Here is a 54834-nt window from a genome sequence, read left to right as displayed (position 1 = left end):
CACAGGTAGCGGTAGTAGGGCTTGAGTGCCTCGGCCGTGGCCTTGTCCTGCACGATGTCGCAGCGGTTGCGCAGCCGCTCCATCACCCGGTAGTCCATGACCTCGCGCCGCGCGGCATATTCCTCGGGCGTGATGTCGGGCCAGCCTTCGGCTTCGAGCTCGGCGTTCACGTTCTTGCTGATCTCGGTCCAGATGTCCTCGACCATGTCGGGCTCGCCGGGGGCGAGGCGCTCCATGGCGGCATGGTGGAAGTTGCGGATGCGCTCTTCCTGCCAGCCGGGCTTGAGCGAGGCATACCATTCGGGATCGATCGGGCGGTTGTTGCGCGCATCGATCGTGGAGGGCGTGCGCTGCACCACGTAGGTGTGCCCGGCATACCTGGCGAGGTAAGGCACGACCTGGATCGCGGTCGCGCCGGTGCCGATGATCGCCACCTTCTTGTCGCCCAGCTTGTCGAGCACCGGGTTGCGCCATTCGCCGCCGGTATAGTCATAGTCCCAGCGGGCGGTGTGGAAGATCTTGCCCTTGAACTTGTCGAGTCCGGGGATGCCCGGCAGCTTGGGCTTGTTGAGCGGACCCATGGCCAGCACCACGAAGCGCGCCTTGATGTCGTCGCCGCGGTTGGTGCCCACGTGCCAGCGGTTGATTTCCGGATCCCACTTCAGGTTCTTGATCAGCGTGTGGAACAGCGCGTTCTTCCTGAGGTCGAACGTGTCGGCGATCATCTGGCAATGGTCGTGGATTTCGTAGCCGTCCGCGAACTTCTTCGACGGCATGTAGCCGGTCTCTTCCAGCAGCGGCATGTAGACGAGCGAATCGTTGTCGCACTGGATGCCGGGATAGCGGTTCCAGTACCAGGTGCCGCCGAAGTTGCCGCCGTGGTCGACGTTGTAGAAATCGTCGATGCCCGCTTTCTTGAGCTGGGCGGCCACCATCATGCCGCAATAGCCCGCGCCCAGGATCACCACGTCGGTCTCGCCCGTGACCGGATCGCGCGGGGCGACCGGGGTGTAGGGATCGACCTCGTAGATGTCCGCGTACTTGCCGTCGGCGGAGATGTACTGGTCGTTGTGGTTCTTCTTGATGCGGCGGTCGCGTTCCTCGAGATACTTGGCGTGCATCGCCGGGATGTCGATCTCGGAAGCGGACGGGCACTGGGTCGGGTTGTAGATCGTCATTGCAGCCATCCTCGTGTCAGGTTCATCGTCTAATCAACACTGTTGTTGATTTAAGTACGATTCGAGGACGTGCCGCGCTTTGACATGGATCAAACCGCCGTCAGCGACGGGTGATTTTCGGAAAATGGCCTCGTTTGCATCATTTGATGGCGATCAATGTGCCGACTCGCGAAATGCGCGAAATCCGTCTTGCCGGTCTCGCACCGCCGCCGTTTTCACGGTTTCGGTGTGAACCGCTTCTCCCCAACTCGGGCGGCCCTACCTCGTGACGGGCCGCCCCATTTTTTTGGTTTTCCGCCTTCAGGCCGCGGTGGCGAACCAGATCACGTGTTTGGGCCCCTTGCCGTTGCTGCGCGCGGCGACTTTCACTTCATCGACATCGAAGCCGGCCTTCTGCAAGCGGCGGGTAAAGGCGGGGTCGGGCCCGGCGGACCAGATCGCCAGGACACCGCCCGGGGCAAGCGCGCGCCGGGCCGCGCGCAGGCCGGATTTCGAATAGAGGACGTTGTTGTCCTCGCGCACCAGCCCGTCGGGGCCGTTGTCGACATCGAGCAGGATTGCGTCGTACTCGCCCTCGGCGCCCGAGATGAACGGCGCGACATCGGCCATGACGAGGTTCACGCGCGGCTCGTCGAGGCATCCGGCGGCCAGCTCCGCCATCGGCCCGCGCGCCCATTCGATGATCTCGGGGACGAGTTCGACCACGGTGATCTGCGCATCTTCGGGCAGCACGCGCAGCGCCGCGCGCAGGGTGAAGCCCATGCCGTAGCCGCCGATCAGCATGTGCGGGCGCTGCGCGCCCTTGATGCGTTCGACCGACATCGTCGCCAGCGCTTCTTCCGAGCCCCACTTGCGGGTCGACATCAGCTCGTTGTGGCCGAGCACGATCATGAAGTCCTTGTCGTGCCGGAACAGTTCGAGCTTCTCGCCGCCGGGGACCCAGGCGGTGTCGATGAGTTCGCGTGCAATCATGGCAGCAGCACCCGCAACCTTGTCCCCACCTCGTCATTGCGAGCGTAGCGAAGCAATCCAGGGGAGCGCCGCTGCGCTCTGGATTGCCGCGCCCCTTCGGGGCTCGCAATGACGAAGGAGGAGAAGTGCATCACTTCAGGTCCGGCGCCGTTGCCTCGTCCTTGAGCATCGCAATCGCCTCGTCGAGGCTCATCATCTTCTGGTGCTCGGCGCCCAGCGTGCGCACGGCGACCGTGCCTTCCTCCGCCTCGCGCTTGCCGACGACCAGCAGGTGCGGGACTTTCTTCAGCGAGTGTTCGCGCACCTTGTAGTTGATCTTCTCGTTGCGCAGGTCGGTCTCGACCCGCACGCCCGCGGCCTTGAGCTTCTTGGCGACTTCACCGGCATAGCCGTCCGCATCGGAAACGATGGTGGCGACCACTGCCTGCACCGGGGCGAGCCAGACCGGCAGCTTGCCGGCGAAGTGCTCGATCAGGATGCCGATGAAGCGTTCGTAGGAGCCGAAGATCGCGCGGTGCAGCATGACCGGGCGGTGCTTCTCGCCATCCTCGCCGATATAGCTCGCATCGAGCCGCTCGGGCAGCATGCGGTCGGACTGGATCGTGCCGACCTGCCAGGTGCGGCCGATCGCATCGGTAAGGTGCCATTCCAGCTTGGGCGCGTAGAACGCGCCTTCGCCCGGCAGTTCCTCCCAGCCGTATTCGTCGGAGGCGAGGCCCGCGCGCTCCACGGCATCGCGCAGTTCCTGCTCGGCCTTGTCCCACAGCTCGTCGCTGCCGATGCGGTTGTCCGGGCGCAGCGCCAGCTTGATCGAATAGCTGAAGCCGAAGTCCTTGTAGACGCGGTTGGCCAGTTCGCAGAAGGCCTGAACCTCGTCGACGATCTGGTCCTCGCGGCAGAAGATATGCGCGTCGTCCTGCGTGAACTGGCGCACGCGCATCAGCCCGTGGAGCGCGCCGTGCGGCTCGTTGCGGTGGCAGCAGCCGTTCTCGTAGAGGCGCAGCGGCAGCTCGCGGTAGGACTTGATGCCCTGGCGGAAGATCAGCACGTGCGCCGGGCAGTTCATCGGCTTGAGCGCCATCCAGTCGGCGTCGTCCGAAACCAGCGGGCCCTCGTCTTCGGTGTTGGGCACTTCGTCGGGGATGACGAACATGTTCTCGCGGTACTTGCCCCAGTGGCCGGACTGCTCCCACTGGCGCGCGTCCATGACCTGCGGGGTCTTTACCTCGCGGTAGCCGGCGCCGTCGATGGCGCGGCGCATGTAGGCTTCCAGCTCGCGCCAGATCACATAGCCCTTGGGGTGCCAGAACACCGAGCCGTGCGCTTCCTGCTGCAGGTGGAACAGGTCCATCTCGCCCGCCAGCTTGCGGTGGTCGCGCTTGGCGGCTTCTTCCAGCCGCGTCAGGTGGGCATTGAGCTGCTTCTTGTTGAGCCAGCCGGTGCCGTAGATGCGCGTGAGCTGCGCATTCTTCTGGTCGCCGCGCCAGTAGGCACCGGCGACGCGCATCAGCTTGAAGGCCTGCGGATCGAGCTTGCCGGTGCTGGGCAGGTGGGGGCCGCGGCACATGTCGAGCCAGTCGTCGCCCGACCAGTAGACCGTCAGGTCCTCGTTACCGGGCAGTTCGGCGGCCCATTCTGCCTTGAACTGCTCGCCGTCGGCCTGCCACTTGGCGATCAGGTCCTCGCGGGTCCAGACTTCGCGGCGCAGCGGTTTGTCGGCCTTGATGATCTCGCGCATCTTTTCCTCGATGGCGGGAAGATCGTCCATGCCGAAGGGTTCGCGCGAGGCGGGGGCCATGACGTCGTAGTAGAACCCGTCGTCGGTCGAAGGGCCGAAAGTGATCTGCGTGCCGGGCCAGAGCGCCTGCACTGCCTCGGCCAGAACGTGGGCATAGTCGTGGCGGGCGAGGTCGAGCGCCTCTTCCTCGTCGCGGCTGGTGACCAGCGCCAGCTCGGCATCGCCTGCGAAGGGCCGGGTCAGGTCGACCAGCTCGCCATCGACTTTCGCGGCAAGCGCGGCCTTGGCGAGGCCGGGGCCGATCGCGGCGGCGACATCGGCCGGGGTCGAGCCTTCGGGCATCTCGCGAACCGAACCGTCGGGCAGGCTGATCTTGAACATCTGCGACATCGAACTCGTCTTTCCGTTTCTGGCTTTCTGGGCCTTGGGCGCGCCATGGCACAGGCGCGCGCGCGGGTGAAGCGTCGGCGCCAGCTTATTTTGCCTGCTCGGGAGGTGACGCCATGCCGCCCGAACCCGGGCGACGGTGGCTGCGTACTCAGGCCGCGACCAACCGTGCCCGGGCGTGCCGGGTAGTAGTGGTGGTCGTAGTCGTGGTGCGCTGCTGCGTCATGACGGGCGATATAGCGATGCCCGCACGAAAAGTCATCAGGCAAGCGTGCGAAGCCAGGGAAAGCCGACATGAGGTCGATCTGCCGGGCTTCCTTGCGGGCAGGGGGGGAACGAGGCGGCGGGTGAACCCGGCCTGCCGAAGCGTCGATGCGACCGGGACCGGAAAGAAAGACCCCTTGCTGCCGCTTGGCTTTCGCATTGCCGATGTCCTTGATATGATGATCGAGGAGATCTTCCCGAGGGACGAATGAGCATGACCGGGCCGGAAAGCCGCCGCAAGACAGGGATGTGGGTTGCGCTCGCCATCGCCGTCGTTGTCGCGCTCGGCTTGTTCGGGGGCGCGGGGGCCGACGTCACGGACTCCTCGGCTTTGCGGAGCGAGGTGCCGGTCCCTTCGGAGGGCACCATCGTCGTCCGGGTGCTCGGGCCCGTTCTCTACTGATCGCGGACCTGGTGCAGCGTCCTTGCGGAAGGGCGGCCTCGCTCGGCCCGGGCATTCCAGACGGTCACGGCCAGCCATCCCGCAGTCATGCAGACGAAGGGCATGACCGGGTAGTGAAAGCGCGACTGGCCCGAGAAGACCACGCAGATCAGCGTCGGATAGAGGGCGATGCCGTAAGGCAGCAGCCACCAGCCGATCCAGCGCTGCCCGTCCCTGTGACGCTTGACCAGCATCACGAAGAAGGCGGCGGCAAAGGCCATCATCAGCAGCGCATAGAAGGCCTGGTTGGCATAGCGCACCGTCCGGTAGAGCATTTCCGCACCCGCATAGCTCGGCGCGTCGCCCTGATAGGCCCACTCCGCCTCGCCGTCGGGCAGCCACAGGCGTATCAGCTTCTTCGGGGCGAGCGCGAGGAACTTTTCGGGGTTGTTCTCGATCCAGTCGAGGCCGAGCCGCCTTGCCTCGGCATCGCGTTCGACCTCGTCCAGGTCCTTGCGCGCCATCAGGTCGTTCACCACCGGCGCATCGGGGGTGTAGTCGCCGGTGGCGGTATCGTGATTGCCGGTGAGCAGGGTGAAGCCCCCGTTGGTCGAAACCGGTATCCAGTATCCCATCTGGGTGTGGTTGCGGATCGTCCAGGGCAGCACGGTCAGCATGGCCACGCCGAGGACAATCAGACCTTCGGCGAAGAGGCGCGGGAAACGGGGCCATACGGGGCGCTGGCGCAGCCATTCGATGGCGAAGATCAGGGGAATGACCACCATGGTCTGCGCCTTGACCAGCGTCGCGAAGCCGAAGACCAGCCCGGCGCTCACCAGTTGCCAGCGGTTCGTGCGCGTCATGAGGATCCAGCACCCGGCCATCAGCAGCGCGGTATAGAACACCTCGGTCAGCGCCAGCGGGACATAGCCGATGGCGTTCGGATAGACCGCCAGCAGCAGCAAGCCGGCGCGCGCGGCGGCTTCGGAACCGAACAGGCGGCGGCCCATCGCCAGCGTCATGAGTCCGATCAGCATGGCGCTGGTCAGGTTGAACAGCCCGAGCACCACGGATGAGGCGCCGAACTGGCTGAACACCAGCGAAAGCGCGATCGGCCAGCCCGGCGGCCAGAACGCGGTCGGCGCGCCGTTGTTGTCGAGATAGCCGTGCCCGGCGGCAAGGCTTTCCGCGCGGCTGTAGTACCAGCCGGCATCCGACGTGGGGACGACGTCGATCAGCAGTACCGCGACACGCAGCGCGAAATAGAGCGCCCAGATCATCAGCAGCACCGAACGGTCGGTCCCGAACCACTCGAGCCTCCGGGCCAGCCGCGAGGGGGGAGAAGGGAAGCGGATGACGTCTGCGCTCATGGTCGTCTCGCTTAGCCGCAGGTGCTTAAAATCGCATTATCTTTGTTCTGCCGCTTTGTCGGCGGGGGCGACTTGCCCTGAGCGTCCGCACTCCCCACTATCGCGGGCATGACCGACATCCGCTTCCACGCCATGCCCGACGGGCGCCAGATCGCCTTTCGTTTCGCCCCGGGGCAGGGGCCGACCCTCGTTTTCCTGCCGGGCTACATGTCCGACATGGCCGGGGGCAAGGCCACCGCCGTGTTCGAGATGGCGCAGGCCACCGGCCTTTCTTGCCTGCTGCTCGACTATTCGGGCTGCGGCGAAAGCCCGGGCGATTTCGCGGACGGCTCGCTCTCGCGCTGGAAGGACGAGATTGTGGCGCTGGTCGACGCGCTGGGGTTGCAGGACGTGGTGCTGATGGGCTCGTCGATGGGCGGCTGGCTCATGCTGCTGGCAGGCCTCGCACTGGGCGAGCGGCTCAAGGGCCTTGTCGGCATTGCACCCGCGCCCGATTTCACCGACTGGGGCGTCGCGCAGATGGACAAGGCGCTGCTCGCCGACGGCGAGACCATCTACGAGGACAATCCCTACGGCCCCGAACCGACGCCCACCCATCCCGGTTTCTGGGCCGACGGACAGGCGAACCTCCTGCTCGGCGGCGAAATCGCGCTCGATTGCCCGGTGCGCCTGCTCCACGGCCAGCGTGATCCCGACGTGCCCTGGGAGATCTCGCTGCAGCTTGCCGAGAAGCTCCGTTCAGCCGATGTGCAGGTCACGCTGATCAAGGACGGCGATCACCGCCTGTCGCGCGAATCCGACATTGCCCTGCTGCTGCGTACGGCGGCCGAGCTGGTCCTTCCCCGCGCGGCAGCGGCAGACTGACCGGAGCCGTCCCCCATGCCGCTTTCCCTCCTGCTTCCATTGATGCTGGCCCAGGCCGGCGGGTTCGATCTCGACAACCCCTACGCGTCCGCTCTGCCGCGCGAGATCGTCGAGAAGAAGGCCGAGGAGGACCGAAAGCGGCGCGAGGAACGGGCGATGAGCGAGGTTACCTTGCCCTCGGCACGGTCGAATACGGGCTGCATGAGTGCGGTGGAGACCGATCCCCGGCGTTCGGCCGAGCTTGCGCGCACGGCGCTTGCCGACGCGATCGGGCGTGAGCGGGTGCGCGCCGGGCTGTGCCTCGGCGTGGCGCTCAGTGATCTCGGCCAGTGGGACGATGCGCGCGAGGCCTTTGTCACGGCGCGCGATGCCGCCGACGTGGACGACCATGCCAGCCGTGCCCGGCTCGGCGAGATGGCGGGCAACGCGGCGCTTGCTGCGGGACAACCGGGACAGGCGCTGGGCGTGCTCGCGCCCGCGGCCAGCGATGCGCAGGCCGTGAACGACCCCTCGCTCACGGCTGCGATCGCCATCGACCGCGCCCGCGCGCTCGTGGCGGTGAAGCAGCCCGACGAGGCCGCCGCCGCACTGGCTCAGGCGCGCGAGGTGCAGCCCGAGAATGCCCAGGCCTGGCTGCTCTCGGCCACGCTCTCGCGTCGCCAGAACAAGCTGATCGAGGCGCAGACGCAGATCGAACAGGCCGCCAGGCTGGCGCCGCGCGATCCCGAAGTGGGGCTGGAAGCCGGCGTCATCGCGGTCCTTTCCGGCAACGACACGGCGGCGCGTCGCAGCTGGAATTCGGTGTTGGCCATGGCGCCCGAGAGCGAGGCCGCGGCCACGGCCAAGAACTACATTGTCCAGCTCGGACCGGAAGCGCCCGGTCCGGCGACTGCGGGTGCGAAAGAACCGGTGAAGCCATGATTCCCCTTTCCGTTCTCGATCTCGTCACCGTGCGCGAAGGCGGCACCGTCGCCGAGGCGCTGGCGATTGCCGTCGAGACTGCCCGCGTCGCCGAACGGGCCGGCTACAAGCGCTACTGGGTGGCCGAGCATCACGGCATGGAAGGCATCGCCGGCGGTGCGACCTCGGTCGTGCTCGCCGCGCTTGGCAATGCCACCTCGACGATCCACATCGGCGCGGGCGGCATCATGCTGCCCAACCACACGCCTTACGTGATCGCCGAGCAGTTCGGCACGCTTGCCGCGCTGTTTCCGGGGCGGGTTGATCTCGGGCTGGGGCGCGCGGCCGGGGCGGATGGGCGGCTGGCGCATGCCTTGCGCAAGGACATTGTCGGCGCCGCCGATCGTTTCCCGCAGGACGTGGTGGAACTGCGCGCGCGCTTTGCCGGGCAGGCAGTGGGCGGTGTCGCTTCGCCGCAGGCCTCGGGTGCGGATGTCGAGATGTGGATTCTCGGTTCCAGCCTGTTCGGCGCGCAGCTCGCTGCGATGCTGGGCCTGCCCTATGCCTTCGCCTCGCACTTCGCGCCGGCCATGCTCGACGAGGCCGCGCGCGTCTATCGCGAGCGCTTCGAGCCTTCGCAGGTGCTCGACAAGCCGCACTTCATGGCCGCGATCAACGTGCTGGCGGCAGAGACCGACGAGGAGGCGATGTACTTGGCCTCTTCCACCGACCAGAGCTTCGTCGCCCTGCGTACCGGCCATCCCGGGAAGCTGAAACCGCCGGTTCGCGGCTATCGCGACAGCCTGCCGCAGGCGGCGCGCGCCATGCTCGAACAGGTCCGCTCGGTCAGCGCGATCGGCAGTCCCGAGACGGTGCGCGATGGCATCGAGGCCTTCGTCGAGCGCACGCAGGCCGATGAACTCATCGTCGGCGTGGCGACCTTCGATCCGGCCGCGCAGCAGCGCTCGCTTGAAATGACTATGGAAGTACTGCGCTGATTTGATGTCGGTCAGAGAACGACAATTGCGCTTGGGGCATTGACCGCGCGTTAAAATTGCGGGAACGGGTGCGGTCATGAGCAAAGCAGATGTCGTCATCGTGGGAGCCGGCCATGGCGGGGCGCAATGCGCCATCGCCCTGCGCCAGAACGGTTTCGAGGGAACCATCACTGTCATCGGCCGCGAGCCGGAGTATCCGTACGAGCGCCCGCCGCTCTCCAAGGAGTACTTCGCGCGCGAGAAGACCTTCGACCGGCTGTACATCCGCCCGCCGACGTTCTGGGCCGAGAAGGAAATTACTTTCAAGCTCGATACCGAGGTGACCAAGGTCGATCCTGCGGCGCATGAGTTGACCCTGTCCAACGGCGAAACCTTCGGTTACGGCAAGCTGGTCTGGGCGACCGGCGGCGATCCGGGGCGCCTTTCGTGTCAGGGCGCGGAACTTGCCGGGATCCATGCCGTGCGCACTCGCGAGGATTGCGACACGCTGATGGCCGAAGTCGATGCCGGCACGAAGAACATCGTTGTGATCGGCGGCGGCTACATCGGCCTCGAAGCGGCGGCGGTGCTGTCGAAGATGGGGCTCAACGTCACCCTGCTCGAAGCGCTGCCGCGCGTGCTGGCGCGCGTCGCAGGTGAGGAACTGTCCGCCTTCTACCAGAAGGAACATGCCGGTCACGGTGTCGACCTGCGTACCGAAGTCATGGTCGATGGCCTGGTGGGCGATGGCCACAAGGTCACCGGTGTGCAGCTTGCTGGCGGCGAGGTCATTCCGGCCGAAGCGGTCATCGTCGGTATCGGCATCGTGCCGGCCGTCGCCCCGTTGATCGAGGCCGGCGCTGCCGGCTCGAATGGTGTCGACGTCGACGAATATTGCCGCACCTCGCTGCCCGACGTCTATGCCATCGGCGACTGCGCGGCCTTTGCCTGCAGCTATGCGGGCGGCAATGTCATGCGCGTCGAATCGGTGCAGAATGCCAACGACATGGCGACCTGCGTTGCCAAGGCGCTGTGCGGCGATGAAAAGCCCTACAAGGCCTTCCCGTGGTTCTGGTCCAACCAGTACGACCTGCGCCTGCAGACCGCCGGCATCAACATGGGCTTCGACAAGACCGTGATCCGCGGCAATCCCGAGGATCGCAGCTTCTCGGTCGTCTATCTCAAGGACGGCAAGGTCGTCGCGCTCGACTGCGTCAACATGGTCAAGGACTATGTGCAGGGCCGCAAGCTGGTCGAGGCGGGCGCCACGCCCGATCTCGAGGCGCTGGCCGATGCCGGCAAGCCGCTCAAGGAACTGATGTAAGCTGGCAATCCTTCCTGTCGCCTGGCGATGGGGAGGAACCGCCCCTCTCCGTTCGTGTCGAGCCCCTCGACCAGCTCGGGATGAACTTCGGCTTGGAAAGCCGAAGTCGAGACACGTTGGCGCGGAGGTGTCTCGACTTCGCTCGACACGAACGGGCGGGGAATCAGGACAGGCAGTGGATCAGGTCGTGAGTTTTTGCGCCGCCCATTGTGCGGCGTCTGCCACCACCGGGTCCGGATCGTTCAGCAAGGGCTCGACCTGCGCAAGCAGGTCGGGCCTTTTGCTGTTGCCCGCCGCGTAGAGGCAATTACGCACGAACCGGTTTCGCCCGATGCGCTTGATTGGGCTGCCCGAGAACAGCTTGCGAAAGGCAGCATCGTCGAGCGTGAGCAGGTCGGCCAGCTCGGGCGCGGCCAGTTCGGCGCGCGGCAGGAAGGCCTTCATGGTGTGCGCGGTCCGGGCGAACTTGTTCCACGGGCATACCGCAAGGCAATCGTCGCAGCCGTAGATGCGGTTTCCGAGCCCTTCGCGCAGACCCTCGGGGACCGGCCCCTTGTGCTCGATGGTGAGGTAGCTCACGCAGCGGCGCGCATCGAGGCGGTAGGGCGCGGGGAAGGCTGCAGTCGGGCAGGCATCCTGACAGGCGCGGCACGATCCGCAGCGGTCGCGCGCGGGCGCCGAGCGCGGCAGGTCCAGCGTGGTGTAGATTTCGCCGAGGAACAGCCAGGAGCCATGTTCGCGGCTGACCATGTTGGTGTGCTTGCCCTGCCAGCCGAGCCCTGCCTGCGCGGCCAGCGGCTTTTCCATGACCGGAGCGGTATCGGTGAAGACCTTGACGGCGGCCGGCCCGATTCCGCGCCGCTCCGCCTCGGCCACGATCCAGCGGGCAAGGTGTTTGAGCGCCTTCTTGACCGTGTCGTGGTAGTCCGCGCCCTGCGCATAGGCTGAAATGCGGCCGGTCTGCGGTGCGCCCGCCAGCCGCAGCGGATCGGCGGAAGGGGCGTAGCTCATGCCCAGCGCGATCACGCTTTGCGCTTCGGGCCACAGGCCTTGCGGCGAGCGGCGGTGGTGGGCGCGGGTTTCCATCCATTCCATGGTGCCGTGCATGCCCGCGCCCAGCCATGCGCCGAGCCGGTCGGCACGCGCGCCGTCTTCCGTTGCTCCGGACACGCCGAAGGCGCAGAATCCCAGTGTCCGCGCCTCGGCCTCGAGATCGTGGATGAAAGCGCTTAGCGTGGTCTTAACCGGACCTGCGCAAGGACGTTCCGACGTGGTAGAAGCAGGGGTCTGCATGAGGGCAGCACTAGGAGATTGGCAGGTGGCCGGCAATGCGGCGATGCCCGAAGCGCGGCCACTCGCGATCGAGGCGCGTGGACTGGTCAAGCGGTTCGATGGCTTCACGGCCGTGGACGGAGTCGACCTTTCCGTGCCCGAAGGCGCGGTCTACGGCATTCTCGGCCCCAACGGCGCGGGCAAGACCACGACCCTGCGCATGCTGCTGGGCATCATCGATCCCGACGAGGGCTATCGCCGCGTACTCGGCGCGGAGCGTCCGCACGACGTTGCCCATGCCATCGGCTATCTGCCCGAGGAGCGCGGGCTCTATCCGGCGATGAAGGCGACCGAGGCGATTGCCTTCGTCGGCGCGCTGCGCGGATTGCCGCTCAGGGAGGGGCGCCGCCGCGCGCACGAACTGCTGGAGGCGCACGGGCTCGGCTATGCCGCCGACCGCCAGATCCGCCAGCTTTCCAAGGGCATGGCCCAGCAGGTGCAGATCCTCGGCACGCTGGTGCACAGACCCAGGCTGGTGATCTTCGACGAGCCGTTTTCCGGCCTCGACGCGCTCAACCAGGGCAAGCTGGAGCGCATGATGCGCGGGCTGGCCGAACAGGGCACGACGGTGATCTTCTCCACCCACGTCATCTCGCACGCCGAGCGGCTTTGCGACGACGTGGCGATCGTGGCCGGCGGCAAGGTGCCCTTCGCCGGGCCCGTCGATGTCGCGCGCGACCGAATCCCCGCGCAGGTCCGGCTCGAGACACGCAGCGGCGACGGGCCATGGCGTGCGGCCATGCCCGCCGAACTGCGCCGCGACGCCAGGACCGATGGCGGGGCCTTCTGGTATTTCCCGCTGCCCGAAGCCGGCATCGAGCCCTTGCTGCGCGCGCTGATCGAGGGCGAGGCGGGCATCCTCTCGCTGTCGATCGAGCGCGCCGGGCTGCACGATGCCTTCGTCGCCATTGCCGGCGAGGCGGCGGCGCGCGCGCTCGAAGAGGACACGCCGGAGGAGCAGGACCGATGAACGAGACAGGACAGACCGGGCGCCTCTCCGTCCTTGCGGCCGCGTGGGTCGTTGCCCGCCGCGATTTCGTGGCCATCCTGTTTTCGCGCAGCTTCCTGTTCTTCCTGCTCGGGCCGCTGTTTCCGGTCGTTGTCGCCGCGCTCGCGGGGAGTGTCGGCCAGCGCGTGGATGCGACGGCGGCGCAGCCCGAGGTCGGGATCGTGATGACCGGCGCGGATGCCGATGCCATGGTGGGCGCGCACGATGCGCTGGCGGCCCGTCTGGGCGAGGGACTGCCCAACTTCGTCGTGCTCAAGCGCCTTGCCCCGGGCGAGGCCTACGATCCCGCCGACGCCTTCGAAGGGCGACAGGCCAATATCGCCGCCGTCCTCTCGGGCACGCCGCGGGCTCCGATGCTGACAGGTCCGACGGACCGGATCCATTCCTGGAGCGGGGTGATCGCGATGGTGGCGGCGCAGGCCGTGGCCGGGCCGATGGGGCCCTGGCCGGACGTCACGCTCAAGTCCACCATCAGCAGCAGTGCCAACGAACGTGCGGGGCGTCTCAAGACCGCGCAGGCGGCGCAGATGCTGCTGTTCCTGCTGACGATGATGCTGGCCGGCATGGTCCTGTCCAACCTCGTCGAGGAAAAGGGCAACAAGATTATCGAAGTGCTGGCGGCGGCGATCCCGATGGATTCGGTTTTCCTCGGCAAGCTCTTCGCCATGCTGGCGGTCTCTCTCGTGGGCATTGCCGTATGGGGCGGGGTCGGGACGACGCTCTACCTGGCGGCGGGTTCGGCGGTGCCGCACCTGCCGACGCCGGCGGTCGGCTGGCCGCTGCTGATCGTCCTTGGCGTGATCTACTTTTCGATGGCCTACCTGCTGCTCGGTTCGGTGTTCCTGTCGATCGGCTCGATGGCGACGACCGTGCGCGAGGTGCAGACGATTTCGATGCCGGTCACGATGATGCAGCTCATGGTGTTCTTCCTCGCCAGCTATGCGATGACGCTGCCCGGGAGCGGGATCGAGGTGTTCGCGGTGCTTTTCCCGTTCAGCTCGCCTTTCGCGATGCTGGCGCGCGCGGCGCAGGACCCGGCGTTGTGGCCGCACGTGGGCGCCGTGATCGGACAGGGGGCATGGGTCCTGCTGCTCGTGCGCGGCGGTTCGGCGCTGTTCCGCAAGCGGGTGATGAAATCGGGACCGGGCCGGGTGCGGAAGAAGGGCGCGCGCGCGCGATGGAAACGCCGGGCGACTGCCGGCTCCGCGGTCGCGGCATCGAATCTGTAACCATGCGGCTCGCCGTTCCGAATTGACTCTTGCGGGATCGGACCGAGACAGGAAACCCTGCCTTGGGTACGATCGCTGCCGGAAGTCAGGAAGAAGGAGAGCCGCAATGTCCCCCACGGCCACCCGCCGTCGTTTCCTTGGCTGGCTCGGTGCCGGAGCTGCGTTGCCGGTTCTGGCCGCATGTGGCGGCGGCGACGCCGAGGCCAAGACCTATCCGGTGCATTATACCAAGGCGGAGTGGCGCAAGCGGCTGACACCCGCGCAGTTCACGATCCTGCGCGAGGAAGGCACCGAGCGTCCCTATTCCTCGCCGCTCAACGACGAGCATCGCGCCGGCACGTTCCTGTGCGCGGCCGACGGCAACCCGCTCTATTCCTCGAAGACCAAATACGACAGCCATACCGGCTGGCCCAGTTTCTGGAAGCCGCTGCCCGGCGCGATCGGCACGTCCACCGACTACAAACTGGGCTATCCGCGTACCGAAGTGCACTGCGCGCGCTGCGGGGGGCATCTGGGCCACGTCTTCAACGACGGCCCGCCGCCCACCGGCAAGCGCTACTGCATGAACGGCGCGGCCATGGCCTTCAAGCCGGCCTGAGGGCCAGCAAACCAGATCCCGAACCCGTGAGGGTTCGCAAGGCCGACCGGCCGTCCGAGCCTGTGCGAGGAAAGCCAAGGCGAGGGATGTCGCCGCCCGGCGTCTGAGGGGCAACAAACAGTGGTGCGGGCGGCGGGACTCGAACCCGCACGAGCAAAGCTCAGGGGATTTTAAGTCCCCGGCGTCTACCATTCCGCCACGCCCGCACGAAACGGTCAGCGCGCTCTGGCAGATCGCGCCGGGCCGGGCAACTGCAATGGAAAACGAAAGGCCGCCGGCCTTGCGGGTCTGCTCAGCTTACGTTGAGCCGGGCGCGCATTTCCTTGCCGGGCTTGAAGTAGGGCACGCGCTTTTCGGGCACTTCCACGGATTCGCCGGTGCGCGGATTGCGGCCCTTGCGGCCTTCGCGGTGGCGCGTGGAAAAGGCACCGAAGCCGCGCAGTTCGACGCGGCCGCCATCGGCAAGGCGCTGGGCGATCTCGTCGAAGAACGTATCGACTGCACGCTCCACGTCTTCCGCCCGCAGTTCGGGATTGTCCTTCGCCAATGCCTGCAGAAGTTCCGACCTGATCATTGCGCATCCCCCGCAAAAAAATCGGCAAACCCGTAGCGAATCATAATATTACGCCGGATATAACCGTTAGCTGTCAAGAAAATGCCATCTCGGCGGCCATCGCGCAATGGTCTAGCAGGGCGGACATAAAATCGTCTCACGGCGGTACGCCCGTCACAGCCGGTGTCGCCGGCTCCCCCATTTACAGCCTCGTTTTGCTTGCTAACCTGTGGACCCTTCAGACCCCTTGCGGGGGACAAAAAGGACAACAAGTCGTCGCATGAAGGACATCGCAAGCTGGACAGAGGGTGACTGGATCGCGGCCATCGCCGCCGTCGCCCTGTTCGCCGTACTCGCCATCGGCGGGGTGATCGCAACTCGCAAGAGCGAAGAGTTCGTGGGCCACCCACGGGGGCTGTTCGTGCTGTTCTATGCCGAGATGTGGGAGCGCTTCTCCTACTACGGCATGCGCGCGCTGCTGATCCTCTATCTCGTCAAGTTCTGGCTGTTCAGCGACAGCGATTCAAACCTGATCTACGGCGCCTATACCAGTCTGGTCTATATTACGCCGGTGCTGGGCGGCTATCTGGCCGATCGCTGGCTGGGGCAGCGCAAGGCGGTGGTGTTCGGTGGGCTCGTGCTGGCGCTGGGCCATCTGCTCATGGCCTACGAGGGGCTGCAGGGGGTGACCGATCCGGCCGTCAAGCAGGCGGACCCGGCGATCAACGCGTTCTGGCTGGCGCTGGCGCTGATCATCGTCGGCTCGGGGTTCCTCAAGGCCAATATCTCGGTGATCGTCGGCCAGCTCTATTCGATGCGCGATGGCCGTCGCGATTCGGCCTACACGATCTTCTACATGGGCGTGAACACGGGCGCCGCGCTCGGCTCGATCCTCGTCGGCTACCTGGGCGAGACGATCGGCTGGTCCTGGGGCTTCGGCCTGGCTGGCATCGGCATGGTGCTGGGCCTCATCATCTTCATGGTGGGCAAGCCCGCGCTCAAGGGCAAGGGCGAGCCGCCGGCTCCTCTGGCCCGCAACGGCGAAATGATGCTCTACGGCGTGGGCGCGGCCGCAGTCGCGGTGATCTGGTTCCTGATCCAGTACGTCAACGTGATCCAGTCGCTGCTGATCGTCGCGGGCGTGGCGATGCTCGCCTACACGCTCTACGAGGCGTTCAAGCTGCCCAAGGAGCCGCGTGAGCGCATTTTCGCGATCCTGTTCCTGATCGCGCTCAACCCCGTCTTCTGGGGCCTGTTCGAGCAGGCGGGCGGTTCACTCAGCCTCTATACCGACAAGTTCGTCGACCGCGGCGGCGTGCCCACCAGCCTCTTCCAGTCGATCAACCCGATCTACATCGTGCTGTTCGGGCCGATTTTCGCGGGGCTGTGGCAGTGGCTCGGCAAGCGCGGCTGGGAACCTTCGGCTCCGGCCAAGTTCGGCCTCGCGCTGGTCCAGGTCGGCCTCGGCTTCCTGGTCTTCGTGTGGGGCGCGGGGACCGGCGATCCGGCGGTGATGACCTCGGTGCTCTTCGTCTTCCTGATCTACATGCTGCACACCACCGGCGAGCTGTGCCTTTCGCCCGTCGGTCTTTCGGCGATGACGCGCCTTGCGCCGCTGCACCTGGGCAGCTTCATCATGGGCGCATGGTTCTACATGACCGCCGTCGGCAATTTCGTCGCGGGCAAGATCGGCGAGGCGACCGGCGGCGAAAGCGGCGAGATGAGCAAGGAAGTGACACTGGCGATCTACAGCAAGATCGGTTGGATCACGATCGGCATCGCCGTGGTCGTCCTGCTGCTGTCGCCCATCGTCAAGCGCTGGATGCACCTCGACACGCTCAGGGACCGCGATCTCGAAGGCGATGCGGAGATCGGGCTGGAAGCCCAGGAAGCCGGGATGCACCCGACGCTCAAGCCGAATTGATGGTCAATTGAACTGATGCAATGCGCCGGCGTTCGCGTCGGGCATCAACAGGGGAAAAGTGATGAGGGTATTGCCCGCGGTACAGCGGTGGTCGGCAAGCCTTGTTCTGGGCCTGGCACTGTCGCTGACGGCACAGAGCGCCGAGGCCAGGAAGAAGGACAAGGACGAAAAGCCCGCCGAGGCACCTTATCCCTCCACCTACAAGTCCTATCCGGGGCGGCCCACGGCGCTGGTCGGCGCCACCGTCTACGACGGGCGCGGCGGGCGCATCGACAACGGCACCGTGCTGTTCGCGGACGGCAAGCTGGTGGCGATCGGCGGCGCGGACCTCGCGATCCCCGCCGGCTATGATCGCATCGATGCGAAGGGCAAGTTCGTCACGCCCGGCGTGATCGACGCGCACTCGCACCTTGGCGACTATCCCACGCCGAGCGTCGATGCGCATTCGGACGGCAACGAGGCGACCAGCCCGACCACTCCGGACGTCTGGGCCGAGCACTCGGTATGGCCGCAGGACCCGGGCTTCACCCGCGCGCTCGCCAATGGCGGCATCACCGCGCTGCAGATCCTGCCCGGTTCGGCGAACCTGATGGGTGGCCGCTCGGTGACGCTCAAGAACGTGCCGAGCCTGACGGTGCAGGGGATGAAGTTCCCCGGCGCGCCCTATTCGCTCAAGATGGCGTGCGGCGAGAATCCCAAGCGAGTCTATGGCAGCAAGGGACAGAAGCCCTCCACCCGCATGGGCAACTTCGCGGTCAATCGCCAGACCTGGATCGACGCGAAGGCCTACATGGACAATGCCGATGCCGACCGCGACCTGGGCAAGGAAACGCTGGCCGGGGTGCTCAAGGGCGAGATCCTGATCCAGAACCACTGCTACCGCGCGGACGAGATGGCGCTGGTGATCGATATGGCCAAGGAGATGGGCTACAAGGTCGCCGCCTTCCACCATGCGGTCGAAAGCTACAAGATCGCCGACCTGCTGCGCGAGAACGGCATCTGCTCGGCGGTCTGGGCGGACTGGTACGGCTTCAAGATGGAAGCCTACGACGGCATCCCTGAAAACGCCGTGCTGATCGCCCGGGCCGGGGCCTGCGTGATCATCCATTCGGATGACGAAAACGGCATCCAGCGCCTCAATCAGGAAGCCGCGAAGGCGCAGGCGGCAGGCAAGCGTATCGGTATCGACATTCCCGATGCGCAGGTCGTCGGCTGGTTCACCTACAATGCGGCAAAGGCCCTTGGCATCGCCGACCGGACCGGCAGCCTCGAGACGGGCAAGATGGCCGACGTGGTGCTGTGGAACGGCAATCCGCTCTCGGTCTACACGCGGCCCGAGAAGGTCTGGATCGACGGGGCCATGCTGTTCGATGCCGACAATCCCAAGCTTCGCCCGGTGAGCGACTTCGAGCTTGGCCAGCCCGGTGAAGGAGACGTGAAATGAGCCGCTGCGCCCTGATCGCCGCCGCGCTGGCGGCCTGCGCCTTTCCGTTCGCCGCTCAGGCGCAGGATATCGCTATCACCAATGCCACTGTCGCCACCGGTGACGGCGGCGCGCCGATCGAGCATGGCACCGTTGTCGTGCGCGGCGGCAAGGTCGTGGCCGCCGGGGCGGGCGTGGCCGTGCCTGCGGGTATCCAGACCGTCGACGGCACCGGCAAATGGGTGACGCCGGGTCTGTTCACGGCCATGACCGACCTCGGCCTGTGGGACGTGGGGGCGGTCAGCGAGAGCAACGATACCGAGGCGGACGAATCTCCGTTCAATGCCGCGCTCGACGTGGCGCCGGCGCTCAATCCCTCCAGCCAGCACATCGCGATCAGCCGCGCCGGCGGCGTGACGCGCGCGACGGTCGCGGCCTTCAACGGCAATTCGATTTTCGCCGGGCAGGGCGCGGTGATCGATCTTGCGGACGACGCGGCGATGGTGATGAAGCCGCGCGCCTTCCAGTTCGTGGAACTGGGTGAGGCCGGGGCGAAGCTGGCCGGGGGCAGCCGCGTCGCCGCGCATGTCGCGCTGCGCAATGCCCTGCGCGAGGCGAAGGAACTGGCCGCGCTTCCCGCCGGGGCCGCACGGCAGAGCGATGCCATGCTGACCCGCCCCGATGCCATGGCGCTGGCCAGGGTGCTGGATGGCAGCGAGCCGCTCTACGTCGGTGTCGAACGGGCTGCAGACATCCGGGCGGTGCTGGCGCTCCGGTCCGAGTTTCCGAAGCTGAAGCTCGTTCTGGTGGGCGCCGCCGAAGGTTGGCTCGTCGCGTCCGAGATTGCCGCCGCGCACGTGCCAGTGATCACCATGCCGCTGCGCGACCTGCCCGCGCAGTTCGAGATGCTCGCCGCGACCCAGTCCAATGTCGGGCGGATGGCGAAGGCGGGCGTGAAAGTCGCCATCGGCATGTTCACCGGCGGCAACCAGCCCCGCTATGCGTCGCAGCAGGCCGGCAACCTCGTCGCGCTCGCCAGACTGCCCGGTGCGGCCGGCCTGACCTGGGGCGAGGCCTTCGCGGCGATCAGCTCTGTCCCGGCCGAGATCAGCGGTTTCGGCGGAAAGGCCGGCGTGCTGGCCCCGGGCGCGGTGGGTGATGTGGTGCTGTGGGACGGCGATCCGCTGGAACTGTCCTCGGCCCCGGTCGAGGTGTGGATCGACGGCGTCGAACAGCCGCTGGAGAACCACCAGACACGGCTGCGGGATCGCTACAAGGATCTGGACAAGAGCGTGCTGCCGAAGGCGTACGACTGGTAGGTCAGATCCGTACCAGATTTCGTCATTGCGAGGCCGCAAGGCCGAAGCAATCCAGTGCGGCGTGGCCCAAGGCTCTGGATTGCTTCGCTACGCTCGCAATGACGAGATTGGGATATCTACGCCGAGAGTCTTGCCGCAGCTATTCAATGTTCAGCGCCGCTTGAATGACGCACGCATGCCGCAATCTGTTCCTGAATTTCGGCCGCTTCGCGTTGTGCAGCGATGAGTAACGCTTCGATCTCTTCCAGTCGTGACCAATATCGGTTCCAAAGTTCCGGGTCGATCATTGTTCTGAGATCAATCGGTTTGAGCTCGCTGAGCGCCACCATATTGTCGATGCGGGCTGCCAGTGTATTCAAGTTGGGAATACCTCGCGTGGCAGGCGATCCTTTTGCGTTCCCAAACATCCAGGCACGCCAGTCATGGCCGCTTTTTGAGGTGTTGCAAGGCCCGCAGGCTGGTACGAGATTACGCGCTTCGTTTAGATAGCCCGAAGGCCGCTTGCCTTTGACATAGGGATTCAGGTGATCCCAATGCTGTGCTGGGTCGCCGCAGTAGACACACGTAAGCCTGTTGGGGTTCTGCTCCAGCATAGCGAGGATTGCGCCGTGTTCTTCACGATCCGGCAATGCATCCGGTAGAATTGCCTGCACAAAGCCATTGGTAACCGAAGATGTCCTGCTCGTGATCTTGAGCGGGCGCTTGTATTTCACCTCAGGCCCGCGCCTCTTCAACCCCAGCGCTGTTGTGGCGCAGGGCCTTCAGCACCGTATCGACGATCTGCGGTGCGTTGAGGCCCGCCGCGTCGTACTGTGCCTCGGGCTTGTCCTGATCCTGGAAGATGTCGGGCAGGCGCATGGTGCGGATCTTGAGGCCGGCGTCGGTCAGCCCCTCGTCGCTCGCCATCGTGAGGACATGGGCGCCGAGGCCGCCGATGGAGCCTTCCTCCAGCGTCACCACGACTTCGTGGCTCAGCATCAGCTTGCGGATCAGTTCGCTGTCGAGCGGCTTGGCGAAACGCAGGTCGGCAACGGTGGTCGACAGGCCCTTGGCTTCCAGCGTCTCGGCGGCCTTGAGCGCTTCCGCAAGGCGGGTGCCCAGCGAGAGCAAGGCGACCTTGGAGCCTTCCCTGACAATCCGGCCCTTGCCGATTTCCAGCAGCTGTGGCGTCTCGGGCAGAGGTACGCCCACGCCGTTGCCGCGCGGATAGCGGAAGGCGATCGGGCCGGCATCGTACTGCGCGGCGGTGTGGGTCATGTGCACCAGTTCCGCCTCGTCGGCGGCGGCCATCACCACCATGTTGGGCAGCGTTGCCAGATAGGTGATGTCGAACGAGCCCGCATGGGTGGCGCCGTCGGCACCGACCAGCCCGGCGCGGTCGATGGCGAAGCGCACGGGCAGGTTCTGGATCGCCACGTCGTGCACCACCTGGTCGAAGGCGCGCTGCAGGAAGGTGGAGTAGATCGCGCAGAACGGGCGCATCCCCTGCGCGGCAAGGCCCGCCGCGAACGTCACCGCGTGCTGTTCGGCAATGCCGACGTCGAAGCTGCGGTCGGGGAAGGCGGCGGCGAACTTGTCGAGCCCGGTGCCGCTCGGCATCGCGGCGGTGATCGCGCAGACGCGCTCGTCCTGCCCGGCCTCGGCGATCAGCGCCTTGGCGAAAACGGAGGTGTAGCTCGGAGGACCGGCGGGCGCCTTCACTTGCTCGCCGGTGACGACGTTGAACTTCTGCACGCCGTGATACTTGTCGGCGGCGTTTTCGGCCGGGGCGTAGCCCTTGCCCTTCTGCGTCACGACATGGATCAGGCACGGCCCTTCGGCCGCGTCGCGCACGTTTTCCAGCACCGGGATCAGCTGTTCCAGATTGTGGCCATCGACCGGGCCGACGTAGTAGAAGCCCAGTTCCTCGAACAGCGTGCCGCCCATGGCCATGCCGCGCGCGAACTCGTCGGTCTTCTTGGCGGCCTTGTGCAGCGGTTCGGGCAGCTTGCGCGAAATGCGCTTGGCCAGGTCGCGCAGCGAAAGGAACGGTCGCGAGGACACGAGCTGCGCCAGATAGGCCGAAAGCCCGCCTACCGGCGGCGCGATCGACATGTCGTTGTCGTTGAGGATCACGATCAGGCGGTTGCCGGCCTGCCGCGCGTTGTTCATCGCCTCGTAGGCCATGCCCGCGCTCATCGCGCCGTCGCCGATCACGGCAATGGCGCGGCCCGGATTGCCCTTGATCTTGTTGGCTACGGCAAAGCCCAGCGCGGCCGAAATCGAGGTGGAGCTGTGCGCCGTGCCGAAGGGATCGTATTCGCTTTCGGAACGCTTGGTGAAGCCTGAAAGGCCACCGGCCTGGCGCAGGGTGCGGATGCGATCGCGCCGCCCGGTCAGGATCTTGTGCGGATAGGCCTGGTGGCCGACATCCCAGATCAGCCGGTCATCGGGCGTGTTGAACACATAGTGGAGCGCCACGGTCAGTTCGACCACGCCCAGCCCGGAGCCCAGATGGCCGCCGGTCTGGCCGACCGCGGAGATCATCTCCGCGCGCAATTCGTCGGCAAGCTGGCGCGTCTGCGCCGGCGTGAGCTTGCGAAGGTCTTCGGGCGTCGAAACCGTATCGAGAAGAGGGGTGGCCGGATTGGCAGTCATTCCCCGGGCCTTACACGCTTGTGACGGGCATGTCGATTAACAGCCGCTGTCATCGTGTGGCCGCGTTGCCAGAACATTGCCTGCGCGAATAAGACGAAGGCGCGACAACTTGTCCCGGAGGGAATCTTGAACGTTCGTACTGCCGATGAAGCCGATCTTCCCCGCCTGATCGAGATCATGCACGCGGCCATAGCAGAGCTGCAGTCGGGATTTCTCGATGCCGATCAGGTCGAATCGAGCCGGGCCATCATGGGGCTGGATCGCCAGCTCGTCGCCGACAGGACCTATTTCGTAGCCGAACTGGACGGGGCGATTGCAGGATGTGGCGGCTGGAGCCGGCGCGCGACGCTCTACGGCGGCGACCACAGCACGGGCCTGCGCGAACCGCGCCTGCTCGATCCGGCCAGCGAACCGGCGCGGGTGCGCGCGATGTACACCGATCCGGCGTTCGCGCGGCGCGGCGTAGGCAAGGCGCTGCTCGCGCATTGCGAGGCGGCGGCGCGGGACGAGGGGTTCGCGGCGGTCGAGCTCATGGGCACGCGCGCGGGCGAGCCTCTCTATGCCGCCGCCGGCTATTCGGTGATCGAGCGGGTGGAGGACGCCACCGGCGGCGCGCCGGTGCCTTTGGCCCGCATGCGCAAGGCGCTGTGAAAGCGGGCTAGCTGCAGTCCGCGCAGGTCCCGCGCAGTTCCACCACCGGGCGGACATCGGCGAACCCGGCATCGCGCGCGGCCCCGATCAGCGCGCCGGTCAGCCGGTCGTCGTCGATGTGGATGGCCTTGCCGCAGCTGTCGCAGATCAGGAAGATGCAGTCGTGCCGACAGCCGGGGTGGCTGTTGGCGATGTAGGCATTGGCGCTTTCGACCCGGCGCGCGAGATTGGTGCGCACGAACAGGTCCAGGATGCGATAGACGCTGTTGGGCGCCACCCGCTTGCCGCGCAGGGCGGAAACGCTCTCGGCCAGGTCGTAGGCGGAAGCCGGGCATTCGCGTTCGGCCAGCGCGGCGAACACGTCGGCGCGCATTTCGGTCCACTGCTCCCCCGATTCGACGAGCGCGGAGCGCGCGGCCTTCACAAGGCCGTCGCCGCTATGTTCGTGATGGATGTGATGCACCGCCATGGCCGCAATATGGGGCCTGTCGGCCCCGGGCGCAATCGGCAGCCTGTCAGTGCGGGGTGTCGGCCTGCGCGGGCGGGACGAGATTATCGGCCAGAGGCGCGCCGCCACCGATGCCCATCACGCCGAATACCAACAGCGCGCCCCCGGCGAAGCCAAGAACGAAGAAGCGGTAGAAGTCGGCCTTGAAGAGTCCCATGGTGTGCGCTGCGGTCCCGATTTGTCTTGCGGTTGCTGCGGCCCACTTGGGGCAAAACTGCTTTCCGTCCAGTGAACATCGCGCGCCGCCGCCCGGTTCTGCGGCAAACGGAGCGGCGGCTGCGATGAATTGCGGGGACGTTCCCGAGCGAATCAGTGCCGGAAGTGGCGCATTCCGGTGAAAACCATGGCGAGTCCAGCCTCGTCGGCGGCCTTGATGACTTCCTCGTCGCGGATCGAGCCGCCCGGCTGGATCACGGCCGTCGCACCGGCTTCGGCGGCGGCGAGCAGGCCGTCGGCGAAGGGGAAGAAGGCGTCCGAGGCGACCGCGCTGCCGACCGTGCGGGGCTTGTCCCAGCCGAACTTCTCGGCGGCCTCGGCGGCCTTCATCGCGGCGATGCGCGAGGAATCGCGGCGGTTCATCTGGCCCGCGCCGATGCCGGCGGTCACGCCGTCCTTGGCATAGACGATCGCGTTGGACTTCACATGGCGCGCCACGGTCCAGGCGAAGAGGCAGTCCTTCAGTTCCTGATCGGTCGGCTCGCGCTTGGTCACGACCTTGAGATCGTCGAAGCTGATCGCGCCGTTGTCGCGGCCCTGGACCAGCAGGCCACCGGTGATCGGCTTGACGGTGAGGCCCGGGCGGCGCGGATCGGGCAGGTCGCCGGTCAGCAGCAGGCGCAGGTTCTTCTTCTTGGCGAAGAATTCGCGCGCTTCGGCGTCGGCATCGGGGGCGACCACGACTTCGGTGAAGATCTTGCAGATCGCCTCGGCGGTCGGGCCGTCGAGCAGCTGGTTGACCGCGACGATACCGCCGAAGGCCGAGACATCGTCACAGGCAAGCGCGCCTTCCCAGGCATCCAGCAGTGTATCGGCCTGGGCGACGCCGCAGGGATTGGCGTGCTTGAGGATGACGACGGCCGGCTTCTGTCCCTTGAACTCGGCGGCGAGTTCGAAAGCGGCATCGGCATCGTTGTAGTTGTTGTAGGACAGCTCCTTGCCCTGCACCTGCTCGGCCTGCGCGAGCCCCTTGGTGTAGGGACCGACCGGCGTGTAGAGCGCGGCCTTCTGGTGCGGGTTCTCGCCATAGCGCAGCTCGTTCACCAGCCGGCCGTTGACGGCGAGCATCTCGGGGAACTGCATGCCCTGGTCGGCGAAGGCGAACCACTGCGAGATCATCGAATCATAGGCGGCGGTCTGCGCGAAGGCGCGCGCGGCCATCAGCTTGCGGAAGCCCAGCGTGGTGCAGCCGTCGGTCGCTTCCAGCTCGACCAGCAGGCCCTCGTAGTCGGCCGGGTCGGTGACGATGGTGACATAGGCGTGGTTCTTGGCCGCCGAACGCACCATCGAGGGGCCGCCGATGTCGATGTTCTCGATGATCGTGTCGCGGTCCGCGCCCTTGGCCACGGTCGCCTCGAAGGGATAGAGATTGACGACGACGAGGTCGATCGCGCCGATCTCGTGGTCGGCCATGGCCTTGGCGTGCTCGGGATTGTCGCGCACGGCCAGCAGGCCGCCATGGACCTTGGGGTGCAGCGTCTTCACGCGCCCGTCCATCATTTCGGGAAAGCCGGTAAGGTCCGAAATGTCCTTCACGGCGAGGCCGGCGTCGCGCAGCGCCTTGGCGGTCCCACCGGTCGAAACCAGCTCCACGCCGCGCTCGGCGAGGGCCTTGCCAAGTTCCGCGAGGCCGGTCTTGTCGGAGACTGACAGCAGGGCGCGGCGGATCTGGACGGAATCGGGCATGGGCGGGGTCCTTCGCGAATTTTTTCTTTGCGCGCGCCCTTAGGCCCGGTGTGGCATTGGAGCAAGGGGACGCGGACGGATCGCCCGGGCGTCTCAGCTCATCTTTTTGAGAAGCCAGCCGAAGTTGCCGCCACCGCGCGAGACGAGGCCCTGGATGACAAGCTGCTGCGTGGCCTGCGGCCGTCCCTGGCCGTCGACCCAGAGCGAATCCTCGAGCGTCACTTCGCCCGCGCCCGACCGGAACTGCCAGTAGGAACCATCGGGCAGCGCCAGCCCCGCGCCCTGCCCGTCGGCGGTCAGCGCCACGTCGACATCGGTGCCGAGGTGGAAGCGGATGGCGAAGCCGACCTTGCCGCGCTTGCCCTTGCGCGTCGAGGGCAGCAGCATGTCCTCGCCGCGCAGTTCCGTCCCGTCGTCGCGCAGGATCAGGATGCGGCGGTGCGTTAGGCCGTAGCGTGCGGCGTAGCCGTTGTGGCTGGCCTCCAGCCGGGTCGCCGCAGCACCGTTTTCCTGCGGCAGGGTCTTGCGGTCGACATCGACCTGGTTGACGCCCGAACCGATCGCGCCGTTGATCAGGATCGCGGTGGAATTGGCATCGTCGAGCGTGAGTGTGGAATGCGCGGCCGTGGCACGCAGGCCCTGTTCGAGCCGTACCGGCACCAGCCCGCCCCCGCTTGCGGCGCCGCCGCAGTTGACGATCAGGCGATGTCCCGCGTGCGAAAGCTCGAAGGCCAGCGTCGAGGCGCAGCCATAGCGGGCATGCTGGGGCATCGGCGGTGGCGAGGTATCGAACTGCAGGATGGTCTTGTTCGCGACCGCGCGCTGATAGCCCCACTGGCGCACGTCGCGCAGGGGGCGGGTGCGCACGCCACTGGCCTTGACCAGTGCGCCCACGTCTTCGGCATCGATCGCCCAGCCACCCTGCCAGGACCCCAGCGAGCCGTCGCCGTGGGTCAGCGCCAGCAGCGGCGGCACCAGCATATGGACCACGCGCTCCATCGATTCCGGGGCGTCGCGGCGGGTGGCGTGATAGCAGTTGCGCAGCCGCACCAGCAGCGCGATCGCTTCCATCTGCGCGAGCGGGCTGCGCGAGAGCACGCCGCCGTCGTCGCCCATCAGCTCGCCCAGGGCCTTCATCAGCCCGGCCTCGCCATAGAGGCGGCGCGGGCGGCCGTCGGGCAGGAGCAGGCCGGCAGCGACGATCCCGCACCATCCGGCGACTTCGGCCAGACGGTCCTCGCCGCGGGTGACATGGCGGTCCAGCCAGCGGGCGGTCTCGCCGATGTGGCCCAGCGTGCGCGAGCGCAGCGCTTTTTCGCCCGAGAGGATCAGCGGCGCGTGAACCAGCCAGTTCATCAGCCGCATGCCGGTGTTGCCGACGCTCCAGGCGGGGCCCTTGCCCGGCTTGGAGGGCGGGGTGGGATTGGCCTGGAGCCAGGACGTCAGGATGCGCTCGGCGATCGGTGCGCCCTGTTCGCGGGCGGCGCAGGCCTCGAGGTCGGTCAGCCACGAGAACGAGTGCACGACTTTCTCGAGCGGCGGCGTCACCCGGGCGGCCCCGGCATAGTCGACTTGCGCGATCGGCGTCTTGGCCCCGTGGACGAGGAAGTGCCCGGCGCGGATCGCGGTTCCGGCCACGCGGTTGCCGGGCAGGGTGTTGTTGACCGTCGCGAGAAGACGCGTCTTGCTCTTCTTGCCCATCGGCGATGTGAGCATGGAGCTGGGAATGCCCATGCGATAGGCCATGCGGATCAGCCGCTCGCCCACGTTGACCGAAGGCGGCGAGAAGTCGGCGAGGGCCAGTTCCCTGCCCGTCTCGACCTGCTCGGCAGGTCCCTCGGTTTCGTTGGCGGATGCCGGAGCCACGGTGTCCGCCTTTATTTCAGGATCGCGCAGGCTCTGGTCCAAAACACCCTCCTCGACCGCTGTCGGCAACGGGATCGCCCGGATAGTGTCCGGGGTCCTGGTCGTTGGCCGCTGGCGGGTTTTGGTGGCCACTGTTTATACCAGCCCTTTCAGCGTCTTGATGTTCGCGGCGTATTGCGAGGGGCCGCCGCGGAATGTCGCCGATCCGGCAACCAGCACGTCTGCCCCTGCCGATACGCAGAGCGGCGCCGTTTTCGCATCGACCCCGCCATCGACTTCCAGCCGGATGTCGCGGCCGGATTTCTCGATCATCTTCCGGACCGCCTCGATCTTGCGCAGCTGGCTGGAAATGAAGCTCTGTCCGCCGAAGCCGGGGTTGACGCTCATCACCAGCACCAGGTCGATCTCGTCGATCAGGTAGTCGAGCATCTTGGCCGGCGTTGCCGGGTTGAGCGAGATGCCCGCCTTCTTGCCCAGATTCCTGATGGTCTGCACGGTGCGGTGGACGTGGGGTCCGGCTTCGGGATGGACGGTGATGATGTCCGCCCCGGCCTCGGCAAAAGCCTCGAGATAGGCGTCCACCGGCGAAATCATCAGGTGGACGTCGAAGGGCTTGTCGGAATGGGGGCGCAGCGCCTTGACCACCGCCGGGCCGATCGTGATGTTGGGCACGAAATGGCCGTCCATCACGTCGACGTGAACCCAGTCGGCGCCGGCTTCGTCGATGGCGCGCACTTCTTCGCCCAGACGTGCAAAATCGGCAGATAGAATGGACGGGGAAATAAGCGGGACGGTCATGCGGGAAACGAAACTCCTTAACGCCGCAGAATAGATCACCATGACTTGGGCGCAAAGCGTCCGGACACGCGTTTTCCACACAGGATATGGTGAATTCGGGTCGAACGGGGATCAATTCGCATGTGGACGGAGTATGTGCGGGCGGCAATGCGGCGGTGGCGCAGGCCGGGCGGACCTCAATTCAGTCGGCATTCACGGGGCATCGGCCATTTTTTGAAAGAACACGAAGGGTTCTCAAGACCATTGAATGCGAACCCCTCGAACAACTACATGGACCGTAAATGACCACGATTAATTCCAGCAAACAGATCGGTCCCGGATCGCGGAAGGCGGGCAGGGCAATTGCAGCAGGTCTTGCCATCGTCTGCACGATGGGGCTTGCCGTGCCCGCGCCGGCCGTCGCGCAGTATCGCAACAAGATCGGTAACGACATGACCCGGTGCACGGCCGGTTCGCCGCCGGCGGTCATGGTGACGCTGGACGGCGTCAAGACCTCGCAGGGCACCGTGCGCATCCAGACCTACCGGGCGACCTCGGACGAGTGGCTGAAGAAGGGCAAGTGGCTCTCGCGCATCGAAGTGCCCGCCAAGGCCGGAACGATGACTTTCTGCCTGCCGGTCCCCGCGTCGGGCACGTACGGTGTGGCGGCGCGTCACGACATCAACGGCAATGGCAGTACCGACATCACGACCGATGGCGGCGGCATGTCGAACAACCCCTCGATCAACGTCTTCAACCTGGGCAAGCCCAGCTATACCAAGGTCGGGGTGCCGGTGGGGTCGGGCGTCAAGTCGATCCGGATCGAGATGAAGTACTGGTAGCCCCTAGGAGGATTCGCGCGCGGCGATGATGGCGCGGGCATCGGCGAGGTCCTGAGGCTTGTCGACATCGACCGCGGCGAGGCCGTCGCGGGCTGCCACGAGGCTGGCCGATATGCCGATCCGGCGGCCGAGGCCGGAGATCGCCTCGGTCAGCGTCAGCCGCCCCAGCACATAGCTGACGAGCATGCCGAGCCCGAGCCGGGCGGCGATGCGCCAGGGGCGCTTGCGGTCCGCCTCGACCATCTTCCAGGTGTCGATCGCCGCGCCGGCGCGGCCGGTGGCCAGCAGGAACAGGTTGCAGCCCGACCAGTGGCCGTCGGCAAAGCGCAGGTAGGTGCGCCGGCTGCCGGGCATGGCCGCCTCGATCGCCTCGCGCCGGGCCAGCAAGACGGAAACGTCCGCGCCGCGCGGCGTGTCCCGCACGAAATCGGTCACCCATTCCGGGCGGAGCAGGGCGTGATCGCTCGTCGTCACCAGCAACGGTGCGCCGAGCTTTTCGAGGCCGATCCCGACGCTGGCGCTCGGGCCGGTCGAGGCCAGCAACACTTCGCAGCCCAGTTCGCGGGCGAGATCCATGACCTGCCGGTCCGAGGCGGAAACGGCGATCCGCTCGATTCCGGCCTCGCGCAATGCGCCCACCACGCGGGCAAGCATGGTGCGGCCTTCGAGCGGTACCAGTGCCTTGTGCCAGACGCCTTCGGCTGCCGCGACGGGATCGGGCGGCCCGGGGCGCGATCCCGCCAGGATCAGGGCCGCCGGCTTCACGCGGCGCGGTTCCCCGCCTTGCGGTGACGCCATACCTGCCAGAGCACGCCGGGGGCCGCGAGGACGGGATGCCGCTCGCGCCAGGGTGTCACGGCGATGGGAACGCCGGTGTGGCGTTCGATCTTCCAGGCGGCATAGCGCGCGGCGCCGTCGAAGGTGGTCGAGGCCTTGAGCAGGCGCAGGACATTGTAGGGCTTGCCCAGCCGCTGGCGGCGCTTCCACCAGTCGAGCAGGTGCGCGCGCTCCGCCAGCGGCAGTTCGGGGCGGATGGTGCTGCCGACCCCGCGCGCGAAGTCGATTCCCTGGGCCAGCAGCGCCAGCGGCAGCAGGCCGTCGAAGTGCGCCCGGTTGGCGGAGAGGATCGAATCCTCGCGGCCGGCCTTCTCGACGCGGAACTCGGCGGCATAAGTGGCGCGAAACAAGGCGCGCCAGTAGTCCTCGGGCGTGCCTGTCTCGGGGCCTAGCGCCACGGCAAGGCGCGCGGCGGTGCGCGCCGCCTGCGCCACGGCGTCGGCAATCGCCGACCCGGCTTGCGGATCGCGTTCCCAGGCGAGCGCGCTGGGCTGGACGAAGCGGGCCCAGATCGTGGTGTCGAGCAGCTCACCCGCGGCGGCGGCGCGGAAGGTGTCCAGCGCCATCGTCGCTACCTTGGCGCGCAGGATCGTGCCCCGGTGATGCCATTCGTGATAGCTGACGCGCGGCCAGATCTTCTCTTCCTGCGGCCCTTGCGTCAGCACGTAGAAGTCGAGCACGCCCTCGAGCGAGCCGGTGCGCAAGTTGGAACCGTAGAACAGGACGCCGAGCGCATCGACCGGCGCCAGGCGTTCGGCGAAGGCCCGCACTTCGGGCTCCACCGGGCGCTCCAGTGCCGCGCCCACCCGCGCCTCGAGACTTTCAGGACTGTCGAGGTCTTCGCTCATGCCGCCATGCTCCCGCAGGGCCGCGTGGAAATCAAGCGGCCCGAATGGAATTCATCAGGGGACTACGAAGGTCAGTTGCGGCCCCTCGTCGAGCACGTAGCGTCCGGCGGGGAAAACCTCGCCATCGAGGACGAACGAGCCGCCGATGTCGAGTTCGAGGTCGTTCGCATGGAACCGCTGGGCCCCGTTGCGGGTGAGGCTGCGGCTGTAGAAGCCGAAAAGGACCGCCGGCAGCAGGGCGATGATCCAGCGCACCGGCCAGTCGATCACGGCCAGCTTGAGACCCGGCACGGGATTGCGGCCGAACGGGCGCGCGCCGAGTGGGAACTTTTCGAAGGTCGTGGCGACGGTCATGAAGCGCTCGTCGCTGCGGCCCCGGCCCGAATGCGGCAGGTCGCGCCCGGTATGGCGGTCGACGATGCGCGTCGGGGTGCACGTGCGCCAGGGGTTTCCGGTGCGGCCGAACAGTGACTGGATGATCGCCCACAAGACCGTGAGACCGACCGCGAAGCTGTTGAAGGCACCGCGGCGGTGGGCTTCCTGACCGGCTTCGGTCGCGATCGAGAAGGCGCCGGTGCCCAGAATGAAGCCCTGGATGCAGCCGTCCTTGACGCTGCCTTCGGCCGGCGAGATCCGCAGCGGACGGCGCGTGATGGTGTTGCCCTTGTGTGCGGCGGCCAGGGCATCGGCGAGCGACCAGTGGTTGGGCAGGCCCAGGTCCACGGTCAGCGCGTTGGTCTTGCCCTTGGGCAGGACGATGAGAGTCGGCCATTCGCCGCCGAAGATCTCGGAGCCGCAGGACAGCACGTCGCGCACGGTACCGTCGCCGCCGTCCACCACGAGGTAGTCGATGTCGCGGCGGGCGAAGCCGGCCAGCGTGTAGTACAGCTCCTCGCGGGTGCGCGGGGTCTCGGTGAGGATGTTCGAGCAATCCGCCATTTCGGGCGCATGGCCCTTGTTGCGGTGACTGCGCGGATTGCGGACGATGCCGACGAGCGGAACGGCGCGCCCGCGGCGTGCGGGGCGTTCCGGACCGGTCTGGCCGGGCCTGGCATTCTTGCCGAATGTCGGCAGCGTATCAAATTCGTAAATAGTTCCGTGCACGGGCGCCTATGTAGTGTCGCCCGCTGACAAAATCACCAAGAAATATGATCTGACACATTAAGGTTACAGTTGTGTGGCGTTTGTTGCGTTCATGCCACTTGGCGCGCGAGCGCGCGCAGCCCCGATTGCCAGTCTCACCGGGCTCGACTACGGCGCGGCGCATGGACAGCACTTCTTCCCCCCCGACCGTCGTTGCGCTTGGCGAAAACCCGGTGAAGCTCTGGGGCCTTACGATGGGCGAGCGTGTCGGTCGCATCGCCCGTGCCGCCAGCCTCGTGCCGTCCGGCACCGTGCCAGCCGGCCCCGCGATCCTTTCCAATGCCGCCCATGCCTGGGACCCGGCATGGTTCCGGCACATCGTCTCGCAGCCGGGCATGGTCCTCACGCTCGGCGGCGTTCCCGCACTGGCGCACGGCGCCGATGCCGGGCAGACGGCCCGAATCGCCGAGGCCATGACCGCCAACGCGCCGCTTGCCGACACGGCCGGGCTCACCGTGGTTGCCTTCGAGAGCGGACCGACCATCGAGAACAAGCAGCTCAGGAAGCGCGAGACGCCGTTCCTCATGGCGCTCACCCCTGGTTCGGTCCGCGCGATCGAGCGGGCCAGCTATTTCGGCGCCTACAAGGGCGTGACCGACCTGCTGACCAAGTACCTCTGGCCGGAATGGGCGCTGGTGCTCACGCGGATCTGCGCGAAGCTGCATGTCACGCCCAACATGGTGACGGCTGTCGGCGCGGCGTTCTGCGTGATCGCGACAGTGCTCTTCGCCTATGGCCACTACTGGGCCGGGATGGCGACGGGGCTCGTCTTCATGGTGCTCGATACGGTCGACGGAAAGCTCGCGCGCTGCACCATCACCTCGTCCTACTGGGGCAATATCTTCGACCACGGCATGGATCTCGTCCACCCGCCGTTCTGGTGGTGGTTCTGGGCGACCGGCCTTGCGGCATGGGGCCTGGGCTACGACAGCGAGACGTTCTGGCTGGTGCAGGCGGCGATTCAGGGCGGCTATGTCGTCCAGCGCGTGATCGAGGGCGTGTTCATGCGCCAGAACGGCATGATGCACATCCATGTCTGGCGCAGGTTCGACAGCAATTTCCGTCTGATCACCGCGCGGCGCAATCCGAACATGGTGATCCTGTTCGTCGCGATGGTCTTTTCCCGGCCCGATCTGGGGCTGATCGCGGTGGCGTGGTGGACCGTGTTCTCGTGCCTCGTTCATGCCGTGCGGCTGGTTCAGGCATGGATCGTGCGCGCCCGTGGCGGTACGATCACCTCGTGGCTGTCGGAGGCCTGATAGTAGTCCCGGAACAGGCGAGGTGCCCGCAATGAACGAGACGATGGAAAAGTTCGGCTATCCCGCGACGCTGGTGGCCGAGTTCGAACACTGGGTGGTCCTTGCCCGCGCGGCCCAGCCCACGCTCGGTTCGCTGGTGCTCGTGGCGAAATCGGACGCCACGGCCTTTTCGGATCTGCCGGTCGAGGCCCATGCCGAGCTCAAGCAGGTGACTACCGCGATCGAGGGCGCGCTGGGCAAGGCAGTCGATTATGCCCGGATCAACTACCTCATGCTGATGATGGTTGATCCCAACGTCCACTTCCACGTGCTGCCCCGCTACGAGGGATCGCGCGAATGGCAGGGGCGCGAATTCGTCGACGTGGGCTGGCCCAAGGTGCCCGATCTCGGCCATGCCGTGGCGCTGGCAGGCGATGACCTTGCGGCGCTGGTGGGCTGGCTGAAGGGCTACTTCGCCTGAAGCCTTACCTGGCGCCCTCCTTGCGGGCGTTCGCGACCGTTTGCCTCAGCGTGGCCAGATCGACCGCGCCCGGCACCAGATAGGGACCGATCAGCAGGCCCGGCGTCCCTTCCAGCCCCATGATCCGCGCATATTGATAGTTACGCACGAGAAGGCCGTCGATCTCGCTTTTGTGGGCCTTCATGTCGGTCTGGAGGCGGTTCCAGTCGACCTTGGCCTCGCGCGCGGCGTGTTTGATCGTCGCCTCGTCGAGCCGCACCGGCCCGGCCATCAGCGCGGCATGAAGCGCGGCGTGCTTGTTCTGGTATTGTGCGGCAATCGTGGCACGGGCGGCCAGCACCGACGCGGGGCCCTGGATCGGCCAGTCGCGATAGACCACGCGAACTTTGGGATCGGCCTTGACGAGGGCATCGAGCGTATCGTTGAAGCGGCGGCAATAGGGGCACTGGTAGTCGGAGAAGACCACCACCGTCACGTCGCCGTTGCGCGCGCCCGTCGTGGGCGCGAGCGGATCGGTGCGGATGCGCTCGCGCAGTTCCTGCGCCTTTGCGGACCGCGCCTCGTTACCGGACTTCTGCGCCGTTGCGGCTACGGGTGCGAGGCTGGCGGCGAAGGCCAGTGCCCCCGTCAGGGCCATGCGGAACAGGGACGGTTTCATCGTGCGGTTCTCTTGCTTCATTTCAGGGCTTCTATCTCGGCGAGGAGCTGCGCGCGCGAAATTTCGCCGACGTGGCTCGACACGATCGTGCCCGAACCGTCGATGAACAGCGTGGTGGGCAGCGCTTGCAGATCGAGCACGGAGGGCATCTGGCGGCGGGTGTCGATCAGCACGCGATCACCGGGCAGGCGCTGTTCGGAAAGGTAGCCCAGGATGCGCGCCAGGTCCTCGTCCGCGTTGACGAGCAGGATCGGAACAGTCGCGCCGCGCGCCACGTCCATCAGCATCGGCATTTCGCGGCGGCACGGGCCGCACCATGTGGCCCACAGGTTGATGACGACCGGCTTGCCGCGCAGCGCGTCGAGTGCGACCGGCTCGCCTTCGAGCGAGGCGAAGACGAGGCCCGGCGGCAGTGGGCGCGGGGCCGGGCGCAGCATGGGAACGGCAAGGCTCATGGCCGCGCCCAGCACCAGTGCCGTGCCGCCAAGCGCAAGGCCGGCGCGTGTCCGGCGCAGCATGACGCCGATCGTGACCACGGCGGCGAGCACGCCCGGCCAGAGCAGGAAGCCGCCCTGCCAGACGGCGAGGATGGACCACGGCTCGGTGCGGTAGGCCGCGAAGTTCTGGACCACGAAGCCCGCGCGGGCCGCCACCAGCCCGATCAGCAGCGCACGCCACGCCACGGTGTCGGCCCGTGTCGCGGTGCGCCGCGCGATGAATCCGGCGATCATCAGGAACGCGGCCAGGAGCACGATGGCGAGCAGTCGTTCGGATGCGAGCATCAGCGGCCCGATGGGGATGGAGGTCATGCGGGCTGCGCCGTCCCGCCGTCGGAAACGTGATCGGGGTGCCGGTATTCGGGGACGAACAGCACGATCAGCGCCGCCAGCGCGGTGCAGGCGGGAACCGTCCCCAGCGCGAGCGCGAAGTTGCCGCCCGCCGCATCGGCAAGGTAGCCCACCAGCGGCTGGAAGATCAGCGCGCCGGCAATGCCGATCATGTTGACGAAAGCCACCACCGTGCCGACCACGTCGTTCGCCTCGCCTTCCTTGGCCATGGCGAACGTCAGCATCTGGAAGCCTCCGAAGAATCCGGCGGCAAGCAGCAAAGCCCCTTCGGCGAAGGCCGAAAGCGGCAGGTAGAGCGCGGTCGTGTAGGCCAGCCCTGTCAGCACCGCGCCGCCCAGCACCAGGTACTTGCGGTGGCCGAGCAGGTCCGAGACCCAGCCGCCGAAGATGCTGCCAAGCGCCATGCCCCAGAAAACCATGGACACGATCGTCTCGGCCGCGATCTGCGAGCGGTGATGGTCGCTCACCAGCTCGGTCGTGCCCCATAGCCCGGCATAGACGTTGACCGGCATGTAGTAGAGCATGCCGACGATCGACAGCGCCCAGATCCTGCCGTTCCCCAGCACGGTCGCCAGGCTCTGCCGGACGTGCTCGACGGGTCTGGTATCGGCATCGCTTGCCGGCGATCGCGGTTCGCGCAGGAACAGGAAGGCGGCAGCGAAGATGCCCAGGCCGACAAGGCCTGTCACCGCGAAGACCAGCCGCCAGCCCGCCGCCGTGACAAGGTCCGACAGTGCGACCGCCCCGATGGCGGCGCCGACCATGCCCACCGCGTTCACCGCGCCCGAAAGCATCGCGAAGCGTTCGGGCGCGAACCAGTGGTTCACCAGCCACAGCGCGGAGACGAAGGCGAAGGAGGCGCCAAAGCCGGTCAGCACCCGGCCGGCCGCCGCAATGCCGACGACGTTCGTCGCCGCGAAGAGCAGTACCCCGGCCGCGCAGCACAGGCTCCCGCCGAGGATGAACTTGCGCGCGCCATAGCGGTCGAGCACCAGCCCCACCACGATCTGCATCGGCGCATAGATCCAGAAGAACAGGCTGGAGAGCGTGCCAAAGCCGGAATCGGACAGGCCGAAGAAGCCGGCAATGGTCCCGGTATCGAGGCTGGGTTCGATCCTTGCGACGAATTCGAACAGGAAGAAGCTCGAACCGATGACAAAGGCGATCCAGGCGGCACGCATGGCGGGCGTGCTAGGACGCACGGCGGGGCTTGTCACCCCTCGCGGCGTCCGGTTGCCGATCACACCCAGGTGTCGGTCAGCTTCGTGGCGATTTCGATGTCGTTGAGGAAATCGACCTCGGCCCAGTCGAGCCCTTCGATCGAGACCGTGCCGACCTTGCCGGTGGGCGCGATCGAATCGATGACCTTGAGATACCAGTGCTGCACGCCCTCGGGGGTACGCATGGCCTTGCGCACGGTTTCGCGGAACAGGTCCGCGCCCTCGCCGCGAAAGGCAAGGAAGCCGATCGATTCGGCATTGGACTGGTCGGCGGTGAGCGTCTTGCCGATGTGGACGAGGCGGCCGCCGGCCTCGCGCTCGACCTTCATGTCGTCGCTGTCGTAGCCTTCGGGCTTGACGTCCACGGTGACCGCGACGGGCCAGGGCTGGCCGTCCGGGCCTTCGCCGCCCTGCTGCACCTTGTGCACGATCTCTTCCGAAACCAGCGTGTCGCCGTTCAGGATCATGAAGTCGCCGCGCATCGCCTCGCGCGCGATCCAGCACGAGCCGAGGTTGTCGGCCACCTTGTAGAACGGATTGAACCGCACGGTGATCTCGACGCGCGGATCGCGGATCGCGTTGAGGTGCTCTTCCAGCATGTCGGTCATGAAGCCGGTGACCACGTCGATGCGCTTCACGCCGCCGCGCGCGAGCATCTCCACCTGCCATTCGATCAGCGACTTGCCGGAAAAGTCGATGAGGCATTTCGGACGCTCGGCGGTGAGCGGAAGCAGGCGTGAGCCCTGGCCGGCGCTGAGGAGGATGGCGTGTTCGATCATGGAGTCGTTTTCTGTCTAGCTGGGCAAGCCGGGCGCTCTAGCGGTTGTGCGCTGAAAGGGAAAGGTCGCGCTTGAGCCGGGTGCTACGCGCCAATATGCCTCACGCCAAACCTTGCAAGTGAAAGCCTGCTCGTCCAAATGCACCCGCGATGTCCGCCAAACGTGACCGCCATGAGAACGCTTCTCCCCTAGGGCGGATACTTCAGAACACCGCCTGGCTGCTCGGGGGCAAAGGCTTCGGTGCCGTTTGCGGCCTGCTTTACCTTGCCATTCTGACGCGCACGCTGGGCCTCAAGGATTTCGGTCACTTTTCGCTGATTTTCGGCACCGCGCAGGCGCTGATCGCGATTGCCGGTTTCCAGACCTGGCGGGTGGTGGTGCGCTATGGCAGCGAGCATGTCCATGCGGAGGAATGGGACAAGTTCGGCAGGCTGGGCATGCTTTGCGGCATGCTCGATGCCGCCGGCGCCATGCTCGGCTGCGCGCTGGCCGCGGTGCTGATCTATGGCTTCGCGCATGTCCTGGAACTGAACCCGAACTATATCGACATGGCCTTCTGGTTCTGCTGCGGGTCGCTCTGGGCGCTGGTCTCAGCGCCGACCGGGATCGTGCGTGCGCTCCACCGCTTCGACAAGGCGGTCTACGTCGAGGCCGTCGTCCCCATAGGGCGGCTGGCGGCGGCGCTGCTGATCTGGTGGACCGGGCCGAGCGTCGGGCGGTTCCTGTTCGCCTGGGCCGCGATCGATATTCTCGAGGCCATTCTCTACTGGGCCATGGCACGCCATCTGTGCCCGCAGGCCGTGCGGCTTTCCAATCTCGGAAAATGGCGGCAGGCCTTCGCCGAGAACGAGGGCGTGGGCCAGTTCTTCCTCGTGACGTACGCCGGCGCCACGCTGGAGGCGATGATGAAGAACGGGCCGCTGCTCGCGGTCGGTGCCTTCGTCGGTACGCGCGCGGCCGGTCTCTACCGGCTGGCCTCGCAGATTTCGCAGTCGCTCAGCAAGCTCTCGACCCTGCTGACGCGCTCGGTCTATGCCGAAGTGGCGCGGGCCCGGGTGTCGTCGGAGGCGCGTGAGTTCCGCAAGCTGGCGTGGCAGACAAGCACCATCGCCGGGATTGCCGGAATGGTCGTTGTCGCCATCGCGCTGGTCGCGGGCCGCTATATCCTCGAACTGATCGCCGGGCCCGACTTCGAGCAGGGCGCGGCGATTCTCGTGCCGTTGACGATCGCCGCGAGCTTCGATCTCGCCAGTGTCGCCTTCGAGCCCGTCCTGCATGCGACCGGCCGGGCGCGGCTTTCGCTGTTCGCGCGGCTGCTGGCGGTCTGCGGACTGGCCGTCGGTCTCTATCTCTTCATCCCGATCGGTCCCTCGGGCGCGGCCTGGGCCGTGGCGCTGGCCGGCGGCACGTCCTATCTGGCGATGGGCGTGATGGCCTGGCACACGTTGCAGCGGCTGGAGCGCGACGAGATCGGGCTGGTAACGGAAGAACCCGGCTCGACAGACGGCTGACCCCGGCTATCATGCGGGCATGTCCACCACGACCCTGACCGCCGAGGCTGCGACCCTTTCCGATCGCATCGTCGCGCTTCGCCGCGCCATTCACGCCGAACCCGAGATCGGCCTGCATACCCCGAAAACGCGCGACAAGGTTCGCGAGGCGCTGGCGCATCTGCCGCTCGAATGGTGCGAGGGGCCGTCCACCACGGGGCTTGTCGCGACGCTCAGGGGCGGCGCCGGAGCAGGGCGTAGCGTGCTGCTGCGCGGCGACATGGATGCTCTGCCCATGCCCGAGGAGACGGGGCTTCCCTTTGCCTCGAATGTCCCCGGCATGATGCATGCCTGCGGCCACGATGCGCACACGGCCATGCTGGCCGGCGCGGCGGAGATCCTCGCCGCCCGGGCGGACACGCTGAAAGGCGAAGTGCGCTTCATGTTCCAGCCGGGCGAGGAGGGCTATCACGGCGCCCGCTTCATGCTCGAGGACGGGCTGCTCGGCGGCGAGGGATTCGACCGGCCGCTGCCCGATGCCGCCTTTGCCCTCCATGTCATGCCCAATGCCCAGCATGGCCTCGTTGGCGGGCGCGCCGGCGCGCTGCTGGCGGCGGCCGACGAACTGCGGATCACGGTCACCGGGCGCGGCGGCCATGCCTCGATGCCGCATGACACGCTCGATCCAGTGCCGGTCGCCTGCGAGATCGTGAGCGCCATCCAGACCATGGTCGCGCGCCGCTACAGCGTGTTCGATCCGGTCGTCGTCTCGATCTCGAAGATCGAGAGCGGCACGGCGCACAACGTCGTTCCCGACACTGCGAAAATGACCGGCACGATGCGCACGCTCTCCGCGGCCAGCCGGGCGCGGCTCAAGGAGGAACTGCCGCTGCTGGTGGCGGGCATCGCCGGCGCCCACGGGCTCACCGGCGAAGTGGCCATCCACGAAGGTTTCCCGGTCACGCTGTGCGATGCAGGCGCGGTCGATTTCGGCGAGAACGTCGCGCGCGCGATGTTCGGCGATCAGGCCTTCCTGCGCCTCCCGGACCCGATCATGGGCGCGGAAGACTTCGCCTATGTACTCGAAAAGGTCCAGGGCGCGATGTTCTTCCTCGGCGTCAGCCACGAAGGCGACGACTGGGCGCACTGCTGCGGCATCCACTCGACCAGGATGATGGTCGATGAAAGCGTGATGCCGCAGGGCGCGGCCTATCTGGCGGGGCTGGCTACGACGTTTTTGGAACGCGGGTGGAGCTAGGTCAGGCTGCACCACGTCCCGTTCGTGTCGAGCGGAGTCGAGACACTCCGGAGTGCGTGGACACGCGCATTTACAACGTCCGCTGCTGGGATACTCCTAGCGCGGTCTGGATGGCAGAAAAGTCGGGTGGCGGACGTTACCCCTCACGACTAAAGGCCACCGTCTCGCTCGCGGCGAAGGGCGGCTGCGATACAGCTGAAAACCAGTCGGAACGAAAACCGGGAAGGTTCTCCAGGTGCTTGATAAGTAAACCCCAGCCGACGTTTTCCTCATGGAAACTCCAAGTCTGGCTATTCATCACGACCTCGCAACAGATCAGGTCATTCGTGATCTCATCGCGCTTGTAGAATGTGACCCTGGCCATCTCGTCCAGCGGAAGTTGGGCGAGGAAATTTGCGTCTATGTTGGCCATGGGATTGGTTGTGGCGCATGCTCATAATGTCTGCAACGTCGGCGTGCCCGGAAAGACCGCTCTTCGCAAAGACAACGCGATAGCAGCCTCCTTCAGCCCGGGCCTGCTATCGAAACCCTCGCGCGTGCTGCGCTTGAAATCAGACCGACGCCCTGCTTCCCTCTCGTCAAACATAGTGGGGAGAGGACATGGACAGGCTGGAACGTCTCGAGGCGATCGAGGCAATCCGCAATCTCAAGGCGCGCTATTTCCGTTTGATGGACACCAAGCAGTGGTCCGCGCTGAAAGGCGTGTTCACTCGCGACATGAAAGTGCTCACGCCCGGTGGGGACATCTGGCTGTGCGGCGGCGCGGCCTATGCGCAGAGCCTGAAGACCTCGCTCGAACATGCCGTGTCCTGCCATCAGGGGCTGACCGGCGAGATCGAGGTGCAGGACGCCGAAAACGCCTCGGCCATCTGGGCGATGCAGGACGTGATCGTCTGGGACACCGCCCACCCGCGCGAGGGGTGGAAGTCCATCCTCGGGCGCGGCCACTACCATGAAACCTACCGCGTCGAGGATGGCGCCTGGCGCATCGCCACGCTGACGCTCACGCGGCTTCGTCTCGACATCGAATGGCCGGAAGGAAAGGCCCCGCAATGATTGACCTGGGCTTTGCCGACCACTTCGGGGCCGGGCGCGACGACAATCCCTACTGGAACGAGAGCGTCTGGTTCTCGCTCTCGATCCCCGAGCGGCACATCCACGGGATGATCCAGTACTATTTCCGCCCCAACATGGGTATGCTCAACGGCGGCCCGGTGCTGTGGGATCCCTCGGGCACGTATCAGTGGAACTGCCTGCACTACCAGTGGAGCCACCTGCAGGCGCTGCCGCAGGACGTGCGCGGCAAGTTCGACATGAAGGCGCGCAATTCGCTCTCGTGCCGGATGATAGAGCCGCTTTCGAAGTACAAGATCGACTACGACAAGGACGGTCTGACGATGGACCTGACCTGGACCGCGATCGGCCCGATGCACGAGTTGAAGACGGGCAATGCCGGACAGGCCGCCACCGCCAAGTTCCACATCGAGCAGCCCGGCCGCATGACCGGCACGGTCGTGCGCCATGGCGAGACGTTCAGGATCGACTGCTTCTCGATGCGCGATACCTCCTACGGCGCGCGCGAATACGAATCGCTGGCTTGCGGCGGCTATTTCTGGGGCATTGCCGAAGGCAGCGCCTTCCACGCGATCGCCATGGGCGAAGGGCGCGATGCGCTCTCCATCGGCGGCTTCATCTGGAAGGACGGCGAGATGGCCAGCCTGATCTCGGGCCGCCGCGAAGTGCTCGAATGGGGCGAGTTCGGCCCGGCGAAGGTGCTGTGGCAGGCAAAGGACCAGCTCGGGCGCAGCATGGAGGCGACCGGCTGGATCGATCCCGGCCTCGTCTTCACCGGCTATACCGATCACACCGTGGTCTGGTCGCTCACCCGCTGGGACTGGGACGGCGTCGAGCACTGGGGCGATAACCAGGAATTCGCCCCCGCCGAACGCTTCCGCCGCATCGCGCGCGGCGAGATCGCGCTGGGGAGTGAAGCATGAGCCAGTTGGGCCAGATCGTCGTCGTCAACGGCACTTCGGGCTCGGGCAAGTCGACCACTTGCGAGCTGTTCCAGAAGCGGCAGGACGATTACTGGCTGCTCTACGGCATCGATCATTTCACGGCGAACACCCTGCCCGCCAAGTTCGGCCACCACGGCCCGCGCGCGGCCGAAGGCATAGAGGCGGTTCCGGTCGACCCTGCCGACCCCGAAGGCGCGCTGCGCTGGCGCTTCGGGCCGAAGGGCACGGCGGCCTTCGCCGCGCTTCACGAATGGATGGCGGCCACCTCTCGGCAGGGGCTCAACGTCGTGTTCGACCACTTGCTGATGAGCGACCCGCCCGTGCTGCAGGACCTCGTGCGTCGTACCGAGGGGCTGCCGGTGCTGCTCGTCACGCTCAAACCGCCCTTCGAGGTACTCGAACGCCGCGTGGCCGAACGGGCCATGGACAAGAAAATCCCCGTCGACCTGCTCGGCGAGGATGCGGCGCGCAAGATCATCGACCGCCTGACGCGCCTCAGGCCATGGTTCTACGAGGAAATGTACCGCAACGACGTGTCCGACCTCACCATCGACACTTCGGTGCATGGGCCCGAAGAAGTCTGCGCCATGATCGAGGCACGGCTGGCCGAGGGACCGGGCACGGCCTTCGATGCGCTGCGTGAGAGGTTCGCCCCTTCGGGGAAGGACTGATCGGCATCGAATAACGCAGTGCGACTTGCCGTCTTTGCTGGGGGGTATTCACCCTTGACCTCAAGTCGGCTTGAACTTGTACAGGATGAGGCTTCGACCCTTGGTACAAGTGAGAAGGCATGACCCAGAACCTCATCTACGGGCTCAGTGCATTGACGATCGGCGTCGGTGCGACGGCTTTCATGGATGTCTATGCATGGATACAGAAGCGTCTCTTCGGCGTGCCGTCGCTGGATTACGCCATGGTTGGACGCTGGCTGGGCCATATGCGCGAAGGGCGGTTCATCCATGACGCGATAGGACGTGCCCGCCCTGTGCGGGGAGAGCGTACCATGGGCTGGGTCGCCCATTACGGGATAGGTGTGATGTTCGCCGCTGTCTTTCTCGGTCTGTGGGGGCGCGGGTGGGCGTTCGATCCGACGCTCTGGCCCGCACTCGGGTTCGGGACGGCGACGGTCCTGGCCCCTTTCCTGATCCTGCAGCCGGGCATGGGGGCAGGTGTGGCGGCGGCCAGGACGCCGCGGCCGAACGTGGCGCGCCGAAGAAGTCTGGTCGCGCACCTGTCCTTCGGTTTCGGGCTTTACGTTGCAGCGCAGGTCAATGCCCTGTGGCTGGCGCAGGCCATCCCGCTATTCGGCCGTTGAGCAAAGCTGCCGCACATCGCGACCCGGCGTCGGAATTTGCCCAAGCGCCCTAGGCATCCTCGCGCACCCTTGGCATGAGGGCGCCCTATGACGGATCAGCGCTGGCAATTCTGGGTCGATCGCGGCGGGACCTTTACCGATGTCGTGGCGCGTGCGCCCGATGGCCGGTTCGAGCGGCTCAAGCTGCTGAGCGAGGATCCGGGCCGCTACGACGACGCGGCAGTCGAGGCCATGCGGCGCCTCACCGGCGTGGGCGAGGGCGATCTGCCGTCCGCGGAACTGCGGCTGGGCACCACGGTCGCCACCAACGCCCTGCTCGAAGGCAAGGGCGAGCCGGTGCTGCTGGCGATCACCCGGGGCTTCGGCGATGCCTTGCGGATCGGTACGCAGGAGAGGCCCGACATCTTCGCACGCCATATCGTGCTGCCCGAACCGCTCCATGCCGCCACGCTGGAAATCGACGAGCGGGTGGGCGCTGATGGCACCGTCTATCGCCCGCTGGATGAGGATGCGGCGCGCGAAGGGTTGCGGCATTTCTTCGAACAGGGCTTGCGCGCCGTCGCCGTGGTGCTGATGCACGGCTATCGCCATACCGCGCACGAGGTGCGGCTGGCGGACATCGCGCGTGAGGTGGGCTTCGCGCAGGTCTCGGTCAGCCACGAGGTTGCCCCGCTCATCAAGCTGATCGCGCGCGGGGATACCACCGTGGTGGACGCCAATCTCTCGCCGGTGCTGCGTCGCTACGTCTCCGGGCTGGAGGCGGGGCTGGGGCTGCGCGTCGATGCGCTCTATATGCAGTCGAGCGGCGGCCTGACCGCCGGCGCGGCCTTTCGTGGCAAGGATGCGATCCTCTCGGGGCCCGCAGGCGGGATCGTCGGCATGGCGGCCGTGGCGAAGGAGGCCGGGTTCGACCGCGTCATCGGCTTCGACATGGGCGGTACCTCCACCGATGTGTCTTACTATGCCGGGCAGTACGAGCGCGACAGCGAGACGCGGGTGGCCGGTGCGCGGGTGCGCACGCCGATGATGCGGATCGAGACGGTGGCGGCGGGTGGCGGATCGATCTGCCACTTCGACGGCGCGCGTTTCCTCGTCGGACCCGAAAGCGCGGGGGCTGTCCCGGGACCCGCCTGCTATCGGCGTGGCGGGCCGCTGGCGGTGACCGACTGCAACCTGCTGCTCGGCAAGCTGCGTCCGGCCCATTTCCCGCATGTCTTCGGCCCCGCCGGCGACGAGTCGCTCTCGCTCGATGCCGCGCGCGAGCGGATGGATGCGGTGCTGGCCGATGTCCGCGCGGCGACGGGACGGGAGCTGTCGCGCGAAGCGGCAGCGGAAGGTTTCCTCGAAATCGCCGTGGCCAGCATGGCCAATGCGATCAAGACGGTCTCGCTGCGGCGAGGCCATGACGTCACGCGTGCCGCGCTCGTCACTTTCGGCGGAGCGGGCGGGCAGCATGCCTGCAAGGTGGCCGATGCGCTGGGCATCGAAACGGTGCTGTGCCACCCGCTCGCCTCGGTGCTTTCGGCCTATGGCATGGGGCTGGCGGACCGCAGGTTCCTGCAGCAGCGCACGCTGGCGGTGCCGCTCGACGCGGACGGAATGGCCGCCATCGAGAGCGCCGTCGCGGATCTTGGCGGCGCGGCGCGGGCGGGGCTGGAAGCGCAGGGCCTTCCCGCTGCGTCGATCCGTACCGAGGCCACGCTGGCGATCCGCCCCGGTGGCAGCGACAATACCGTCGAAGTGCCGGTCGGTACTGCGGAAGAGATGCGCGAGGGTTTCCGCGAAGGCTGGCAGCGGCGCTTCGGGTTCGGCGCGGGCGAGAAACTCATCGCGGAAACGCTGCGGGTGGAGGCGATCGCAGGGGGGCATGGCGGAGGCGGGGCCATGCTGGCGCTGCCTCTGGTTTCCGCACCGCCCGCCGGGCAGGTCACCATCTGGACCGACGGCGCGGCGCATGCCGTTCCGCTCTATCTGCGCGAGGGGCTGGCCGAGGGATTTGCCGCCGAAGGGCCGTTGCTGGTCGTCGACGATGTCTCGACCACGGTGGTCGAACCCGGCTGGGCCATGTGCGTCGATGCCATCGGCAACCTGGTGCTGACCCGCAAGGCCCCGCAGCAGGCGGTGGTGGCTTCCGGTACCGGGTGCGATCCGGTGCGGCTGGAGATCATGAGCGCGCTGTTCATGGCCATTGCCGAGGAAATGGGCGCGGCGCTGCAGTTCAGCGCCAGCTCGGTCAACATCCGCGAACGGCTCGACTTCTCCTGCGCCGTGTTCGACCGTGCGGGCAACCTCGTCGCCAATGCGCCGCACATGCCGGTGCATCTCGGCTCGATGGGCGAAAGCGTGCGCACGGTGCTGCGGCGCCGTGCCGGCGACGGGCGCGGGCTGCTGCACGGCGATGCCTATGTGCTCAATGCGCCCTACGACGGCGGCACCCACCTGCCCGATGTCACCGTGGTGATGCCGGTCTTCGCCGAAGACGACGACACCGCACCGGCGTGGTTCGTCGCCGCACGCGGGCACCATGCGGACATTGGCGGGATCAGCCCCGGTTCGATGCCGCCGGGCAGCCGGACGCTCGAAGACGAAGGCGTGCTGCTCGACAATGTGCTGCTGGTCGATCGCGGCGTATTGCTGGAAGAGGAGATTCGCGCGCGGCTGGCTTCGGGACCTTATCCCTCGCGTGCCATCGACCAGAACCTCGCCGACCTGCGCGCGCAGGTCGCCTCGTGCGCACGGGGCGCGTCCGAGCTGCGGCGTGTGGCCGCCGAGCAGGGCAGGGCGGTGGTCGATGCCTACATGGCCCATGCCCAGGACAATGCCGAGGAGGCGGTGCGGGCGCTGATCGACCGGCTTTCGGATGGCCGCTTCACCGTGCCCATGGACAATGGCGCGCGCATTGCGGTGTCGGTCACGATCGACCGGAAGGCACGCGCGGCGACGATCGACTTCACCGGCACCAGCGCCCAGCTTCCCGACAATTTCAATGCGCCGCTGCCGGTGGTGCGGGCCGCCGTGCTCTATGTCGTGCGCACGCTGCTCGACGATGCGGTGCCGATGAACGAGGGCTGCCTGCGGCCGATCGTGATCGAGGTGCCCGAAGGTTCGATGCTGCACCCGCAGGCCCCGGCGGCGGTGGTCGCCGGCAATGTCGAGACCAGCCAGGCGATTACCGATGCCCTGTTCGCCGCTCTGGGCGCGATGGCCGCCTCGCAGGGGACGATGAACAACTTCACCTTCGGCGATGCCATCCGCCAGTACTACGAGACGATCGCGGGCGGTTCCGGCGCGGGGCCGGACTTCGATGGCACCAGCGTCGTCCAGACGCACATGACCAACAGCCGCCTGACCGATCCCGAAGTGCTGGAAAGCAATTTCCCGGTACTGCTGGAGGAATTCGCGATCCGGCGCGGCTCGGGCGGCAAGGGGGCACATCCGGGGGGCGACGGTGCGGTGCGGCGCGTACGCTTTCTCGAACCGATGCATGCCGGCATTCTCGCCAATCGCCGCGAGTTCGCGCCGTTCGGGCTGGCCGGCGGCGCAGATGGCGCGCCGGGGCGCAACCGGATCGAGCGGACCGACGGCACGGTGGAGGCGCTGGGCGCGACGGCTTCGGTCAGCCTGTCGGCGGGTGATGTCTTCGTGATCGAGACGCCGGGCGGTGGCGGCTACGGCGCGGTCTTGCCGGAGCCGTCACCCTAGAGCTCGTCATCCCAACGCAGGCTGGGATCGTTCTCGACCTCGCGCTTGCACGCCAGCGGTCCCAGCCTGCGCTGGGACGACGTAATGAAATATAGCTGAGCGCGCTCAGGCCTTCACGTCCGCCCATTCCGGATGGCGTTTGAATGCGGCGACCACATAGCTGCATACCGATTCGATCTTGAAATCGTTCTCGCGCGCATCGGCCACCATGGCTTCCACCAGCCGGCCGGCAACGCCGCGGCCGCCGATGACCGGGGGGACCAGCGTATGCTCGGCATAGCGCACCCCGTTGCGTTCGGTCCATGTCAGCCGGCCGATGGCGTCGTTGTCGGCCACGTGGGCGTGATATTCGCCGGTCGATTCGTTTTCGTGCTTGGTGATGGTCACGCCGACCATGGGCCTGTCTCCTAACCGTTTTCGGGGCCATTTCCGGGGGGCGCGACGAGCACGCTTGACGCCGGGCTCGCCGCCTCGCAGGGCATATGGCCATGCAGTTCCTTTCAGACAATGCCGCCGCCGTCCATCCCGCCGTCTGGAAGGCCATGATGGCGGCCGATGTGGCCGATTCGCCCTACGACAACGATGCGCTGAGCCGCGAACTCGACGGCGCCTTTTCAGCGCTGTTCGGGCGCGAGTGCGCGGCGCTCTGGGTGGCGACCGGAACGGCGGCGAACTGCCTTGCGCTGGCGTCGATGGTCCAGCCGCATGGCGGCGTCGTCTGTCACCGCGAGGCGCATATCGAGATGGACGAGGCGGGAGCGCCCGGATTCTTCCTGCACGGCGCCAAGTTGCTGCTGGCCGATGGCGAGAGCGCCAAGGTCACGCCGGAAAGCGTCGGTGCGGTGATCGATCCGATCCGTGATGATGTCCATCAGGTCCAGCCGCATGCGATCTCGATCACGCAGGCCAGTGAATACGGCTGCGTCTATCGGCCGCAGGAAGTCCGGGCGCTGGCTGCACTGGCAAAGGCGCGCGGGCTGGGGATGCACATGGATGGCGCCCGTTTCGGCAATGCCGTTGCCTTCCTGGGCTGCGCGCCGGGCGAGGCCTGCGCCGGTGTCGATGCGCTCAGCTTCGGCTTCGTGAAGAACGGCGGGCTGGGGGCGGAAGCCATCGTCTTCTTCGATCCCGAGGCCGCGCGGATGATCCGCTATCGCCGCAAGCGCGCCGGGCACCTGCAGTCCAAGGGCCGGTTCATGGCCGCGCAGATCCTGGCCATGCTGGAAGGCGATCTGTGGCTCGACAATGCCGCCGCCACCAATGCCGCGGCGGCGGAAATCGCCGGTGCCGCGGGGAACCGGTTACTGCATCCGGTCGAGGCTAACGAGGTGTTCCTGTCCTGCACTGCCGACGAGCGCGAAGCGCTGCGCGGGCAGGGTTTCGGGTTCTACGACTGGGGCGATGACGCGGCGCGGCTGGTCATGTCCTGGGATGCGCGCGACGAGCACGTCTCGGCGCTGGCGCAAGCCCTTTCCCGCTTGTGAGGAACCGGTCATGAGCGGGGATGTTTCGCTCCCGATACTGCGCCCGGCGGTGGCGCTGCCGTTCCTGCTGGTTTCGCTGATCTGGGGATCGACCTGGTGGGTCATCACCGGGCAGATCGACGGCGTGCCGGCAAGCTGGTCGGTCGCGTGGCGTTTCCTGCTCGCGACCCCGGCGATGTTTCTGGTCGCGCTGCTCATGGGCAAGAGCCTCAGGCTGGGACCGGCCGGACAAGCGCTTGCCGTCGTGGTAGGCGTGACGCAGTTCTGCGGGAACTACAATTTCGTCTATCGCGCCGAACTGCATCTGACATCGGGCATCGTCGCGGTCATGCTGGGGCTGATGCTGGTGCCCAATGCCCTTCTGGCGCGCGTATTGCTCCAGCAGGCGGTCACGCGGCGTTTCATCGTCGGCAGCGTGATCGCGATTGCCGGTATCGCGCTGCTCCTGCTGCACGAGGCGCGCGAGGCGCCGGTGCAGGGCAAGGTGTATCTTGGCGTCGGTTTCGCGCTCGTCGCGATGCTCTGCGCTTCGGTGTCCAATGTGATCCAGGCGAACGAGACCGGGCAGCGGCTGCCGATGGTGAGCCTGCTGGCCTGGGCCATGCTCTACGGGACGGCGTGCGATGTCGCCATTGCCTGGGTGACGGCAGGGCCGCCGGTCGTGCCGGTAAGCGCGGGGTACTGGCTCGGCACCGGCTATCTCGCGCTGTTCGGTTCGGTGGTGACGTTTCCGCTCTACTACACGCTGATCCGCCAGCTCGGTGCCGGCAAGGCGGCTTACAACGGCGTCGTGGTGATCATGATCGCGATGCTGCTTTCCACGGTGCTGGAAGGTTACCGCTGGACGCCTGTCGCCGTTTCGGGGGCCATGCTGGCGATGGTGGGGCTCATCGTCGCCCTGAGCGCGCGCAAGCCTGCCGCGTAGTCGGGATAGCGCGGGCGCCAGCCCAGCACGCGCCTTGCCTTGCCGTTGGCGACGCGCCGGTTCTCGGCATAGAAGCCGCGCGCCATGGGCGAGAGACCGGCTTCCTCCAGCGTCCGCAGCGGCGGCGGCGCGATGCCGAGCAGGCGGCAGGCTTCCTCCACCACGCGGTTCTGGCTGCAGGGCAGGTCGTCGGCGAGGTTGTAGGCGCCGGGCGGCGCCTGCAGCCCGGCGATGACGCCGGCGGCGATGTCCTCGACATGGACGCGGCTGAAGACCTGCCCCGGCAGGTCGATGCGATGCGCGCGGCCTTCCACAACGCGTTCCAGCATGGAGCGTCCGGGGCCATATATGCCGGGAAGGCGATAGACCCGCGCCCCGAGCGTCAGCCACGCCGCGTCCGCCTCGCTGCGCGTCGTGCGCCGGCCCGTGCCGACGGGCGCACTCTCGTCGACCCAGGCGCCGCCGGCATCGCCATAGACGCCGGTGGAGGAGAGGTAGGACAGGGCCTTGCCTTTCAGCGCGTCGCCGTAGCGTTCAAGGACCGCATCGAGCGGTTCCCCGCGTGCCTCGCGACCCGGCGGTACCGACGACAAGACGTGATCGGCATCGGTGATGGCCACGCGGACGGACCCTTCGTCGTCGAAGGCCAGCGTGCCTTCATGGCCGGTCGAGACGATTTCCCAACCGCGCGCTTCCAGACGGGCTGCGATCACTTGCGCGGTATAGCCAAGGCCGAAGATGAACATGCGGGGCATGGCCGTGTGTCTAGAGGCTTTCCGGGCAGGATTGAACCGTTCCTCGCGGTTCCGGTTGCGGCTTTCTCCGCGATGGCGGCAAAATTCGCGCTGGTCCTGCTGGCAATCGCATCGCGAAGGGCTAATTAGACACTCATGGACATCGCCAGCACACCCACCGAAGCCCAAGAGAACACGCAGGTTGCCGATGCGGCTTCGCCGCCGCAGGCGCCGCCGGTCATCCGCCGCGAGGATTACCTGCCGCCGGCATGGCTGGTCCCCGAGATCGCGCTCGATTTCGCGCTCGGCATCGACGAGACGCGGGTCGTCTCGAAGCTGAAGGTCGTGCGCAATCCGGATGCCGCCGGCGCGACCGCCCTGCGCCTCCACGGCGACCAGATCGCGGCGCTCGCCGTGCGCGTGGACGGAGAGGCCATCAACGACTGGCGTCTCGAGGGGCCGGACCTGCTGGTCGAGCTGCCGGGGGCGGAACACCTCGTCGAGGTCGAAACGCAAGTGAACCCGGCCGCCAACAGCAAGCTGATGGGGCTCTACGCCTCGAACGGCATGCTATGCACCCAGTGTGAGGCGGAAGGTTTCCGCCGCATCACCTTCTTCCCCGACAGGCCGGACGTGCTCTCGACCTATTCGGTGCGGATGACGGGTGACAAGGCGACTTTCCCGATCCTGCTGTCCAACGGCAACTGCACCGCGCAGGGCGAGGATGCGGACGGCGCCCACTGGGCCGAATGGCACGATCCCTGGCCCAAGCCGAGCTATCTCTTCGCGCTCGTCGCGGGTGATCTGGTGGCCAATCATTCCACCTTCACCACGATGTCGGGCCGCGAGGTCGATCTCAACATCTGGGTCCGCCCGGGCGACGAGGGCCGCACCCAGCACGCGATGGATTCGCTGATCGCCTCGATGAAGTGGGACGAGCAGGTCTTCGGGCGCGAATACGACCTCGACCTGTTCAACATCGTCGCCGTCTCCGACTTCAACATGGGGGCGATGGAGAACAAGGGCCTCAACGTCTTCAATACCCGCTACGTGCTGGCCGACCCCGAAACCGCGACCGACGGCGACTACGACGCCGTGGAAGGCGTGATCGGGCACGAGTACTTCCACAACTGGTCGGGCAACCGCATCACCTGCCGCGACTGGTTCCAGCTCAGCCTCAAGGAAGGCTTCACGGTCCTGCGCGACCAGCTGTTCAGCGCCGACATGGGCAGCGAGGCGGTCAAGCGGATCGAGGACGTGCGCATCCTGCGCTCGGCGCAGTTTCCCGAGGATTCGGGGCCGCTGGCGCATCCGATCCGTCCTGATTCCTATCAGGAAATCAATAACTTCTACACCGCAACCGTCTACAACAAGGGAGCCGAGGTGATCCGCATGATGCGGACCATGGCGGGGCCCGAGTGGTTCCGCAAAGGCACCGACCTCTATTTCGAGCGCCACGACGGCGAGGCGGCGACCTGCGAGGACTTCATCAAGGCGATCGAGGACGGCGCCGGACTCGACCTGACGCAGTTCCGCCTGTGGTATTCGCAGGCCGGCACGCCGCTGGTTTCGGCCAGCCTGTCCCATGAGGGCACGACCGCCACGGTCAGTCTCTCGCAGACCGTTCCCGTCACGCCCGGCCAGCCCGACAAGAAGCCGATGCCGATCCCGCTGCGCATCGCCCTGTTCGACCGCGACAGCGGCACTCACGCCGGCGAGCAGCTGGTCGTGCTCGACAAGGCCAGCGACAGCTTTGTTTTCGAGGGATTCGCGAAGCCGCCGGTGCTTTCGATCAACCGCGGCTTCTCGGCTCCGGTCTCGATCGACATCGAGCGGGCGAACGAGGATCTCGTGTTCCTTGCCGCCCGCGACGACGATCCCTTCGCCCGCTATGAGGCAATGCAGAGCCTCGTCGTGCAGCATCTCGTCGCGGCGGTCGGCCAGGGGCTGGGCGATGCGGCGCGGGCCGAGGCGCGTGCCGCGATCGGCAAGGCCTTCGCGGCGATCCTGACCGATCCGGCGCTCGACGACCTGATGCGCGGCGAACTGATGATCCTGCCTGCCGAGAGCTATCTGGCCGAACAGATGCTGGTGGCCGATCCGGGCGCGATCCATGCCGAGCGCGAGGCGCTCAAGACTTGGCTGGGGCGCGAATATGCCGACGCGTTGACCGCGTTGCACGACCGCGCCGTTGCCGTCCCCTATGGGCGCGACGCCGCGGCCCGGGGCGCGCGCAAGATCAAGAACCAGGCGCTTGCCCTGATTGCCGCCGGCAACGCGCAAGAGGGCGCGCGCCGCGCCTATGCGCAGTATCGCGCGGCGGACAACATGACCGACCGCCAGGGCGCGCTGATCGTCCTTGCCAGTCTGGACGTGCCAGAGCGCGAGGAGGCGCTGGCGGAATTCCACGGTCGTTACGAAGGCAACGCGCTCGTCATCGACAAGTGGTTCTCGCTGCAGGCGGGCTCGTTCCATCCGCAGGTGCTCGCGAACATCCGCAAGCTGGCCGAGCATCCTGATTTCACCATGACCAATCCCAACCGGGTGCGTGCGCTCTACATGGGCGCGGCGATGAACCCGAAGGCGTTCCACGATGCCAGCGGCGAGGGTTATCGCCTGATCGGCGACCTGATTCGCCGGCTCGATCCGATCAATCCGCAAACGGCCGCGCGCTTCGTGCCCTCGCTGGGGCGCTGGCGGCGAATCGAATCGGTTCGCGCGGCAATGATGCGCGCCGAGCTGGAAAAGATCGCCGCCGAGCCTTCGCTTTCGCGCGATGTGCGCGAGCAGGTGACGAAGAGCCTTGGCTGACGGGACCGAATCCGTCGAGGTCAACCGCGCACAGGCGCTCGAAGGCCTGCCGCACGGGTTCCTCGGCCGCCGGGGCGGTGTCAGCAAGGGCGAAGTGGCCGGGCTCAACGTCGGGCATGGCTCGGGCGACGATCCTGCGCTGATCGCGGAGAATCGCCGTCGCGCCGCGGAGGCGGTGCTGCCCGGGGCCCGGCTGGTCACGGTCTATCAGGTCCATTCCGCCGACTGCGTGACGGTCGGCGCCAACCCCTGGCTGGAAAGCGACCGCCCCCATGCCGACGCGCTCGTGACCGACCGGCCGGGCCTGCTGCTCGGCATTCTCACGGCGGACTGCGCGCCGGTGCTGCTTGCCGACCGCGCGGCGGGAGTCGTCGGCGCGGCCCACGCCGGCTGGAAGGGCGCGATCGGCGGCGTTACCGACTGTACCGTGGAGGCGATGGAGAAGCTGGGCGCCAGTGCATCGAACATCGTCGCGGCAGTCGGGCCGTGCATCGCCGGGCCGTCCTACGAGGTCGACGAGGCCTTCCGCGATCGCTTCTGCGCAGCCGATGGCGCCAATGCCGGGTTCTTCGCCGAGGGGCGCGAAGGACATTGCCAGTTCGACCTCGAAGCCTATGTTGCCGCACGGATCGCGGCGGCCGGCGTGGCTTCGGTGGAGCGCCTCGGGCTCGATACCTACCCGCAATCGAACCGCTTCTTTTCTTTCCGTCGCGCCACCCATCGCGGCGAAGCATCCTACGGGCGGCAGATTTCCCTGATCGGGCTGGGGTGACGGGTTGATACTGCAGCCTTTCCCCATCGTTGGAGGATAGACCAAAAAGGCGGTTGGCAGGGCCGATTTTCACGTATATCAGGCCCGCCAAGTCGGTATTGGCCCGGGGCGCGCCCGGTCTGAGCACCGTAACGGGGGATACCAGACTTACGTTTGGGTTAGTTTCTTGGCTCGTGGCCGGTAGTCCGGCAGCGAGTTGTCGAAAGCAAGGCAAGGGCAAACATGGCAGAAGAAGATGGCGTGCGGCGGCGCGATTTCATCAATATCGCCGCAGTAAGCGCGGCGGGTGTCGCTGGCGTTGGGGTCGTTATTCCCCTGGTAAGCCAGATGTCGGCATCAGCTGACGTTCTTGCGGCTTCTTCGACTGAAGTCGATATTTCCGCGATCCAGCCTGGTCAGGCGATCAAGGCGGTCTTCCGCAAGCAGCCGGTCTTCGTGCGCAATCTGACGCCGAAGGAGATCGAGGAAGCCAATGCGGTTGATGTCGCGAGCCTTCGCGATCCGCAGACGCTGGCCGAGCGCACCAAGGAAGGCAAGGAAAACTGGCTGATCACCATGGGCGTCTGCACCCACCTGGGCTGCGTTCCGCTCGGTGCCGGCGAGGGTGAGAACCGCGGCGAGTTCGGCGGTTACTTCTGCCCCTGCCACGGTTCGGCCTACGACACTGCCGCCCGTATCCGTAAGGGCCCCGCGCCCAAGAACCTCGAGGTTCCGGCATACGAGTTCACCACCGACACCGTCGTCAAGATCGGTTAAGGCCAAGAGAGAGGATCACGATCATGAGCTTTCCCTGGGCCAAGGAATATACCCCGTCGCATCCCTTCATGAAGTGGATGGACGAAAAGCTTCCCGTGCCGCGTCTCATCTACAACGCGGTTGGCAGCGGTTATGAGGTTCCCCGTAACCTCAACTATTTCTGGAATTTCGGCTTCCTTGCCGGTCTGTGTCTGGTGATCCAGATCGTTACCGGCATCGTGATGGCCATGCACTATGCATCCAACACGGCCGTCGCTTTCGACACGATCGAGATGACCGTGCGTGACGTGAACTGGGGCTGGCTGTTCCGCTATGCCCACGCCAACGGCGCTTCGGCCTTCTTCGTGGTGATCTACATCCACATCTTCCGCGGGTTCTACTACGGCTCGTACAAGGCGCCGCGCGAAATGGTGTGGTTGCTGGGCGTCGTGATCTTCCTGCTCATGATGGCCACCGCCTTCATGGGCTATGTGCTTCCCTGGGGGCAGATGAGCTTCTGGGGCGCCAAGGTCATCACCGGCCTGTTCGGTGCCATCCCGTTCGTGGGTGAACCGCTCCAGCAGTGGCTGCTCGGCGGCTTCGCGCCGGACA

The 54834-nt window shown here is 66.6% G+C and carries 52 protein-coding genes and 1 tRNA gene (2 of these 53 cut by a window edge); 29 read left to right on the top strand and 24 right to left on the bottom strand.

Annotated elements, in window-relative coordinates; translation table 11 throughout:
- The 3 genes from NZK81_RS03480 to thrS all read right to left on the bottom strand — a co-directional run.
- On the bottom strand, positions 1-1178 hold the 5' portion of the coding sequence (locus tag NZK81_RS03480; RefSeq protein WP_260043850.1) for a flavin-containing monooxygenase. The gene continues 679 nt to the left of window position 1, outside the view; only the first 1178 of its 1857 coding nucleotides appear in the window; its start codon is at positions 1176-1178; its stop codon lies beyond the left edge, outside the window.
- A gap of 300 nt (positions 1179-1478) precedes the next feature.
- On the bottom strand, positions 1479-2150 hold the full coding sequence (locus NZK81_RS03475) for a spermidine synthase (RefSeq protein WP_260043848.1): 672 nt from the start codon (positions 2148-2150) through the stop codon (positions 1479-1481).
- A gap of 130 nt (positions 2151-2280) precedes the next feature.
- Positions 2281-4278 (bottom strand): threonine--tRNA ligase, encoded by a 1998-nt coding sequence (thrS, locus tag NZK81_RS03470; protein WP_260043846.1) that lies wholly within the window; start codon positions 4276-4278, stop codon positions 2281-2283.
- Between the two features lie 113 nt (positions 4279-4391).
- Between thrS and NZK81_RS03465 the strand changes: the two genes are divergently transcribed.
- Together NZK81_RS03465 and NZK81_RS03460 are read left to right on the top strand one after the other, a co-directional pair.
- On the top strand, positions 4392-4751 hold the full coding sequence (locus NZK81_RS03465) for a hypothetical protein (protein WP_260043844.1): 360 nt from the start codon (positions 4392-4394) through the stop codon (positions 4749-4751).
- Entirely contained in the window at positions 4748-4942 is a 195-nt protein-coding gene (locus tag NZK81_RS03460; RefSeq protein ID WP_260043842.1) for a hypothetical protein, read from the top strand. Before NZK81_RS03465 ends, NZK81_RS03460 begins: the two co-directional genes overlap by 4 nt.
- On the opposite strand, the gene NZK81_RS03455 is transcribed toward NZK81_RS03460, so the two are convergent.
- On the bottom strand, positions 4936-6291 hold the full coding sequence (locus NZK81_RS03455; protein ID WP_260043840.1) for an ArnT family glycosyltransferase: 1356 nt from the start codon (positions 6289-6291) through the stop codon (positions 4936-4938). The two genes, NZK81_RS03460 and NZK81_RS03455, sit on opposite strands and share 7 nt — an antisense overlap.
- Before the next feature lie 108 nt (positions 6292-6399).
- Between NZK81_RS03455 and NZK81_RS03450 the strand changes: the two genes are divergently transcribed.
- From NZK81_RS03450 to NZK81_RS03435, 4 genes are all read left to right on the top strand, one after another.
- The gene (locus NZK81_RS03450; protein ID WP_260043838.1) at positions 6400-7155 is read left to right on the top strand and encodes an alpha/beta fold hydrolase; all 756 of its coding nucleotides are present in this window, start codon (positions 6400-6402) and stop codon (positions 7153-7155) included.
- Positions 7156-7170: 15 nt separating this feature from the next.
- The gene (locus NZK81_RS03445; protein WP_260043835.1) at positions 7171-8076 is read left to right on the top strand and encodes a tetratricopeptide repeat protein; all 906 of its coding nucleotides are present in this window, start codon (positions 7171-7173) and stop codon (positions 8074-8076) included.
- Complete coding sequence (locus NZK81_RS03440; protein WP_260043833.1) at positions 8073-9053, top strand: LLM class flavin-dependent oxidoreductase; 981 nt, start codon at positions 8073-8075, stop codon at positions 9051-9053. Before NZK81_RS03445 ends, NZK81_RS03440 begins: the two co-directional genes overlap by 4 nt.
- Positions 9054-9129: 76 nt before the next feature.
- On the top strand, positions 9130-10356 hold the full coding sequence (locus tag NZK81_RS03435) for an NAD(P)/FAD-dependent oxidoreductase (protein WP_260043831.1): 1227 nt from the start codon (positions 9130-9132) through the stop codon (positions 10354-10356).
- Between the two features lie 180 nt (positions 10357-10536).
- On the opposite strand, the gene queG is transcribed toward NZK81_RS03435, so the two are convergent.
- Entirely contained in the window at positions 10537-11649 is a 1113-nt protein-coding gene (gene queG / locus NZK81_RS03430; protein WP_260043829.1) for a tRNA epoxyqueuosine(34) reductase QueG, read from the bottom strand.
- Between queG and NZK81_RS03425 the strand changes: the two genes are divergently transcribed.
- From NZK81_RS03425 to msrB, 3 genes are all read left to right on the top strand, one after another.
- Positions 11648-12658, top strand: coding sequence for an ABC transporter ATP-binding protein (locus NZK81_RS03425; protein WP_419181637.1), 1011 nt, complete (start codon positions 11648-11650; stop codon positions 12656-12658). The two genes, queG and NZK81_RS03425, sit on opposite strands and share 2 nt — an antisense overlap.
- Positions 12655-13926 carry an ABC transporter permease gene (locus NZK81_RS03420; RefSeq protein WP_260043826.1) on the top strand — a complete coding sequence of 424 codons (1272 nt, stop codon included), beginning with the start codon at positions 12655-12657 and terminating at the stop codon, positions 13924-13926. Before NZK81_RS03425 ends, NZK81_RS03420 begins: the two co-directional genes overlap by 4 nt.
- Before the next feature lie 106 nt (positions 13927-14032).
- A complete protein-coding gene (gene msrB, locus NZK81_RS03415; protein ID WP_260043824.1) occupies positions 14033-14524 on the top strand; it encodes a peptide-methionine (R)-S-oxide reductase MsrB in 492 nt (163 codons plus the stop codon).
- A gap of 121 nt (positions 14525-14645) precedes the next feature.
- On the opposite strand, the gene NZK81_RS03410 is transcribed toward msrB, so the two are convergent.
- Positions 14646-14730 (bottom strand) — tRNA-Leu (locus tag NZK81_RS03410).
- Between the two features lie 86 nt (positions 14731-14816).
- Positions 14817-15098, bottom strand: coding sequence for an integration host factor subunit beta (locus tag NZK81_RS03405; protein WP_260043822.1), 282 nt, complete (start codon positions 15096-15098; stop codon positions 14817-14819).
- Positions 15099-15357: 259 nt separating this feature from the next.
- On the opposite strand from NZK81_RS03405, the gene NZK81_RS03400 reads away from it, so the two are divergent.
- The 3 genes from NZK81_RS03400 (at position 15358) to NZK81_RS03390 (ending at position 19743) form a co-directional block, all read left to right on the top strand.
- A complete protein-coding gene (locus tag NZK81_RS03400) occupies positions 15358-17001 on the top strand; it encodes a peptide MFS transporter (protein WP_260043819.1) in 1644 nt (547 codons plus the stop codon).
- A gap of 61 nt (positions 17002-17062) precedes the next feature.
- Complete coding sequence (locus tag NZK81_RS03395; protein WP_260043817.1) at positions 17063-18445, top strand: amidohydrolase; 1383 nt, start codon at positions 17063-17065, stop codon at positions 18443-18445.
- Complete coding sequence (locus NZK81_RS03390) at positions 18442-19743, top strand: amidohydrolase family protein (protein WP_260043815.1); 1302 nt, start codon at positions 18442-18444, stop codon at positions 19741-19743. The genes NZK81_RS03395 and NZK81_RS03390 overlap by 4 nt, the downstream gene beginning before the upstream one ends.
- Before the next feature lie 143 nt (positions 19744-19886).
- On the opposite strand, the gene NZK81_RS03385 is transcribed toward NZK81_RS03390, so the two are convergent.
- On the bottom strand, positions 19887-20456 hold the full coding sequence (locus NZK81_RS03385; protein WP_260043813.1) for an HNH endonuclease: 570 nt from the start codon (positions 20454-20456) through the stop codon (positions 19887-19889).
- Between the two features lies 1 nt (position 20457).
- Positions 20458-22380, bottom strand: a complete 1923-nt coding sequence (gene dxs, locus NZK81_RS03380; protein WP_260043810.1) for a 1-deoxy-D-xylulose-5-phosphate synthase — start codon at positions 22378-22380, stop codon at positions 20458-20460.
- A gap of 177 nt (positions 22381-22557) precedes the next feature.
- On the opposite strand from dxs, the gene NZK81_RS03375 reads away from it, so the two are divergent.
- Positions 22558-23031 carry a GNAT family N-acetyltransferase gene (locus NZK81_RS03375; protein ID WP_260043945.1) on the top strand — a complete coding sequence of 158 codons (474 nt, stop codon included), beginning with the start codon at positions 22558-22560 and terminating at the stop codon, positions 23029-23031.
- A 7-nt stretch (positions 23032-23038) separates the two neighbouring features.
- Here the strand turns inward: NZK81_RS03375 and NZK81_RS03370 are convergent, their stop codons facing one another.
- From NZK81_RS03370 to rpe, 5 genes are all read right to left on the bottom strand, one after another.
- Positions 23039-23500 (bottom strand): Fur family transcriptional regulator, encoded by a 462-nt coding sequence (locus tag NZK81_RS03370; protein WP_260043807.1) that lies wholly within the window; start codon positions 23498-23500, stop codon positions 23039-23041.
- Positions 23501-23546: 46 nt separating this feature from the next.
- Positions 23547-23696 carry a hypothetical protein gene (locus tag NZK81_RS03365; protein WP_260043804.1) on the bottom strand — a complete coding sequence of 50 codons (150 nt, stop codon included), beginning with the start codon at positions 23694-23696 and terminating at the stop codon, positions 23547-23549.
- Between the two features lie 152 nt (positions 23697-23848).
- Positions 23849-25441 (bottom strand): bifunctional phosphoribosylaminoimidazolecarboxamide formyltransferase/IMP cyclohydrolase, encoded by a 1593-nt coding sequence (gene purH, locus NZK81_RS03360; RefSeq protein WP_260043802.1) that lies wholly within the window; start codon positions 25439-25441, stop codon positions 23849-23851.
- A gap of 93 nt (positions 25442-25534) precedes the next feature.
- Positions 25535-27307 carry a heparinase II/III family protein gene (locus NZK81_RS03355; RefSeq protein ID WP_419181647.1) on the bottom strand — a complete coding sequence of 591 codons (1773 nt, stop codon included), beginning with the start codon at positions 27305-27307 and terminating at the stop codon, positions 25535-25537.
- 135 nt (positions 27308-27442) lie between these two features.
- A complete protein-coding gene (gene rpe, locus NZK81_RS03350; protein ID WP_260043798.1) occupies positions 27443-28105 on the bottom strand; it encodes a ribulose-phosphate 3-epimerase in 663 nt (220 codons plus the stop codon).
- 281 nt (positions 28106-28386) lie between these two features.
- On the opposite strand from rpe, the gene NZK81_RS03345 reads away from it, so the two are divergent.
- Positions 28387-28926: a DUF2141 domain-containing protein gene (locus NZK81_RS03345; protein ID WP_419181636.1), complete on the top strand. Its 540-nt coding sequence runs from the start codon at positions 28387-28389 to the stop codon at positions 28924-28926.
- 3 nt (positions 28927-28929) lie between these two features.
- Here NZK81_RS03345 and NZK81_RS03340 read toward each other — a convergent pair whose 3' ends face one another.
- The 3 genes from NZK81_RS03340 to NZK81_RS03330 are packed head-to-tail and all read right to left on the bottom strand — an operon-like array spanning position 28930 to position 31715.
- Positions 28930-29724 carry a nucleotidyltransferase family protein gene (locus NZK81_RS03340; protein ID WP_419181635.1) on the bottom strand — a complete coding sequence of 265 codons (795 nt, stop codon included), beginning with the start codon at positions 29722-29724 and terminating at the stop codon, positions 28930-28932.
- Positions 29688-30611 carry a hypothetical protein gene (locus NZK81_RS03335; protein WP_260043793.1) on the bottom strand — a complete coding sequence of 308 codons (924 nt, stop codon included), beginning with the start codon at positions 30609-30611 and terminating at the stop codon, positions 29688-29690. The genes NZK81_RS03340 and NZK81_RS03335 overlap by 37 nt, the downstream gene beginning before the upstream one ends.
- 54 nt (positions 30612-30665) lie before the next feature.
- Entirely contained in the window at positions 30666-31715 is a 1050-nt protein-coding gene (locus tag NZK81_RS03330; protein WP_260043791.1) for a diacylglycerol kinase family protein, read from the bottom strand.
- Between the two features lie 161 nt (positions 31716-31876).
- Between NZK81_RS03330 and NZK81_RS03325 the strand changes: the two genes are divergently transcribed.
- Positions 31877-33013, top strand: coding sequence for a CDP-alcohol phosphatidyltransferase family protein (locus NZK81_RS03325; RefSeq protein ID WP_260043789.1), 1137 nt, complete (start codon positions 31877-31879; stop codon positions 33011-33013).
- 31 nt (positions 33014-33044) lie between these two features.
- Positions 33045-33473: an HIT family protein gene (locus tag NZK81_RS03320; protein ID WP_260043787.1), complete on the top strand. Its 429-nt coding sequence runs from the start codon at positions 33045-33047 to the stop codon at positions 33471-33473.
- Between the two features lie 4 nt (positions 33474-33477).
- Here NZK81_RS03320 and NZK81_RS03315 read toward each other — a convergent pair whose 3' ends face one another.
- The 4 genes from NZK81_RS03315 to NZK81_RS03300 are packed head-to-tail and all read right to left on the bottom strand — an operon-like array spanning position 33478 to position 36978.
- Positions 33478-34152 (bottom strand): DsbA family protein, encoded by a 675-nt coding sequence (locus NZK81_RS03315; RefSeq protein ID WP_260043786.1) that lies wholly within the window; start codon positions 34150-34152, stop codon positions 33478-33480.
- The gene (locus NZK81_RS03310; protein WP_260043784.1) at positions 34149-34940 is read right to left on the bottom strand and encodes a TlpA disulfide reductase family protein; all 792 of its coding nucleotides are present in this window, start codon (positions 34938-34940) and stop codon (positions 34149-34151) included. The genes NZK81_RS03315 and NZK81_RS03310 overlap by 4 nt, the downstream gene beginning before the upstream one ends.
- Positions 34937-36160 carry an MFS transporter gene (locus NZK81_RS03305; RefSeq protein ID WP_260043783.1) on the bottom strand — a complete coding sequence of 408 codons (1224 nt, stop codon included), beginning with the start codon at positions 36158-36160 and terminating at the stop codon, positions 34937-34939. Before NZK81_RS03305 ends, NZK81_RS03310 begins: the two co-directional genes overlap by 4 nt.
- 59 nt (positions 36161-36219) lie before the next feature.
- Complete coding sequence (locus tag NZK81_RS03300; protein WP_260043781.1) at positions 36220-36978, bottom strand: phosphocholine cytidylyltransferase family protein; 759 nt, start codon at positions 36976-36978, stop codon at positions 36220-36222.
- A gap of 149 nt (positions 36979-37127) precedes the next feature.
- Here NZK81_RS03300 and NZK81_RS03295 point away from each other — a divergent pair, with 149 nt between their 5' ends.
- Complete coding sequence (locus NZK81_RS03295) at positions 37128-38489, top strand: lipopolysaccharide biosynthesis protein (protein WP_260043778.1); 1362 nt, start codon at positions 37128-37130, stop codon at positions 38487-38489.
- Between the two features lie 19 nt (positions 38490-38508).
- Positions 38509-39726, top strand: a complete 1218-nt coding sequence (locus NZK81_RS03290; RefSeq protein ID WP_260043776.1) for a M20 metallopeptidase family protein — start codon at positions 38509-38511, stop codon at positions 39724-39726.
- Positions 39727-39862: 136 nt separating this feature from the next.
- On the opposite strand, the gene NZK81_RS03285 is transcribed toward NZK81_RS03290, so the two are convergent.
- Positions 39863-40138 (bottom strand): hypothetical protein, encoded by a 276-nt coding sequence (locus tag NZK81_RS03285; protein WP_260043774.1) that lies wholly within the window; start codon positions 40136-40138, stop codon positions 39863-39865.
- Between the two features lie 188 nt (positions 40139-40326).
- Between NZK81_RS03285 and NZK81_RS03280 the strand changes: the two genes are divergently transcribed.
- From NZK81_RS03280 to NZK81_RS03260, 5 genes are all read left to right on the top strand, one after another.
- Complete coding sequence (locus NZK81_RS03280; RefSeq protein WP_260043773.1) at positions 40327-40782, top strand: nuclear transport factor 2 family protein; 456 nt, start codon at positions 40327-40329, stop codon at positions 40780-40782.
- Entirely contained in the window at positions 40779-41723 is a 945-nt protein-coding gene (locus tag NZK81_RS03275) for a DUF7065 domain-containing protein (RefSeq protein ID WP_260043771.1), read from the top strand. The genes NZK81_RS03280 and NZK81_RS03275 overlap by 4 nt, the downstream gene beginning before the upstream one ends.
- Positions 41720-42415: a chloramphenicol phosphotransferase CPT family protein gene (locus tag NZK81_RS03270; RefSeq protein ID WP_260043768.1), complete on the top strand. Its 696-nt coding sequence runs from the start codon at positions 41720-41722 to the stop codon at positions 42413-42415. The genes NZK81_RS03275 and NZK81_RS03270 overlap by 4 nt, the downstream gene beginning before the upstream one ends.
- Before the next feature lie 119 nt (positions 42416-42534).
- The gene (locus NZK81_RS03265) at positions 42535-43059 is read left to right on the top strand and encodes a DUF2938 domain-containing protein (RefSeq protein ID WP_260043766.1); all 525 of its coding nucleotides are present in this window, start codon (positions 42535-42537) and stop codon (positions 43057-43059) included.
- An 87-nt stretch (positions 43060-43146) separates the two neighbouring features.
- Positions 43147-46761: a hydantoinase B/oxoprolinase family protein gene (locus NZK81_RS03260; RefSeq protein WP_260043764.1), complete on the top strand. Its 3615-nt coding sequence runs from the start codon at positions 43147-43149 to the stop codon at positions 46759-46761.
- Positions 46762-46866: 105 nt separating this feature from the next.
- Here the strand turns inward: NZK81_RS03260 and NZK81_RS03255 are convergent, their stop codons facing one another.
- Complete coding sequence (locus tag NZK81_RS03255; RefSeq protein ID WP_260043762.1) at positions 46867-47157, bottom strand: GNAT family N-acetyltransferase; 291 nt, start codon at positions 47155-47157, stop codon at positions 46867-46869.
- A gap of 92 nt (positions 47158-47249) precedes the next feature.
- On the opposite strand from NZK81_RS03255, the gene NZK81_RS03250 reads away from it, so the two are divergent.
- Positions 47250-48245 carry a threonine aldolase family protein gene (locus NZK81_RS03250; RefSeq protein ID WP_260043760.1) on the top strand — a complete coding sequence of 332 codons (996 nt, stop codon included), beginning with the start codon at positions 47250-47252 and terminating at the stop codon, positions 48243-48245.
- A 10-nt stretch (positions 48246-48255) separates the two neighbouring features.
- Positions 48256-49170: a DMT family transporter gene (locus tag NZK81_RS03245; RefSeq protein WP_260043758.1), complete on the top strand. Its 915-nt coding sequence runs from the start codon at positions 48256-48258 to the stop codon at positions 49168-49170.
- Here the strand turns inward: NZK81_RS03245 and NZK81_RS03240 are convergent.
- Entirely contained in the window at positions 49080-49925 is an 846-nt protein-coding gene (locus tag NZK81_RS03240; protein ID WP_260043756.1) for a Rossmann-fold NAD(P)-binding domain-containing protein, read from the bottom strand. The genes NZK81_RS03245 and NZK81_RS03240 overlap by 91 nt on opposite strands.
- A 135-nt stretch (positions 49926-50060) precedes the next feature.
- Here NZK81_RS03240 and pepN point away from each other — a divergent pair, with 135 nt between their 5' ends.
- The 4 genes from pepN to NZK81_RS03220 all read left to right on the top strand — a co-directional run.
- On the top strand, positions 50061-52715 hold the full coding sequence (gene pepN / locus NZK81_RS03235) for an aminopeptidase N (protein WP_260043754.1): 2655 nt from the start codon (positions 50061-50063) through the stop codon (positions 52713-52715).
- Positions 52708-53487, top strand: a complete 780-nt coding sequence (gene pgeF, locus NZK81_RS03230; protein ID WP_260043752.1) for a peptidoglycan editing factor PgeF — start codon at positions 52708-52710, stop codon at positions 53485-53487. The genes pepN and pgeF overlap by 8 nt, the downstream gene beginning before the upstream one ends.
- A gap of 222 nt (positions 53488-53709) precedes the next feature.
- Positions 53710-54243 (top strand): ubiquinol-cytochrome c reductase iron-sulfur subunit, encoded by a 534-nt coding sequence (gene petA / locus NZK81_RS03225; protein WP_260043750.1) that lies wholly within the window; start codon positions 53710-53712, stop codon positions 54241-54243.
- 23 nt (positions 54244-54266) lie between these two features.
- Positions 54267-54834, top strand: partial view of a cytochrome b gene (locus tag NZK81_RS03220; protein WP_260043748.1) — the beginning only. 716 nt of this gene lie beyond the right edge of the window; 568 of the gene's 1284 nt are visible here — the first part of the coding sequence; its start codon is at positions 54267-54269; the stop codon falls past the right edge of the window.

Source organism: Novosphingobium mangrovisedimenti, from assembly GCF_025153475.1.
GTDB classification, from domain to species: Bacteria; Pseudomonadota; Alphaproteobacteria; order Sphingomonadales; family Sphingomonadaceae; genus Novosphingobium; species Novosphingobium mangrovi_A.
The sequence above is the reverse complement of the archived record's forward strand: the minus strand, read 5'-3'. Positions and strand labels throughout refer to the sequence as shown.

What these genes read in the sequence shown, in the direction of transcription:
- NZK81_RS03275 (WP_260043771.1), top strand. Translation starts at nt 40,779, where the DNA reads ATGATTGACCTGGGCTTTGCCGACCACTTCGGGGCCGGGCGCGACGAC.
- NZK81_RS03335 (WP_260043793.1), bottom strand. Translation starts at nt 30,611, where the DNA reads ATGAGCGAAGACCTCGACAGTCCTGAAAGTCTCGAGGCGCGGGTGGGC.
- pepN (WP_260043754.1), top strand. Translation starts at nt 50,061, where the DNA reads ATGGACATCGCCAGCACACCCACCGAAGCCCAAGAGAACACGCAGGTT.
- NZK81_RS03285 (WP_260043774.1), bottom strand. Translation starts at nt 40,138, where the DNA reads ATGGCCAACATAGACGCAAATTTCCTCGCCCAACTTCCGCTGGACGAG.
- NZK81_RS03315 (WP_260043786.1), bottom strand. Translation starts at nt 34,152, where the DNA reads ATGAAGCAAGAGAACCGCACGATGAAACCGTCCCTGTTCCGCATGGCC.
- NZK81_RS03255 (WP_260043762.1), bottom strand. Translation starts at nt 47,157, where the DNA reads ATGGTCGGCGTGACCATCACCAAGCACGAAAACGAATCGACCGGCGAA.
- NZK81_RS03250 (WP_260043760.1), top strand. Translation starts at nt 47,250, where the DNA reads ATGCAGTTCCTTTCAGACAATGCCGCCGCCGTCCATCCCGCCGTCTGG.
- NZK81_RS03465 (WP_260043844.1), top strand. Translation starts at nt 4,392, where the DNA reads ATGCCGCCCGAACCCGGGCGACGGTGGCTGCGTACTCAGGCCGCGACC.
- NZK81_RS03245 (WP_260043758.1), top strand. Translation starts at nt 48,256, where the DNA reads ATGAGCGGGGATGTTTCGCTCCCGATACTGCGCCCGGCGGTGGCGCTG.
- NZK81_RS03395 (WP_260043817.1), top strand. Translation starts at nt 17,063, where the DNA reads ATGAGGGTATTGCCCGCGGTACAGCGGTGGTCGGCAAGCCTTGTTCTG.
- NZK81_RS03475 (WP_260043848.1), bottom strand. Translation starts at nt 2,150, where the DNA reads ATGATTGCACGCGAACTCATCGACACCGCCTGGGTCCCCGGCGGCGAG.
- purH (WP_260043802.1), bottom strand. Translation starts at nt 25,441, where the DNA reads ATGCCCGATTCCGTCCAGATCCGCCGCGCCCTGCTGTCAGTCTCCGAC.
- NZK81_RS03370 (WP_260043807.1), bottom strand. Translation starts at nt 23,500, where the DNA reads ATGGCGGTGCATCACATCCATCACGAACATAGCGGCGACGGCCTTGTG.
- NZK81_RS03300 (WP_260043781.1), bottom strand. Translation starts at nt 36,978, where the DNA reads ATGATCGAACACGCCATCCTCCTCAGCGCCGGCCAGGGCTCACGCCTG.
- NZK81_RS03365 (WP_260043804.1), bottom strand. Translation starts at nt 23,696, where the DNA reads ATGGGACTCTTCAAGGCCGACTTCTACCGCTTCTTCGTTCTTGGCTTC.
- NZK81_RS03375 (WP_260043945.1), top strand. Translation starts at nt 22,558, where the DNA reads ATGCACGCGGCCATAGCAGAGCTGCAGTCGGGATTTCTCGATGCCGAT.
- msrB (WP_260043824.1), top strand. Translation starts at nt 14,033, where the DNA reads ATGTCCCCCACGGCCACCCGCCGTCGTTTCCTTGGCTGGCTCGGTGCC.
- queG (WP_260043829.1), bottom strand. Translation starts at nt 11,649, where the DNA reads ATGCAGACCCCTGCTTCTACCACGTCGGAACGTCCTTGCGCAGGTCCG.
- petA (WP_260043750.1), top strand. Translation starts at nt 53,710, where the DNA reads ATGGCAGAAGAAGATGGCGTGCGGCGGCGCGATTTCATCAATATCGCC.
- NZK81_RS03320 (WP_260043787.1), top strand. Translation starts at nt 33,045, where the DNA reads ATGAACGAGACGATGGAAAAGTTCGGCTATCCCGCGACGCTGGTGGCC.
- NZK81_RS03425 (WP_419181637.1), top strand. Translation starts at nt 11,648, where the DNA reads ATGAGGGCAGCACTAGGAGATTGGCAGGTGGCCGGCAATGCGGCGATG.
- thrS (WP_260043846.1), bottom strand. Translation starts at nt 4,278, where the DNA reads ATGTCGCAGATGTTCAAGATCAGCCTGCCCGACGGTTCGGTTCGCGAG.
- NZK81_RS03340 (WP_419181635.1), bottom strand. Translation starts at nt 29,724, where the DNA reads ATGGCGTCACCGCAAGGCGGGGAACCGCGCCGCGTGAAGCCGGCGGCC.
- NZK81_RS03405 (WP_260043822.1), bottom strand. Translation starts at nt 15,098, where the DNA reads ATGATCAGGTCGGAACTTCTGCAGGCATTGGCGAAGGACAATCCCGAA.
- NZK81_RS03325 (WP_260043789.1), top strand. Translation starts at nt 31,877, where the DNA reads ATGGACAGCACTTCTTCCCCCCCGACCGTCGTTGCGCTTGGCGAAAAC.
- NZK81_RS03305 (WP_260043783.1), bottom strand. Translation starts at nt 36,160, where the DNA reads ATGCGTGCCGCCTGGATCGCCTTTGTCATCGGTTCGAGCTTCTTCCTG.
- NZK81_RS03345 (WP_419181636.1), top strand. Translation starts at nt 28,387, where the DNA reads ATGACCACGATTAATTCCAGCAAACAGATCGGTCCCGGATCGCGGAAG.
- NZK81_RS03450 (WP_260043838.1), top strand. Translation starts at nt 6,400, where the DNA reads ATGACCGACATCCGCTTCCACGCCATGCCCGACGGGCGCCAGATCGCC.
- NZK81_RS03240 (WP_260043756.1), bottom strand. Translation starts at nt 49,925, where the DNA reads ATGCCCCGCATGTTCATCTTCGGCCTTGGCTATACCGCGCAAGTGATC.
- NZK81_RS03295 (WP_260043778.1), top strand. Translation starts at nt 37,128, where the DNA reads ATGTCCGCCAAACGTGACCGCCATGAGAACGCTTCTCCCCTAGGGCGG.
- NZK81_RS03280 (WP_260043773.1), top strand. Translation starts at nt 40,327, where the DNA reads ATGGACAGGCTGGAACGTCTCGAGGCGATCGAGGCAATCCGCAATCTC.
- NZK81_RS03455 (WP_260043840.1), bottom strand. Translation starts at nt 6,291, where the DNA reads ATGAGCGCAGACGTCATCCGCTTCCCTTCTCCCCCCTCGCGGCTGGCC.
- NZK81_RS03420 (WP_260043826.1), top strand. Translation starts at nt 12,655, where the DNA reads ATGAACGAGACAGGACAGACCGGGCGCCTCTCCGTCCTTGCGGCCGCG.
- NZK81_RS03460 (WP_260043842.1), top strand. Translation starts at nt 4,748, where the DNA reads ATGAGCATGACCGGGCCGGAAAGCCGCCGCAAGACAGGGATGTGGGTT.
- NZK81_RS03435 (WP_260043831.1), top strand. Translation starts at nt 9,130, where the DNA reads ATGAGCAAAGCAGATGTCGTCATCGTGGGAGCCGGCCATGGCGGGGCG.
- NZK81_RS03260 (WP_260043764.1), top strand. Translation starts at nt 43,147, where the DNA reads ATGACGGATCAGCGCTGGCAATTCTGGGTCGATCGCGGCGGGACCTTT.
- rpe (WP_260043798.1), bottom strand. Translation starts at nt 28,105, where the DNA reads ATGACCGTCCCGCTTATTTCCCCGTCCATTCTATCTGCCGATTTTGCA.
- NZK81_RS03445 (WP_260043835.1), top strand. Translation starts at nt 7,171, where the DNA reads ATGCCGCTTTCCCTCCTGCTTCCATTGATGCTGGCCCAGGCCGGCGGG.
- NZK81_RS03290 (WP_260043776.1), top strand. Translation starts at nt 38,509, where the DNA reads ATGTCCACCACGACCCTGACCGCCGAGGCTGCGACCCTTTCCGATCGC.
- NZK81_RS03440 (WP_260043833.1), top strand. Translation starts at nt 8,073, where the DNA reads ATGATTCCCCTTTCCGTTCTCGATCTCGTCACCGTGCGCGAAGGCGGC.
- NZK81_RS03400 (WP_260043819.1), top strand. Translation starts at nt 15,358, where the DNA reads ATGAAGGACATCGCAAGCTGGACAGAGGGTGACTGGATCGCGGCCATC.
- NZK81_RS03310 (WP_260043784.1), bottom strand. Translation starts at nt 34,940, where the DNA reads ATGACCTCCATCCCCATCGGGCCGCTGATGCTCGCATCCGAACGACTG.
- NZK81_RS03270 (WP_260043768.1), top strand. Translation starts at nt 41,720, where the DNA reads ATGAGCCAGTTGGGCCAGATCGTCGTCGTCAACGGCACTTCGGGCTCG.
- NZK81_RS03265 (WP_260043766.1), top strand. Translation starts at nt 42,535, where the DNA reads ATGACCCAGAACCTCATCTACGGGCTCAGTGCATTGACGATCGGCGTC.
- NZK81_RS03390 (WP_260043815.1), top strand. Translation starts at nt 18,442, where the DNA reads ATGAGCCGCTGCGCCCTGATCGCCGCCGCGCTGGCGGCCTGCGCCTTT.
- dxs (WP_260043810.1), bottom strand. Translation starts at nt 22,380, where the DNA reads ATGACTGCCAATCCGGCCACCCCTCTTCTCGATACGGTTTCGACGCCC.